This is a genomic window from Collimonas sp. OK412 (assembly GCF_900112135.1).
Taxonomy (GTDB): Bacteria; Pseudomonadota; Gammaproteobacteria; order Burkholderiales; family Burkholderiaceae_D; genus Collimonas; species Collimonas rhizosphaerae.
Window position 1 is genome coordinate 1 of the sequence record NZ_FOLC01000007.1, and the last position, 57,671, is coordinate 57,671.

The following is a 57,671-nucleotide window of genomic DNA, read 5'->3' on the forward strand; positions in this document are numbered from 1 at the left end:
AGCCTGAAACCGGCGAACCAGCGATACGCAACGTTCACTTGTACTTCGCGCATCAACTGCCGTTCACTGCGTACGCCAAACAGATAGCCAATGAATAAGAGTTTGAACAACACTACCGGATCGAGCGCCGGACGCCCGTTATCGGCGCAGTACAGGTGCGCTACCTTCTCACGGATAAAATCGAAATCGACCGCCGCAGCGATCTTACGTAGTAGATGATCACTGGGCACCAGGCTTTCCAGTGTCACCATCTCCAGTTCGTGCTGGTACGGTGCAGGGATTTTTAGCATGCCCCATTATAGAAAAAGCCTTCCAATTTCGGAAGGCTTTGTCAGCAACCTGAAGCTGCGCATTGCGCAGCTTTTTTTGTTTCTACCAGGCTTGCTTGGCGACCTTCGCCGTGGTCTTTACCGCAACGGCGGGTTCGAATTCCATACGCAGGCTTTTCATCAGGCAAACCATGTACAGCACCAGCACCACGGAAAACGGCAACGACGCCAGCACGATCGTGGTTTGTATCGCGCTGATGTTATCCGCGAACATCAGGCCGACGGTGACCGCCATGATCAGCGCCGACCAGAAAATGCGCAGCCAGTGCGGCGCATCGGCATCGTCGTCGGCGCCGCGCACCGACAGGTTGGCCAGCATCACGGCGCCCGAATCGGCCGGCGTCAGGAACAGCACGAAGCCGACGAAAATCGCCACGCCCGACATGGCGGTGCCGAACGGGTAGTGCGCCAGCAGCTTGTACATGGTCATGGCCGGCTGTTCCAGCGCTGCCCGGCTCAACTCGGCTGCGCCGTGGCTGATCAGCAGGTCCAGCGCGCTGTTGCCGAACACCGACAGCCACACCAGGGTGAACGCCAGCGGCAGCAGCAGTACGCCGGTGACCACTTCCCGGATAGTGCGTCCGCGTGAAATGCGGGCAATGAACAGGCCGACAAATGGCGCCCAGGAAATCCACCAGGCCCAGTAGAACAGGGTCCATTTACCGAGCCAGTCGCTCGGCCGGTCATAGGCATACAGGTCAAACGTCTTGCCGACGAAGTTGCTGACGTAGTCGCCCAGGTTCTGGATCATGGCGTTCAGCAGATGCAGCGTCGGTCCCATCGACAGCACAAAAACCAGCAAGCTCGCAAACAGTACGACGTTCAGGTTTGACAGGCGCCGGATGCCGGTTTCGACGCCGGAGACCGCCGCCAGGGTCGCCACGATGGTCATCACGATGATCACCGCCAGCAGCGTGCCATGGCTGTTTTGCAGGCCGAACAGGTGTTCCAGGCCGGCGCTGATCTGCAGCGATCCTATGCCCAGGTTGCTGACCAGGCCCAGCACGGTCACCACGATGCCGAAACAATCGACGGCGTGGCCGGCGGCGCCGTGGACGCGTTCGCCGAGCAGGGGATACAAGGCGGTGCGCAAAGCCAGCGGCTGCTTGTGGCGGTAGGCAAAGTAGCCCAGCGCCACCGCGATCAAGGCATAGATGGCCCAGCCGTGCAGGCCCCAGTGGAGGAAGGTCAGGGTCATCGCCTGGCTTGCCGCCGCCGGTGTCGCTGCCGTTCCCTGGGGTGGGTACAGGTAATGCGTCAACGGTTCCGAGGCGCCGAAATAGAGCAGGGAAATGCCGATGCCGGAAGAAAACAGCATGCCGGCCCAGGCGCCGTAGCTGAAGGCCGGCTGTTCGTCATCCGCCCCCAGTTTTATCTTGCCGTAAGGAGATGCGGCAAGCCAGACGATGAAACCAAGGTAAGCGGCCACTACCAGCATGTAGTACCAGCCGAAGCTGCTGGCCAGGGTCGCTTGCGCGCTCGACAGCCAGGCGGTGGATGCCTGCGGGAAGGCGATGATGATGGCGGTGAAGGCAATGATCAGGATTGCCGAAGAGAAGAAGACGGGGCGGTTGAGCCGTGTCTTCATGGATGGCCGATGGCTGACGGTTGATGCTGGGGCGCTCATTTGATCTGCCCGCGGAATGCCGGTTTTGCTGCCTGGCCTGACTGTCTCATTGTCTTTGTGCTTGATTGATGTTGCATTTAAATAAACCTCATTCCGATTCTGTTGCCGGGCTTCTGGCCTGATTTTGTTTTCTTTTGTTTTCATAAGGAAAACATTTTGCTATCAATGACACCTTGGATTTAAATTGATTGAACGTCCAATCAATTTAAATTATACTGAATTTAGGCAGCGGATGGCAGGCCGCTTTGCGCGAATGTTTTGAGGGGAAGTGCGTTGAGGAAAAAAAACGAGATGCTGCCGCTGCGCCGCAAGCAGCTGATCCAGGCCACGCTGGAAGTGATCGACCGGGTCGGCCTGGCTGACGCCACCATTGCCTTGATTGCCAGGCAGGCCGGTTTGTCGACCGGCATCATCAGCCATTATTTCGGCGACAAGAGCGGTCTGCTCGAAGGCACCATGCGCCAGATCCTGCGCGATTTAAGGGAAGACACCCTGCGCCGCCGCAGCGAACTGGCAGAAGACACCGCCGCCGCCCATTTGCGCGCCATCGTCGACGCCAACTTCAACGACAGCCAGGTCAGCGGCCCTGTCATGAAAACCTGGCTGGCATTCTGGTCGTCCAGCATGCACCAGGAATCGCTGCGCAGGCTGCAGCATGTGAATGACCAGCGCCTGCGCTCCAACCTGTGCTGCCAGTTTTTGCGCGAACTGCCGTTGCCGCAAGCGCGCCACGCTGCCCGCGGGCTGGCGGCGATGATCGACGGCTTGTGGCTGCGCGGCTCCTTGTCGGGCAAGACCTTCGACGCTGACGCAGCGCGGCAGCTGGCCTACGAATACCTGGATTACCAATTGGCAAAGAAAAGCAACGCCACTGCAAGCGCTGCAGCCGCCTGATCTTTGACCTACCTGATAGCAACCCGTTGAGGAGAATCCCCATGCCTGTTTTCAAGCAGCAGCAACTTTATATCGGCGGCCGCCGCGTTGACGCCAGCGGCAGCGATACTTTCCAGACCATCAATCCCGCCAATGGCGAAGTGCTGGCAGAAGTCCAGCGCGCCACCAAGGCTGACGTCGACCGCGCCGTCGCCAGCGCCCGACAAGGCCAGCGCGTGTGGGCCGCACAGACCGCCATGCAGCGCTCGCGTGTATTGCGTCGCGCAGTAGCGATCCTGCGCGAGCGCAACGACGAACTGGCCGAACTGGAAACCCTGGATACCGGCAAGGCGCTGTCGGAAACGCGCGCCGTCGACATCGTCACCGGCGCTGATGTGCTGGAATATTATGCCGGCCTGGTGCCGTCGATCGAAGGCACGCAGATCCCCTTGCGTGAAAGCGCGTTTGTCTACACCCGGCGCGAGCCGCTCGGCGTGGTGGCCGGCATCGGCGCCTGGAATTATCCGATCCAGATCGCCCTGTGGAAATCGGCGCCGGCGCTGGCGGCCGGCAATGCGATGATTTTCAAGCCTAGCGAAGTGACGCCGCTGAGCACGCTCAAGCTGGCTGAAATCTATACCGAAGCGGGTTTGCCGGACGGCGTCTTCAATGTGCTGACCGGCAGCGGCCGCGAAGTCGGCACCTGGCTCACCGAGCATGCCGGCATCGAAAAGATCTCGTTCACCGGCGGCACCGCGACCGGCAAGAAAGTCATGGCCAGCGCCTCCAGCTCGACGCTGAAGGAAGTGACCATGGAACTGGGCGGCAAGTCGCCGCTGATCGTGTTTGCCGACGCCGACCTGGAACGCGCCGCCGATGTCGCCGTGATGGCGAATTTCTACAGCTCGGGCCAGGTGTGCACCAACGGCACCCGGGTGTTTGTCCACAGCTCGGTCAAGCAAGCGTTCGAAGCCAAGGTGCTGGAACGGGTAGCGCGCATCCGCCTCGGCAATCCGCTCGAGATGAACACCAATTTTGGTCCGCTGGTCAGTTTCCCGCACATGGACAGCGTGCTGTCTTACATCGAATCCGGCCTGGCCGAAGGCGCGCGCCTGCTGGCCGGCGGCAAGCGCGAAGTCGGCGGCGCCTATGCCAGCGGCGCTTATGTGCAGCCTACCGTGTTCACCGACTGCCGCGACGACATGAAGATCGTGCGCGAAGAAATCTTCGGCCCGGTCATGAGCATCCTGTCCTTTGAAGAAGAGGATGAAGTGATCCGGCGCGCCAACGACACGGAGTACGGCCTGGCCGCCGGCCTGATGACGGAAAACCTGAGCCGCGCGCATCGCGTCATCCACCAGCTGGAAGCCGGCATCTGCTGGATCAACACCTGGGGCGAATCGGCGGCCGAGATGCCGGTCGGCGGTTACAAGCAATCCGGCGTCGGCCGCGAAAACGGCTTGGCCACGCTGGAGCACTACACCCGCATCAAGTCGATTCAAGTGGAGCTGGGCGCTTACGCCTCGGTGTTCTGAGCACCGTTTCAACGCTACCGCCTACGTCTCACAACGATGCCGCCGAGCCGGCGTCGGTCAGGAAGGATCATCATGCAGCAAGCAAAAGAATACGATTACATCATCATCGGCGCCGGTTCGGCCGGCAATGTACTGGCTACGCGCCTGACCGAAGACGCGGATACCAGCGTGCTGTTGCTGGAAGCCGGCGGTCCCGACTACCGCTTCGATTTCCGCACCCAGATGCCGGCGGCGCTGGCGTTTCCGCTGCAAGGACGGCGTTACAACTGGGCTTATGAAACCGATCCCGAGCCGTACATGGACAACCGCCGCATGGAATGCGGACGCGGCAAGGGCCTGGGCGGCTCGTCGCTGATCAACGGCATGTGCTACATCCGCGGCAATGCGCTGGATTACGATCACTGGGCCAAGCGAGAAGGACTGGAAAACTGGTCTTACCTGGATTGCCTGCCGTACTTCAAGAAGGCTGAAACGCGCGACATCGGCGGCAACGACTACCACGGCAGCGACGGCCCGGTCAGCGTGACCACGCCGAAGAGCGGCAACAACGTGCTCTACCACGCGATGGTGGAAGCCGGCGTGCAAGCCGGTTACCCGCGCACCGATGACCTCAACGGCTACCAGCAGGAAGGTTTCGGTCCGATGGACCGCACCACCACGCCGCAAGGGCGGCGCGCCAGCACTGCGCGCGGCTACCTGGACCAGGCGCGGGCAAGGTCCAACCTGACGATTGTGACGCATGCGCTGACCGATCGCATCCTGTTCTCAGGCAAGCGTGCCGTCGGCGTCGCTTACCTGCACAACGACCAGCTGCAAACCGCGCAAGCGCGGCGCGAAGTGCTGCTGTGTTCGGGCGCGATCGCTTCGCCGCAAATCCTGCAGCGCTCCGGCGTCGGTCCGGCTGCGCTGCTGCGCCAGCATGCTATTCCCGTGGTGCTGGATTTGCCGGGCGTCGGCGCCAACCTGCAAGACCACCTGGAAATCTACCAGCAGTACGAATGCAAGCAGCCGGTCTCGCTGGCGCCGGCATTGAAGCCGTGGAACCAGCCGCAAATCGGCGCCGAGTGGCTGCTGATGGGCACCGGCATCGGCGCCAGCAACCAGTTCGAGGCCGGCGGTTTCATCCGCAGCGACGACAGCTTCGAGTGGCCGAATATCCAGTATCACTTCCTGCCGGTAGCGATCAACTATAACGGCAGCAACCCGATCAAGGTGCACAGCTTCCAGGCCCACATGGGTTCGATGCGTTCGCCCAGCCGCGGCCGGGTCCACCTGCGTTCGAAAGACCCGCGCCAGCATCCGAGCATCCTGTTCAACTACATGTCGACCGAGCAGGACTGGCAGGAATTCCGTAACGGTATCCGCATCACGCGCGACATCATTGCGCAGCAGGCGTTGTCTGCCTATGCCGGCCGCGAAATTTCACCGGGAGTGCAGGTGCAGACCGATGCTGAGCTCGATGCCTTCGTGCGCCGGCATGCTGAAACCGCTTTCCATCCATCCTGTTCCAACGCCATGGGATATGACGAGATGGCGGTGGTGGATAACCAGGGCCGGGTGCATGGCTTGCAAGGCCTGCGTGTGGTGGATGCATCGATCATGCCGCAGATCACCACCGGCAACCTGAATGCGCCGACCATCATGATCGCGGAAAAAATCGCCGACTGCATCCGCGGCCGGCAACCGCTGCCGCGGGTGGAGGTGCCGTATTTCGTTGCTGGCGGCAAGCCGGCACGGCAGGGCTGACCGAGGCGGCGCCATGACGGCGCCGCTGCCTCATCAGCGCTGTTGAAAGACAGCGAATATCAATGCTGCCGCAGCGTAGGCAATGCCCGCCAGGCAGACGCCGCTCCAGCCGCCGGCGACCCAGGCCAGCGCCGCGCTGGCCGCGCCTAGCGCGCCGCCGATAAAGAAAATGCCGACGAACAAACCGTTCAAGCGTCCCCGCGCTTCCGGCTGCAGCAGGTTGATGGCGCGCCGGCCCAGTGTCTGGTCGGTGGTCACGCCGGCGTCCAGCCCGATGGCGGCCAGCACCAGCATGCCCAGCGCCAGCCACGGATGGATGGAAATGGCGAAACCGCCCCATCCGGCGCCGGCCACGCCAGCCAGCAACAACGCCCCTATCATCAGGAGGTGTGCTGCCAAGGTCGCCTGGCGGGTCCAGCCGCGGTCGCCGATACGGCCGGCCAGCGGTGCAACGATGGCGCCCGCCGCGCCTGCCAGTGCGAACAGGGCGATGTGGCGCTGGTTCATGTTGAACGGCTGCTGCGTCAGGAGCAGGGCGACCGCGGTCCAGAACAGGCTGAAAGCAGCCATGGCAAGCGCGGCGGTCAGCGCGCGCCGGCGCAGTATCGGCTGGCTGCGCAGCAAGCTCCACAGCGATCTGATCAAGGCCGGATAAGACAGGATGGCGGCGGGCTGGCGCAGCGGCAGCGTACGCCTCAGGGTGATCGCAACCACGGTTACCGAAACGGCCAGCACAAGATACAGCAGGCGCCAGCCGCCGGCATCCACCAGCAGGCTGGCCAATGGCCGCGACAGCAGGATGCCCAGCATCAGGCCGCTCATGACGTTGCCTACCACCTTGCCGCGATGCGCCTCGCAAGCCATCAGCGCCGCCAGCGGCACCATGATCTGGATCGCGCTGGAGGCAGCGCCCGCCAGGAAGATCGCCAGCAGGAACAGCCAGCCGGAAGTCGACAGCGTGGCCGCTGCCAGCGCCAGCGCGCAGCACATCAGCAAGCGCACGATCAGGCGCCGGTTTTCCAGCAGGTCGGCGAGCGGCACCAGCAGTACCAGGCCGGCGGCGTAACCGAGCTGCGGCAGCATGGCGACCATGCCGCTCAGCCGCGCATCCAGGCCCAGTGCCGCGGCGATAGGGCCGATCAGGGTCTGGGTTGCGAATAAATTGATGACGGTAATGCCGACCGCGGCAGCGAACAGCAGTTGCAGCCCGGTCGAAATGCCATCATCGGCGATGCGTGCGGCACTCGTCTTGGAGGCAGGGTAGGGAACGGTTGAGGGGAGTCGAGGGGTATTCATCGCATTCTTCCCAGGGGAGGGGTGGCAGGTTTTCAATGGGGTGATTGTGCATCGTCGATGTTTATGCTACAAGTGAATTATCATCATAAATATTATGCGAGTTTATTTGTGAATACCCATGACATCGAAGCGTTCGTCGCCGTGGTCGAGACCGGCTCCATTGTTGCCGCGGCGACTCGCCTGCACCTGACCCAGCCCGGCATCAGCCGTCGCGTGCAAAGCCTGGAAGAGCGGCTGGGAGTGGCGCTGCTTGAGCGGCAGTCGAAGCCGCTCAAGCCGACTGCGGCCGGGCGCGAGGTCTACCAGCGCGGCCGCCGCGTGCTGGGATCGGTGGCGGATCTGCTGGCGGGCGTCGAACCCGGTTCGGAAGCGAGCGGCGAATTCCGGCTTGGGGTGGCGCCCTTCGTGGCGGAACTGGCGCTGGCCCAGCCTATCGACAGGCTGCGCAGCGAATTCGCCAGGCTGGCTTTGCGCATTACAACCGGCTGGTCGCCATCGCTGCTGACCCTGCTGGAAAGCAATGCGATCGACGCCGCTGCGGTAGTGCTGCCGGACGACGTGATGCCGCCTGCCACGCTGACCACGCATTTGCTTTGCCATCAGATCCCGCTGATCGTGGCGCACAGGGAAGCGCCCATGCGCAAGGGCAGCTTGTCATTGCAGGAACTGGCGACGCAATCCTGGGTGCTGAGCCAGGACGGCTGCGGCATACGCCGCTCGATCCGGCATGCGCTGGATGCGGCGCGTTTGCCGGTGGATATTGCGGTGGAGACTTATGGCAGCGAGCTGCAATTGTCGCTGGTGGCGCGCGGCGTCGGCATCGGCATGGTGATGCCGGGCGCCTTGGCGCGCAGCGCATTCCGCGAACAGTTGCGGGTGTTGCAGGTGCCGCAATTCAAGGGGGGAGTGAATACATGGCTGGCGCACGCCCGGGCGCCGGGGCGGCTGGCCGCGCCGATCGAGCGCTTGCGGCAAGACATGAGCGCGATGCTGGAGGCGGAGGAACAGCTGCCGCTTTGAACGGCTAGGCAAGATTAGCGCTGGCTGAGCAATTTTTGCCTGACGGAGGCCTGTATCTCGGCAAACAAGGATTGGTGGCCGCGGCTGGCGCGCGCCAGTGCAACTGCGTTTATCAAAGCGCTTCACCGTGATTCGGGCGCGGCACCCGAAAAAAAGCCCCGTTCAAGTAAGAACGGGGCCAGGTTGCTGACGAACCCACCATTTTTTGGTGGGTTTTGTTTTTTGTGGTCTGAAATTGCGCCGCGACACTAAAAAACAGGTGATCGGCAGAGGAAGGCGTCATGCAAGAGGAAATGACGCAGCAAGGCGTATGTGCGGTCGAGATGGACGTTTAAGGAAGCTAAAAGCCGCGCCAGCAGCAGCGCGATCTTCTTCATATTCTGGCAAGCAGCCCCCAGCAGACATTGCTCGGCAAGCTTGCGCAAGCCACGCATCTTTGCATAACGATGGCCATGTAGCTGCTTAGCGTCGGCGAAACTGCGCTCCACTGTTTCCTTGCGTCGGGCATAAATACGCTTACCCCACTCAGTAAGCCGCCTGGCGTTGACAGCTTCCTTGGCGCGCTCCCATACGTGCCGCACCACGACCTTCACCCCATTGGCGCTGTTGGTGCATTGTGTGCGCACAGGGCATCGCTGGCAGATCGCTGCGTTCGATTTGTACTCGCGATAACCGATCCGGTTAGTCGTACTGTAGGCCAGCGCCTGGCCTTGCGGACACAAGTACTCGTCGCGATACGCGTCATACTGGTATTGGCGTTTATAGAAGGTCCCTGGCTTGTGATTGGGTGTGCGATACCCCATGATCCCGGCAATGCCACGCTGTTCCAGCCCTTGGCATACCGCCGGCGTGAAATAGCCGGCGTCCAGCCCCACCGCACTGACAGGAAAGTTGAAATGACTGCGCTGTCGATCCAGCCGCCCCAGATACGGCATGCTGTCGTGTACCGACGCCGGCGTCACATAGGTATCGGTGATGATGGCATGCTTGGCGTCGACTGTACGGTGATCCAGGTAAAAGAACCCTTTGGGCTTGTCGTCGCGCACCATGTAGCCGCTCTCGGGATCGGTGCGACTGACCTTGATGTCCTTGGTCGGTGGCGTATCGTCGTCATCGCGCTTGAGCGGCTTCTTGCCATGCGCGGCCCGGTCTGCATCGACCGCCGCATCGAGCTCGGCCAGATAAGCTGAGGGCGTTTGCTGCACCGTCACTACATCAAACTTGTTCTTGTTGGCATTGGCCTTCAGGTGGGTACTGTCGGTGTAGAGCACACGGCCATCGACCATGCCGCGTCCCATCGCCTGGCGTACGATCTCATCGAAGATGGCTTGATACACCGTGGTGTCCGTGAAGCGCCGACGCCGGTTCTGAGAGAACGTCGACGCGTCCGGCACCTTGTCGGTGAGTCGGAAGCCAGCGAACCAGCGATACGCCACGTTCACTTGCACCTCGCGCATCAACTGCCGTTCACTGCGTACACCAAACAGATAGCCAATGAACAAGAGTTTGAACAGCACCACCGGATCGAGCGCCGGGCGCCCGTTATCGGCGCAGTACAGATGCGCTACCTTCGCACGGATAAACTCAAAGTCGACCGCGGCAGCGATCTTGCGTAATAGATGATCACTGGGTACCAGGCTTTCCAGTGTCACCATCTCCAGCTCGTGCTGGTAAGGCGCAGGGATTTTTAGCATCCCTCATTATAGAAAAAGCCTTCCAGTTTCGGAAGGCTTTGTCAGCAACCTGGCCCCGTTCAAGTAAGAACGGGGCTTTTTCGTTAGTTTTTCAAGCAGGACAGATGAGGACCAGCCCCCGGCTTAATAAGCGCCCATGAAGTCACGCTTGCCGACTTCCACGCCGTTGTGGCGCAGGATGTCATACGCAGTGGTCACATGGAAGAAAAACTGCGGCAGGCCGTAGCCCAGCAGGTAAGTCTGGCCGGTCAGCTTCTTTTCTTTCGGCGTGCCGGGCCGCAAGACGATTTCCAGCGTTTCGCTGCCGTCGATCTGCGCTGCGGTCAGGCCGTCGATGAATGCCAGCGTCTTCTGGATGCGGGCGTGCAGATCGGCGAAAGTCAGTTCGCTGTCTTCATACGCAGGAACTTCGGCGCCTGCCAGGCGGGCCGGCACGCTCTTGGCGAAATCGGCAGCGATCTGCACCTGGCGCAGCAGCGGGAACATGTCCGGGAACAGGCGCGCCTGCAGGAACGCATTGGGATCGATCTTCTTTTCGGCGGCGTGCGCTTCGGCCTTTGCCAATACGTCGTTGAGTGCGCTGAGCATCTGCTTGAAGACAGGAATCGAGGCGCTGTACATGGAAATGGTCATGGTGTTCCTTGGTTGGTTGTAGCTTGGTGTCCGGGAAAGGTGGCGTGATTATAGTACTTGCGTGCCGGGCCTGCTGCTCGCGCTGCGTATGTTCAAAGCCCCAGCAGCCTTTTCTTGGTGCTGATCCATTCCGAACGCGAAATCAGCCCCTGCTTGTATTGCTCCGCCAGCCTGTCCAGCTGCTCAAAATCCACGGGCGCGCGGGTGATTGCCTGCGAAGCCGCGATCTTTTTCTCGATCTCGGTTTTCAGGTTGGCGAATCGGGTGAATTGCCGGTGGTTGAACAGCACCGTGTTTTCGTCGCCGGCGGCGCGGATCAGGGTGTCGTCGCCTTGCTTGCCGGCGCTCAGGTAGAAGCGGATATAGCCGTTGGTCAGCAGGCCCGGCAATTGGATGCGGACCGCGCTCAGGGCCGACACGGGGATATCCTTTTCACTATTGCGCGACTGCGTCAGGCGCGCCATGGCGCCGGCGCGTTTTATCTGGACGCGGTCGCTGAGCAGGATTACCTGGCCGTTGATGCCCCGTACCTGCATCTCCACCTGTATGACAGCTTGGTTCACGTCTGCTACTTTCTGGTTCACGATCTTCTCAGGCGATGACTATTGTTGTATTTGCATCGGATAATGTAACACTACCGCCACAATGAAGAAAGACGCCGGACCGGATTTCCGGTGCGACGTCTTTTTCTTCAGTGTTCAGGAGTGTTATTTGCCCCAGCTGTCTTTCAAGGTAACAGTGCGGTTGAACACCAGTTTGCCAGGCTGCGAATCAACCCGGTCGGCGATGAAATAGCCGTGCCGTTCGAACTGGTAGCGCTCTTCGGCCTTGGCGTCTTTCAAGCCCGGTTCCAGATAGGCGGTGATCACTTTCTTGGCGTCCGGATTCAATGCCGCCTTGAAGTCCTTGCCGCCGGCGTCCGGATGGGGATCGGTGAACAGGCGGTCGTACAGGCGCACTTCGGCCTCGATCGCATGCGCCACACTGATCCAGTGAATGTTACCTTTGACCTTGTAGTTGGCGCTGCCTTCGGTGCCGCTCTTGCTGTCCGGGAAATAGGTGCAGTGGACCGCAATCACCTTGCCGTCGGCATCTTTATCGAAGCCGGTGCATTCGACCACGTAACCGTGGCGCAGGCGCACCCGGCTGCCCGGCTTGTCGGCGCTCGGCGGGAACAGGCGGAAATACCCTTTGACCGGGGTTTCCATGAAATCTTCCTGCTCTATCCACAGCGTTTTGCTGATCGGGAAATGGCGCAGCGCGGTAGCGTGCTCCGGATGGGCCGGCGGATAGACCGGCGCGTGGCAGGCCACGGTTTCTCCTTCCGGGAAATTGTCGATGATCAGCTTCAGCGGCTGCAGCACGGCGCTGGCGCGCGGCGCCTTGGGATCGAGGTCTTCGCGCAGGGCGCCTTCCAGCGAACTCATGTCGATCCAGCCGTCGGACTTGGTGACGCCGGTGCGGTCGCAGAACAATTGCAGCGATTCCGGCGTAAAGCCGCGGCGCCGGATACCGACCAGGGTCGGCATGCGCGGATCGTCCCAGCCGTCGACGATGCCTTCGTCCACCAGCTGGCGCAGCTTGCGTTTGCTGGTGATCACATAGGTAACGTTGAGGCGCGAGAATTCATACTGGTGCGGCACCGGTTTTTGCAGGAAGCCGGCGCCGCTCAGGTGTTCCAGCAGCCAGTCGTAGAACGGGCGGTGGTCCTGGAACTCCAGGGTGCAGATCGAATGCGAAATGTTTTCCAGCGCGTCTGAAATCGGATGCGTGTAGTCGTACATCGGATAGATGCACCACTTGTCGCCGGTACGGTGGTGATGGGCATGGCGGATCCGGTAGATCGCCGGGTCGCGCAGGTTCATGTTGGGCGACGCCATGTCGATCTTGGCGCGCACGATGTGCTCGCCATCCTTGAATTCGCCGGCTTTCATGCGGCGGAACAGGTCGAGCGACTCTGCGGCCGAGCGGTTGCGGAACGGCGAATCCTTGCCCGCCTCGCCGAAATTGCCGCGGTTGGCAGCCATCTGTTCGGCGCTTTGGCTGTCGACGTAAGCCAAGCCCGCGGTGATCAGGTATTCCGCCATTTCATACAGCTTGTCGAAGTAGTTGCTGGCGAAGTACAAATGCTCGCCGCTGCTGTCCGTCCAGTCGAAACCCAGCCAGCGGACGCTGTCGATGATGGTGTCGACGTATTCCTGTTCTTCCTTTTCAGGATTGGTGTCGTCGAAACGCAGGTGGCAGCGGCCGGCGTAATCGCGCGCCAGGCCGAAGTTGACGCAGATCGACTTGGCGTGGCCGATGTGCAGGTAGCCGTTGGGCTCCGGCGGGAAACGGGTGACTACCTGCGGCAACGGCTGACCCTGGCTGTCCTTGCGCTCGGCGTAGGCGCCGGCGGTCAGGTCGGTTTCGATGATGCCGCGCAAGAAATTGGACGAGGCTGGTGCAGGTGGGGTATGGCCGTTGGTGTGGTCGTTGCTCATGGAGGATCTGTTTATACGCTTTGCTGAATGAGGATATGACTCATTTTACCGTAGCGTGGCGCTTTGCAGGCGCGACCTGAGGGATTTTGTTGCACTGCGGTTTTGCGGCCGGCAAGGGGGCGCTGGGCGAATGACGTTTGTTGTTAAAAATGCCATTGGGGTCTGCCTGCCGAAAAATGCGGTCCGTTACATCTGCCTGAACAAATGGGCGAATACACGGCTCACCGCCACGCTTTCGCTGCGGCCGCGCAACTTCAGCGACAATTTCCCGCTTTCATCGCGCGTCGCCACCTGGATGAACTGGTGGTTGACGATGGTGCCGCGGTGCACCTGCCAGAATTGCCGGCTGTCGAGCTGCGGCAGCAACTCCTTGAGGCTGGTGCGTATCAGCGACTCGTTTTCGGCGGTGACCACATTGATGTATTTGTCGCTGGCTTCGAAATAGATCACTTCGCCTATCGGGATCATGCGGATCTGGTTGCCGACCGCGGCCCGGATCATGGTCAGCGGTTCGGCGCTGGCCTTGGGCTGCATGTTGCGCAATTGGCCGATCAGGCTGTCCAGCGCTGCATTGCCGTCGTTGTCTTGCTGCAGGTGCTGCTGCAGGCGAGCGACGGTCTTGCCCAGGCGGGCGTCGCTGATCGGCTTCAGCACGTAGTCGGCGGCGGCCTGCTCGAAGGCGCTGACAGCATATTCGTCATAGGCGGTGACAAACACGATCAGCGGAAAGGCTTCGTTATCCGGCCATTCCTCGGCCAGCTCCTGGGCTGCTTCGAGCCCGGTTTTGCCGGGCATCTTGATGTCCAGGAACAGGATGTCCGGACGTTGCCGGAGGGTTTGCTCGACTACCGCCTGGCCGTTGTCGACGCTGGCGATGATCTGCAGTTCCGGCCACAGGCGCTGCAATGCTTGCTGCAGGGCGGCAGCCAGAATCGGTTCGTCTTCGGCAATCAGGGCGCGCAAATTGGAGGAATTGGTCATGGCAGGATGGGCAGTTGGAGCTGAGCGATAACGCCGTGCGGCAGCTTCGGTTTCAGGGTCAGGCTGGCCTGCGCGCCGTACAGCGCTTGCAGGCGTTCATGGATATTGCTGAGGCCGATGTGGCTGGCATGGCTGGCTGGCTGCAGTTGCGGTCCGGCCGTCAGCCCGAGGCCGGTGTCGCTGACGTCGAGCAGCAGCAGCTGGCCTTGGCGGCTGGCGACAACTTCGATCCGGCCGCCTTCGATCTTGGGTTCCAGTCCATGCTTGATGGCGTTTTCCACCAGCGGCTGCAGCAGCATCGGCGCTATCACGGTGTCGCGCAAGGCTGGGGGCAGCTGCAGGTCGAAGCTGAGGCGGTTGCCCATGCGCAGCGACATCAGTTCCAGGTAGGCTTCCATCAGGGCGAATTCCTGCGCCAGAGTGGTCTGTTCGATGCGCGACGAGGACAGCGAAGCGCGCAGGAAATGGATGAGCTGGTCCAGCATCTGCTGCGCCCGCGGCGGATCCAGCGCAATCAGGCTTTGCAGGGTAGCGAGCGTGTTGAACAGCATATGCGGTTCAATCTGCGCTTGCAGCATCTGCAACTGCGCCTGTAACGCCTGTTTCTCGATGCCGACCGAGCGCGCCCTTTCGGTAGCCGCCTGGTTGCGCAATTCTGCCAGCGTGCTGAGGTTCCAGAAGAACAGCGTGGCGCCGATGCAGACCGACACTGTCAGGATCACCAGGCCGAGGCCGCCAACGCTCATGTACATCGAAAAACTATCCACGGGCAGGCCGAGCAGCCAGCTGGCCAGCAGGATGCCGAAGAATAGGGCGAGACTGGAAGCCACCATTGTGAATGCGAGAAAATGCACTTTCCGCAGCATCGCTTTGCGCTGGAACAGATAACGGCCGGTTTCGATGAACAGCAACGCCAGCATGCCGATGCATAGCGAAAACACCAGGTTGGTCCAGAAGAGGTCGTTGATGCGCATCACATAAGTGACGATCAGGGCGCAGATGACGTCGATGCCGACGTTGATGAGCAGGCTGCGCAGCAGGCGCCGGGCCAGCGGCTGGTCATTTTGCGGCAATGCGGTGGTCGGCTTCATGCGTGCGGGTTGTGGTTATGTTTATCTAGTTCTCGTTCTATCATGCGCCGCTTCCATTGCGCGCCCGGAGCGTGCAGGAACACCGCCAAGGCGTGTGATAGTAACCCGATTCCCCAGCCCAGGGCCGGCCAGAATGCCCATGCATGGCCAGGATTGTGCAGGTAATTCAGCAGCGCCAGGCCGCTGTTGACGATCAGGTAAATCGCCAGGTGCCTGAAAAAGCCGAGTTTGCGCTCGACCCGGTCTTGCGCGTCCTGATAGCTGAGTGTGTTGCCGTTCATCGTTGTTCTCCTGTGTGGACATGCTTGGATTCTGAACGCCATGGCCGGCGGCCGACAGCAAAATGCGACGAAACCGGCTCAATTTGTCGCGAATGGCGCCTGCGGCGCGATGGAACAAATCCGGGACAGGATCGGCAGGGCGGGGTGTGCCAAATAAATCGAATCATTTAAGATGGCAGTTCAGGATCAGCAATACAGCTTCCAGTATCTTTTTATGGTTGCCTGATCGTTATTCCAACGTATTTGCTTGAAAGAGAAGAGTTATGTGGCCTTATCCCAAAGTTGTCGCGCATCGCGGCGGCGGCACCCTGGCACCTGAAAATACCCTGGCAGCCATGCGCTGCGGCCTGCAGCATGGTTTCCATGCGGTCGAATTCGACGTCATGCTGGCGCGCGACGGCGTACCTGTCCTGATGCACGACGCGGTGTTCGGCCGCACCGTGCGCGGCGTCGGCCGGGTCGCCGATTTCAGCGCGGACGAACTGGCCGCGCTGGACGCCGGCAGCTGGCTGGGGCCGCAGTTTGCCGGCGAGCCGGTATGCACCTACCGCCAGGTGCTGGAGTTTTGCCGGCAGAACGGCATCTGGATGAATGTCGAAATCAAGCCGGCAGAGGGGTTTGAAGTGGAGACCGGGCGCGTGGTAGCCCAGGTCACCGAGGAATTTTTTGCCGCCGAAGTTGCGGCTCACGCGGCCAGCCGGCGCGGCGCCTGGGCCGACCCGGCCTTGCCGTTGCTGTCGTCTTTCTCGTTTGCGGCCTTGCGCGCCGCGCAAGTTGCCGCGCCCGACATACCGCGCGGTTTCCTGACGGACGCCATCGAAGACGACTGGCAAGAGCGGCTGCAGGAGCTGGATGCGGTGGCCCTGCACACCAACCATAAATACCTGTCGCCGATGCAGGCGCAGTCGGTCAGCCAGGCCGGCTACGGTCTGTTCTGCTACACGGTGAACAAGCCGGCGCGGGCCAAGGAAATACTTGGCTGGGGCGTAGACGGCTTCTGTACCGACCGGATCGACCTGATCGGCGCCGATTTTGCCGGCGCGCAGGGCTGAAACGGCTTGTCAGCCGCCGGCAGGAAGCAAGCCAAAAATGGCCGGTAACTTGATGTCAACCAAATCCGCAAGCTGGCGTTAATAGAGTGCAGAACCGAGTTTCAGGCCATGTTCACCGTGCCAAGGCCAATGGTTGATCGTTAGCTTTACTCGTAAAGCACCAAATTTGCTTGTTTTTAAAATAACTGAAAGGAAGTCAAAATGAAGATCAATAAATTGCTGGCTGCCGTCGTCGTCGCTGCTTTCGCTCTGCCAGTCATGGCGCAAAACGCACCTGCCGCAGCACCTGCTCCTGCCGCTCCAGCCGCCGCTCCGGCCGCTGATGCACCTGCTGCAGCACCTGCAAAAAAAATGGGCAAGAAGCATCACCACAAGAAAAGCCACAAGATCGCACCTACACCGGTAAACAAAGGCGCTTAAATAGCGTGCAACACAACTGATATAGGTCGAATCCGGCGCAAATCCGCCTGGATCAACGTCCTCATGTCATTAAAGGCCCGTTGGGAGCGATCCCGGTGGGCTTTTTTCATGCATTGGCGGCAGAATAGCCCGGCAGGTATCACGTATAATCAAAGGTTTGCAAAAGGACATACTCAGGACTTACGCAAAATTGCCCCAGCGGCGTTACTCCTCCTGGCCGTACGCCGTACTGTCTTCGTCGTCATGCCTTGCTGGGGCAATTTTGCGTAAGTCCTGATATTGCGTCCCTTGCCTTTTTTTCGTTTCATTTTTTGCCCAAGAACATGAACTCAGCCGAAATCCGCGAAAAGTTTCTCAAATTCTTTGAATCCAAAGGCCACACCATCGTGCGCTCGTCGAGCCTGGTGCCAGGCAACGACCCGACCTTGTTGTTTACCAATTCCGGCATGGTGCAGTTCAAGGACGTATTCCTGGGCACCGAAAAGCGTAATTACGTGCGCGCCACCTCGGTCCAGCGCTGCCTGCGCGCCGGCGGCAAGCACAACGACCTGGAAAACGTCGGGTATACCGCACGCCACCACACTTTTTTCGAGATGCTGGGCAACTGGTCGTTCGGCGACTATTTCAAGCACGATTCGCTGGTCTGGGCCTGGGAGCTGCTGACCAAGGTGTACGGCCTGCCGGCCGACAAGCTGTGGGCCACGGTGTATGAAACCGACGACGAAGCCTACGACATCTGGCACAAGGTCATTGGCCTGCCGAAGGAGCGCATCGTGCGCATCGGCGACAACAAGGGAGCGCCGTACGCATCCGACAATTTCTGGCAGATGGCCGACACCGGTCCTTGCGGCCCTTGCTCGGAGATCTTCTACGACCACGGTCCCGACGTCTGGGGCGGCCCGCCGGGAAGCCCGGAGCAGGACGGCGACCGTTACATCGAAATCTGGAACAACGTGTTCATGCAGTTCGACCGCCAGATCGACCCGAAAACCGGCGTAGCTACCTTGACCCCGCTGCCGAAGCAGTGCGTCGATACCGGCATGGGACTGGAGCGCCTGGCCGCAGTGCTGCAGCACGTGCACAGCAACTACGAAATCGACCTGTTCCAGCGCCTGATCAAGGCTGCTGCGCGTGAAACCAATATTACCGACCTGGGAAACAATTCGCTGAAAGTGATCGCCGATCACATCCGCGCCTGTTCATTCCTGGTGGTCGACGGCGTCATCCCCGGCAATGAAGGCCGCGGTTATGTACTGCGCCGCATCATCCGCCGCGCCTTGCGTCACGGCCACAAACTGGGCCAGACCAAGCCGTTCTTCTACAAGCTGGTCAAGGACCTGGTGCTGGAAATGGGCGCCGCTTACCCGGAACTGCCGGAAGCGGCAGAGCGCGTTGAGCAAGTGCTGAAGCAGGAAGAAGAACGTTTCGGCGAAACGCTGGAACACGGCATGAAGATCCTGGAAACCGCGCTGGCCAAGACGCCGAAGAAACTGGATGGCGAAACTGCATTTACGCTGTACGACACGTTCGGCTTCCCGCTCGACTTGACCGCGGACATCTGCCGCGAACGCGAAGTCGAACTGGACGAAGCGGGCTTCGCCACGGCGATGGAACGCCAGAAGTCGACCGCGCGCGCAGCCGGCAAGTTCAAGATGGCGGCAGCAGTGGAATACAGCGGCGACAAGACCAGTTTTGTCGGCTACGACAGCCTGGCGCATGACGCCAAGGTACTGGCCTTGTATGTGGACGGCAGCGCGGTGCAAAAAATCGAAGCCGGCCAGGACGCGATCGTGGTGCTCGACACCACGCCGTTCTACGCAGAATCGGGCGGCCAGGTTGGCGATTCGGGTGTGCTGGAAGCGGCAGGCGGTCTGTTCGAAGTCGCCGATACCCAAAAGATCCAGGCCGACGTTTTCGGCCATCACGGCAAACTGCTCAGCGGTTCGCTGGCGGTCGGCGGCCAGCTGAACGCCAAGGTGGATACCGCGGTGCGCGCGCGCACCGTGCGCAATCACTCGGCTACTCACCTGATGCACAAGGCGCTGCGTGAAGTATTGGGCAGCCATGTCGCGCAAAAAGGTTCTTTGGTCGATGCCGACAAGACGCGCTTCGACTTCAGCCATAATGCGCCGGTCAGCGCCGATGAAATCCGCCGCATCGAGGAAATCGTCAACCGCGAAATCCTCGCCAACGTCGCTACCGAAGCCAGGCTGATGTCGTTCGACGACGCAGTCGGCGCCGGCGCCATGGCCCTGTTTGGCGAAAAATATGGCGACGAAGTACGCGTCCTGTCGATCGGCAGTTCGCGCGAACTGTGCGGCGGCACCCACGTCAGCCGCACCGGTGATATCGGCCTGTTCAAGGTGGTGGCTGAAGGCGGCGTTGCCGCCGGCATCCGCCGCATCGAAGCGGTGACCGGCGAAGCCGGGCTGGCGCTGGTGCAGAACCTGAGCAACCGCGTCAATGAAGCCGCGGCGGCATTGAAAGCCCAGCCGGAAGAACTGACCCAGCGCATCGCGCAAGTGCAGGAACACGTCAAGGCGCTGGAAAAGGAACTGAGCAGCCTGAAGTCGAAACTGGCGGCGAACCAGGGCGACGAACTGGTTTCGCAGGCAGTGGACGTCAAGGGCATCAAGGTGCTGGCGGCCACGCTGGAAGGCGCCGACAGTGCGACCTTGCGTGAAACCATGGATAAGCTGAAGGATAAGCTGAAGACTGCCGCCATCGTGCTGGCTGCCGTCAAGGATGGCAAGGTCAGCCTGATCGCCGGCGTCACCGCCGACGCTATCGGCAAGGTCAAGGCCGGCGAACTGGTCAACTTTGTCGCCTTGCAGGTGGGCGGCAAAGGCGGCGGCCGGCCCGACATGGCGCAAGCCGGCGGCACCGACGCCAGCGGCCTGGCGGCGGCGCTGCAAGGCGTTGCGGCCTGGGTCGGCGAACGCGCATAAAGAACCTGGCCAGAGATCGTGGCTAGCCAAAGCGGGAAGCATCGAATCGCAGTAGTATCGCGGATTGATGTTTCCCGCTTTTTTTCGTCCCTAACTTAACGATCCTGTCATGAGCGATTTCAAATTCTGCCCGGTTTGCGCCACCTCCCTGGTCCAGCGTGTCGATGAAGGCGAGGGCGGGAAGTCGCGCCTGGCATGCCCGGAAGGTCACTGGACGCATTGGGACAATCCCTTGCCGGTGCTGGCGGCGATCGTCGAGATCGACGGCAAGATCCTGCTGGCGCGCAATGCGGCATGGCAGGAGGGCATGTTTGCGCTGATCACTGGTTTCATGGAGCGCGACGAGACTCCGGAGCAGGGCATCGCACGCGAAATCAAGGAAGAAACCAATCTAGACGCTGAGCAGATCAAGCTGGTCGGCGTCTATGAATTCATGCGCAAGAACGAATTGATCATCGCTTATCATGTCAAGGCTTCGGGCGCGGTCCAGCTGTCGCCGGAACTGCTGGAATACCGCCTGCTGGAACCGGCCGCGCTGCGCCCGTGGCGCGCCGGCACCGGCCATGCGGTCGCCGACTGGATGCGGGCGCAGGGACTGGCGGTCGAGTATGTCGAGCGGCCCTTGCTGCAGGCGCAGCCCGAGCCAGCCTTGAAAGCGTGAGCGGCGCAAAAAATAACGCTCCAGACGGCAATGACTGGGTAAAATTGCATGATTAAAATTCCCGCCCGTCCTTGACCCGCCATGCTGATTATCCCGGTAGACCGTAAGCCAGACTGGAAGCGTCCGCCGCTGGTCACTATCCTGCTGGTGCTGATCAACTTGCTGATCTATTTCGGCATCCAGTGGCATGAGCGCAGCCAGATGGAGCCTGCGGCGCACTATTACCTGGTCGAATCGCGCCTGCCGGAATTCGAATTTCCCGCCTATGCGCGTTACCTGGAAAGCGACAACAAACCCGAAGCCGCTGCAGCCATGCGCAAGGGGCTCGAACTCTGGCAGCGGTTGCGGGCACGGACCGACCTGGCCGTGGCGCGCGACGGCAAGACCGCTTCCCTGGAATATTACGAACCGCTGATCGAGAGCTGGTATGTGCTCGATGCCGATCTCCGTTTTGCTGCCTTGATGCAGCAAGCGAAACCCGCTGTGCTGGGCACCATAGCCGCTGACGACCTGGCCGAATGGAAGGAACAGCGGGATCACTACGTGTCGACCCGCAAGCGCAGTTTTACCGAGCGCTATTCGTTGATTCCGGCGCAGGCGTTCGAACGCCCGATCACCTTGCTGACCCACATGTTCCTGCACGCCAGCGTCGAACACGTGCTGGGCAATATGGTGTTCCTGGCGATGGTTGGTTATGCGGTCGAGATCTTGCTGGGCGGCGGCTGGTACCTGCTGTTTTATCTTTTGTCGGGTTTGCTGTCGGCAGCGTTTTACCTGGTGTTCCGCGGCGACAGCATGATCTTGTCGCTGGGCGCGTCGGGCGCCATTTCCGGCGTCATGGGGATGTACACCGTGCTGTATGGTTTACGCAAGATACGTTTTTTTTACTGGTTTGTTTTTTACTTCGATTTTTTCAAGGCTCCGGCACTGATCATGCTGCCGATCTGGGTCGGCAAGGAAGCCTTCGACCTGTGGTTTGGCGCGCCCTCCAACACCAATTACTACGCCCATATCGGCGGCTTGCTGGGCGGCGCCCTGCTGGCCCTGGTTTATCGTTTGCTGGCGCGGCGCAAGCTGGAGCAGGCGCACGCTACTTACGTCGCTCCCGCCGACGATGACAAGCAGTTGCTCAGCTTGCAGCAGAGCGCTTATTCGGCCTTGAGCCGGCTGGATTTCGAGCGCGCCCGGCGTGATTTCAGCAGCCTGGTGAGGCGTACCCTGGCGCAGCAAAAGACGCCGCAGCCGGACTGGCTGCTGCAATTGTTCAATCTGTCGAAACAAGTGCCGGCCGCGCCGGTTTTCCACAAGACCGCCGAAATGCTGTTGCGCTTGCCGAAGGGCAGCCTGGCCGAGGACAAGATCCACCAGGTCTACCTGGATTATGTGGCGCGGGCCGAACCGCGGCCGCAGCTGAGCAGCGAGCAGTCGCTGGCGGCGGCCAAGCGGTTCGCCTTGAACGGCCAGCCGCAAACCGCGGCAGCGATCCTGCAGATATTGATGGTGACCGCACGCCAGCATCAGCAATTGCCGCAGCTGGTGCAGTTCGTGGCCCGCGGGTTCATGGCAGCCGGCATGCATGAGAAGGCGCAGCATTACCAGAAAATGCTGCAGCAGCAGTTTCCCTTGAGCGAAGAAAGCCGGCTGGCGACCAGCCCGGGCAACCGGTACTGATCAGGCCTGCGCGGAGCCCTGTCCCAAGCGTTCGATCACATTCTTGTACCGCTGCGCTTCGTCGGCCGCCGGATTGGCCGGCCATTGTGCGATCACGTGATTGAACAGCGACAAGGCGCGGGCATCCTGGCGCAGGTGATCGGACAGCAGCTTGCCGGCCAGGACCAGCACGGCAGGCACATCTTTATGGCGGGCGGCGCGTTTGTGGAAGCCCGACACGATCTCCAGCGCAATCTGGTATTCGCGCACGGAAGCGGCAGCCGCCGCGATTTCCAGCACGTGATCGGGATTGTCGATCTTGAATTCGGGATTGAGCTGGCGCGCCTGGCGCCAGGTGTCGCCGATGCCGCCGGCCTTGCCCGAGCGGGCCAGTGTAAACAGATGGCGTGGCGCATATTCCAGCTGCTTGCCCTTGTCGCCCTTGAGCATCAGCAGCTTGGCGTAATGGCTCGATAATTGTGCGTTGGTTTGGTCGTAACGCAGCTCTTCCCACACCATTTCGATGGCCAGGGCGATGTCGCCATCGCGGATCAACGCGCCGATCTGCTGCGCCAGGATCTCGTCGTCGCTCAAGGGCCGGTGCTGGCGGCTGCTGGCAAGCGCATTGATTTCAAAATTGCGGTCAGGCGCATAGCCGATCTGCTGGTGGTACTGGTACATCGTGTAGCCCATCAGGTTGAAACCGACCAGCGTGAAATAAGCGCAGACGAAAATACCCAGGCCGATCATCATGGTGATCGGCAATTTCCCAAGGAATAGCGCAATGGTAATCGGCGCGCACTGGCTCAATATGAAGCCGAAGGCCCACAGCGCCAGGTAGGGCCAGCCGCATGCCTTGATCATCTTGAATACGTTGAATGGATTGATGGCGTCGGTAAAGCTGTGGGTATGTCCCAGCACCATGATGCAGGCCGGCAGCATCAGGTTGGCCAAGGCGCTTCCGAGCAGCCCGAGGAAAGGATGGAGGTCGGCCATGATGCCGACAAAAATCGCTTGCGCCAGCATCACGAAATAGAGCTTGTAGGGCGACATCTTGTGCATGTCGTCCGGTTCGTCGAAATCGGCGTAGCGCAAATTGCCGAGCGAGGTTTGCTCCAGGATCCGGAACGCCTGGCGCATCAGGTCAATCGACAAGCCCAACCCGACCAGCACCGCGATAATCAGGATGACCGGCGAGAAGCCGTCGTCGCCGCTGCGGCCCAGCAGCCACAGGCCGCTGCCGATCAAGGCATATACGACAGGACGCCAGACCAGCTGTTGCTGCAGCGGATACAGGAAAAAAAGAGGCAAGCGCTGCCAGAACGGCGTAATGTTGTTGTAAGGATTTTGGCTAAGACTGTCCTGCATGCTGGTTCCCCGGAATGATGCGCAGAGCTGCCTTTGAGCGGCATTGTCGCTGGTGTCTATTCGTTACATTTTGTTACGTCAAAAAAATGAATGTTAGCATGTGAATCGAAATTTAAATTGCATTAAAGACATATTTATTTATGGCACCGCTGTTGTAAAAATGATTGATGGATTGTTGCGATGCGTCAAAGGGTCCTGCGTTTGGAGTAGAATCATCAAATAGCAGCAAATGTTAAAAATTTTTACATTACGAAGTGGTTATGGAATTTAATAAAGAACTCGATGCACGCGGTTTGCACTGCCCACTGCCGATTTTGAAAACCAAGAAGGCATTGGCGGACATGCTGAGTGGCGAAGTGCTGCGTGTGTTGGCGACTGACTCTGGTTCGGTGCGCGATTTCCAGGCATTCGCGAAGCAGACCGGTAATGATTTGCTGGAGCAAAGCGAAGAAAATAGAGAGTTCATTTTCTTCATGAAGCGTAAATAAGAACGTAAGTTGACTGTCGTTCTACAGTAAGTCCTTGCCCATCAATAAATGCTGCAACCAGCGTCCTGCTGGTCGTGCCGTCCTCGATTTTTGCTTGTTTCCCGCCACCTTGTCCAAGGCAGGCACATCACATTCCCAATGCACCAAACCGCGCTGAACCTGTCTCGTTTTACAAGAGGCTGGCGCGATTAGTCGATTTGCTCTAAGATTTAATAGAACGATCGTGCTAAATTTCAGCGTCGGATCGAATTCTCTCTTATAATTCCCAATTAAGATTTACGTTAACGTCAATTCAGATTTTTCTATTTTCAATAAAAGGCATAACGATGAAAGTATTAGTACCAGTCAAGCGTGTCGTCGACTACAACGTCAAGGTGCGAGTCAAGTCGGACGGCAGCGGCGTAGATATTGCTAACGTCAAGATGTCGATGAATCCGTTTGACGAAATCGCGGTGGAAGAAGCCACGCGCCTGAAAGAAGGCGGCAAAGTGACGGAAGTGATCGCCATTTCCTGCGGCGTGACGCAATGCCAGGAAACGCTGCGCACGGCAATGGCGATCGGCGCCGACCGCGGCATCCTGGTCGATACCGCCGATACCGACCTGCAACCGCTGGCGGTAGCCAAATTGTTGAAGGCGGTGGCTGACAAGGAACAGCCGCAGCTGATCATCCTCGGCAAGCAGGCGATCGATGACGATTGCAACCAGACCGGCCAGATGCTGGCTGCGCTGCTGGGCTGGCCGCAAGCGACCTTTGCTTCCAAGGTCGTGCTGGAAGACGGCAAGGTCACGGTCACGCGCGAAGTCGACGGCGGACTGGAAACCATCGCCCTGACGCTGCCGGCCATCATCACAACCGATTTGCGCCTGAATGAGCCGCGTTACGTGACGCTGCCGAACATCATGAAAGCCAAGAAGAAAACGCTGGACGTGTTCAAGCCGGCCGACCTGGGCGTGGATGCCGCACCGCGCCTGAAGACGCTGAAAGTAGTGGAGCCGGCCAAGCGCAGCGCCGGCATCAAGGTGCCTGACGTAGCGACCCTGGTCGCCAAGCTAAAGAACGAAGCCAAGGTCCTGTAAGCGATTGCAGAGCCGGCGAATTTCCAAACCACTATTCAAGAACCAGGCGTAACGCCGCATCAGTGCCAGCACGATGCAGGCGAGCCACATATAAATCAGGAGCCCACATGACAGTCCTAGTCATCGCTGAACACGATAATGCCTCATTAAAAGGCAGTACCCTCAACACCGTCACCGCCGCCAGCCAATGCGGCGGCGAAGTCCACGTGCTGGTCGCAGGCAGCAACTGCGGTGCGGCAGCCCAGGCCGCGGCCCAGCTGGCTGGCGTCAGCAAAGTATTGGTGGCGGACGCCGCTTATTTCGCTGACGGCCTCGCCGAGAACGTCGCCGAACAGGTATTGGCCCTGGCCGCTGGCTACAGCCATATCCTGGCGCCGGCTACCGCCTACGGTAAAAACATCTTGCCGCGCGTCGCCGCCAAGCTGGACGTCGGCCAGATCTCCGAAATCACCAAGGTCGACAGCCCCGATACCTTCGAGCGTCCTATCTACGCCGGCAACGCCATCGCCACCGTGCAATCGAACGACGCCACCAAAGTCATCACCGTCCGCACCACCGGCTTTGACGCTGCTGCCGGCGGCGGTTCTGCTGCCGTTGAGAATGTCACGGCGGCTGCCGACTTCGGCAAATCGGCATTTGTCTCGCGCGAACTGGCCAAGTCGGATCGTCCTGAGCTGACTGCAGCCAAGATCATCGTATCCGGCGGCCGCGGCATGGGTTCCGCTGAAAATTTCAAGATCCTGGAACCGCTGGCTGACAAGCTCGGCGCTGCCATGGGCGCTTCGCGCGCGGCGGTCGACGCCGGTTTCGTGCCGAACGACTGGCAGGTCGGGCAAACCGGCAAGATCGTGGCGCCGCAGCTGTATATCGCGGTCGGCATTTCCGGCGCGATCCAGCATCTGGCCGGGATGAAGGATTCCAAGGTGATCGTCGCTATCAACAAAGACGAAGAAGCGCCGATTTTCTCGGTGGCGGATTACGGCATTGTCGGCGACCTGTTCGAGATCGTGCCGCAACTGGTGGCCGAACTGGGCTAAGCCGCCGGCGGGCGCTGCATGGCGCCCACTTGTCAATGGAACGCATACGGGTGGTATTGCAGGTGCTGGCAGAGTCAGGCCTGGCGATGCCACCCGAATTTTTAGGAGTAGCTCATGAGTTATGTAGCGCCGTTGAAAGACATGCTGTTCGTGCTGAACGAACTGGCCGGCCTGGAGCAGGTCAGCACGCTGCCGGGTTGCGAAGACGCGACGCCGGAAACCGTGGAAGCCGTATTGCAAGAGAACGCCAAGTTTTGCAGCGAGGTGGTGGCGCCTTTGAACCGTAGCGGCGACCAGGAGCCGAGCTATTGGCATGACGGCGAAGTCACTACCAGCAAGGGTTTCAAGGAAGCATTCAAGGCATTTGCCGAAGCCGGCTGGCAAGGCGTGCAGCATCCGGTCGAATTCGGCGGCCAGGGTTTGCCCAAGCTGGTGGCGACGCCTTGCATAGAGATGCTGAATGCAGCCAACCTGTCATTCGCGCTGTGCCCGCTGTTGAGCGACGGCGCCATCGAAGCCTTGCTGACTGCGGGCAGCGATGAGCAAAAGCGGATTTACCTGGAGAACCTGGTATCGGGAAAATGGACCGGCACCATGAACCTGACCGAGCCGCAAGCCGGTTCCGACCTGGCGCTGGTGCGCACCCGTGCGGTGCCGCAGGGCGACGGCACTTACAAGATTTCCGGCACCAAGATTTTCATCACGTACGGTGAACACGATATGGCTGAAAACATCGTGCACCTGGTGCTGGCGCGTACGCCGAATGCGCCGGAAGGAGTGAAGGGCATTTCACTGTTCATCGTGCCGAAATTCATGGTCAACGCAGACGGTACGCCGGGCGCGCGCAACGATGTTCATTGCGTTTCGCTGGAACACAAGCTAGGCATCAAGGCCAGCCCGACTGCGGTGTTGCAGTTCGGCGACAACGGCGGCGCTGTCGGCACCCTTGTGGGGGAGGAGAATCGCGGCCTCGAATACATGTTCATCATGATGAACGCTGCGCGTTTTGCGGTCGGCTTGCAAGGCATCAGCGTGGCTGAGCGCGCTTACCAGAAAGCGCTGGCCTATGCCAAGGATCGCGTGCAATCGCGCGACCTGGCAGGCTCTGCCGGCGCCGTGACCATCATCCACCAGCCCGATGTGCGCCGCATGCTGATGAGCATGCGTTCACAGACCGAGGCCGCGCGTGCGCTGGCTTATGTCACCGCGGCGGCCCACGATGCGGCCCATCATCATGGCGACGCTGAGACGCGCAAGGCCAACCAGGCGTTCTACGAATACATGGTGCCTGTGGTCAAAGGCTGGTCGACCGAGATTTCGATAGATGTGGCGTCGACCGGCGTGCAGATCCACGGCGGCATGGGCTTCATCGAGGAAACCGGCGCTGCGCAGTTCTATCGCGATGCGCGCATCCTGACGATTTACGAAGGCACCACGGCGATCCAGGCCAACGACCTGGTCGGCCGCAAGACAGCGCGCGACGGCGGTGCGGTTGCCAAGGCCATCATCGCCCAGGTGCGTGCTACGCAAGCCGAGCTGGCGGGCAGCGGTGCGGCTGACCTGGTCGCCATCGGCAAGCAGCTGGCCAGCGGCGCCGATGCCCTGGAGCAGGTGGTCGCCTACGTGGTCGACAACCTGAAGAGCGATATCAAGGGCGTGTTTGCCGGCAGCGTGCCGTACCTGAAGCTGGCCGGCATCGTGCTGGGCGGCTGGCAGCTCGGACGAGCGGCGCTGGTGGCAACGCAAAAACTGCAATCGGCTACGGGCGACAGCAATTTCTACCAGGCCAAGATCGGTACGGCGCGTTTCTTTGCCGAGCATATCCTGTCCCAGGCCGACGCTTACCGCATCTCGATAGTCGAAGGCAGCAGCGGGGTGATGGCGTTGACGGAAGATCAGTTCTGATTTTTTTGCCGATGTATGCCGATGTAAAAAAGCAGCCGGAATTGAAGGCTGCTTTTTTTTTCGATGCGCGCCACGGATTCAGCCGTAGGCGCCGCCGGTGAACAGCAGGTCGAAAGTACGGGCAATGGCGCCGATCAGGGCAATTGCGCCGCAACCCAGGGTCAGCACCACCAGCAGCACCACAAGCCAGCTGGAGTCCGATTTGCGGCCGGAGTCCGGGTTATATTGGACGTCCCATTTTTCATCCGGGGTCAGTCCAATGACCAGCGATTCGATACAGGCAATCAGGCCCGAGATGATCAGCGGCCCGAACAGGAATGCCGTTTGCTGGTTTTGTCCCCACAACATGTAAGCCAGCAGGGAAATTGGCAAAGTGGCAAGGTGCAGCCAGCCCCAGGCGTCCTTGATTCCTCTCAGGTAGAAGCGGTGCAAGCCGATGCTGCCGAATACGGTAGCCGTGAAAGTGGCGAGAGTCTTGTTCTTGTGGGGTTGGGTCATGTGCGGGATGGAAGGGGCTGGAACATGTAAAAAAAGAAGGCAATCCTTGCATCAAGTGGGAATATTGCTAATATACGGGCTTGGCTATCGCCACTGATGTTTCCGAAGTGCAGCATGCATGTCGGAAAGCTGATTGAGGGCGTAGTGTACAGCCTGCTTCAATAGAATGTCACTTTGATAGTCAGGCCCGCTCGCGGCATAGCGCCGCGGAGCGTTTTAGAGCCCTGCAAATACCTGTTTGACGTAGTGAAACCACACCCATGGCCTGCTTTGGTTGCGGGAGCGGCTCACTTTGCGTTATAATTTGCGGCTTTTTCCGTGTTCGAACACTTTTTGGAAACATTATGGTCGTTATTCGTTTATCCCGTGGTGGCGCAAAGAAGCGTCCTTTTTACAACATCGTAGCTACTGATTCGCGCAATCGCCGTGACGGTCGCTTCATCGAGCGTATCGGCTTCTACAATCCGGTAGCTTCCGGAGCAGAAGAGACTTTCCGCATTGCTCAGGACCGCCTGACGCATTGGCAAGGTGTTGGCGCGCAATTGTCGCCGACCGTTGCACGTCTGGTTGCCGACGCTGCCAAGAAAACTGCTTAATCAAGCAGTTTGAATCGCCAGGTCATCCGATGAGCGCGTCAGTAAACTTGTCGGCCACAGCACCAGCTGGAACTGCAATACCTTCAGATTTGGTGGTGGTCGGTTACATTACTGGCGCCTACGGTATTAATGGCTGGGTGCGGATCAAACCGTATTCAGCGGACGCAGATGCACTGTTGCACGCCAAGACATGGTGGCTGGGCCGGCAGAATTCGCCGGAATTGCACGATGTCGAGATGATGCAGGCGAAAAACCACAGTGGCGACATTGTGGCGCGCCTGATGGGTGTGGCAGGGCGCGATGCGGCCGAAGCCATGAAGGGCAGTGTGGTGCATATCCCGCGCAGCCATTTCCCGGCGCTTGCCGACGACGAATTCTATTGGGTCGACCTGATCGGCCTGGTGGTTGAGAATCTGCAAGGCGAGCATCTGGGCGTGGTTGCTGATCTGATGGACAATGGCGCGCATCCGATTCTTCGGATCACGGCGCCGGCCGCCGCGGATCAAGACAAGGCCGCACCGGAATTATTGATCCCGTTTGTCGAGCAGTTCGTCAAGACGGTAGATCAGCAAGCAAAGAAAATCACGGTTGACTGGGGACTGGATTATTAAATCCGGAGCTGGAACCAGGCAGCCAAAGCAGCAAACAAGATCGCAAGCGAAACAAGAAGGTGAGCGGTATGCAATTTGATGTCGTCACACTGTTTCCCGAGATGTTTGCCGCATTGACGCAATCGGGTATTACCCGGCGTGCGTTTGAACAGAAAAAATGTGAACTGGCGTTGTGGAATCCGCGTGATTTCACCACCGACAACCACCGTACCGTGGATGACCGGCCTTATGGCGGCGGCCCCGGGATGGTGATGCTGGCGAAACCGCTGGAAGCGGCGATTGAAGCTGCCAAGGCGCGCCAGCTGCAGCAAGACCTGCCGGCGCCGAGAGTCGTCTACCTGTCGCCGCAAGGCCAGCCGCTGACCCATCAGCGCGTCATGGAGTTGCGTACCGAACCCGGTTTGGTATTGCTCTGCGGGCGCTATGAAGCGGTGGACCAGCGTTTGCTGGATCGTTGCGTGGATGAAGAGATCAGCCTTGGCGATTTCGTTTTGTCCGGCGGCGAATTGCCGGCGATGGCGTTGATGGATGCGGTGATCCGGCAATTGCCTGGCGTGTTGAATGACGGCGCCTCGGCGGTCGAAGACAGTTTTGTCAATGGCTTGCTGGATTGTCCGCACTACACCCGGCCGGAACAGTATGAAGGCGTGTCGGTGCCGCCGGTCCTGTTGGGCGGCCATCATGCCGAAATTGAAAAATGGCGGCGCCAGCAGATGTTGTCGGCGACGGCAAAAAAACGGCCGGACCTGATTCAGAAGATACGTGCAGCAGGTTTGCTGAGCGCCGCCGACGAAAAGTTTTTACGGAATATGGATTGAGTGCCTGGCCAATAACCGAGCACCCGGTCCGTTGTAGTAGGCAGCAACCAAGCAGTAAGCAAGCAGTAACTAGGGGAGGCCAGCCGGCCACCTGTGTATCAACCCCATCCTCTACTGAGCAGTGCCTGGCAAAAAGGCCTTGCACAAAACGGCGTCAGCAAGATGGTATATGGAGCTAAAAATGGACTTGATCCAACAACTTGAGCAAGAAGAAATTGCCCGCCTCGGCAAGAATATCCCTGATTTCGCACCAGGCGATACAGTCGTGGTCAGCGTCAACGTAGTCGAAGGTACGCGCAAGCGCGCCCAGGCTTACGAAGGCGTCGTGATTTCGCGTCGTAACCGTGGTTTGAACTCCAACTTCATCGTCCGCAAGATTTCTTCCGGCGAAGGCGTTGAGCGTACATTCCAGCTGTATTCGCCACTGATTGCTTCGATCGAAGTCAAGCGTCGCGGCGATGTCCGTCGCGCCAAGCTGTACTACCTGCGTGAGCGTTCCGGTAAATCGGCACGTATCAAGGAAAAACTGCCGCAACGTCGCAACGCTGCAAAAGCTGCACCAGCAGCAGAGTAAGCCGTTGTCATGCAGGCATAGGTATTGCATGAAAAAAGGGGCGCCGTCAGGCGCCCTTTTTTCATTTGCGCTTCATGATTGCTGCGGGCTGGTACCGAGCCGCATATTTTTAGTTGCTGTAAAGTAAAATTGCACTAATTGTTATTAACTGTGACGACGATAGGCCATTCGCGGTCATCGCGGTAAAGTATCAAAAGATTGCTAGATTGTTAGAGGAATTTTCTTGGTTAAATTGACTTTCGATCCCCTGATGCTGCCGGTTGATGCGGTTGCCGGCGAATCTGCGCTGGCAACCGAACGGATGAGCGCGGCATGGCTGCGGCAACGGTTCGCGCAGCAGCCGGACTGGCACCCGGAGCATATCGATAGCCAGACTTTGCAGCGCATGACGCAGCTGCAGGGCAAGCCGGTGACGCCGGCATCGGTGCTGATTCCTATCGTCATGCACGAACAGCAGCCGACCTTGTTGTTTACCCAGCGCGCAGCCCATCTCACCGATCATGCAGGGCAGGTTAGCTTCCCCGGCGGCCGGATGGAAGAGAGCGATGCCTCGCCGGTTGAAACGGCTTTGCGCGAAGCGGAAGAAGAGATTGGCCTGGCGCGCAGCCAGGTCGAGGTTATCGGCAGCCTGCCGGAATATTTTACCGGCACCGGCTATCGCGTCACGCCGGTGGTGTGCCTGGTCAATCCGCCGGTCAGCTTGCGCGCCGATCCTGACGAGGTAGCCGAAATTTTTGAAGTCCCGCTGGCGTTCCTGATGGATGGCTTGAATCATCAGTTGCGCAGCTTTGACCTGCCGGACGGCTATCGCCGCACTTTTTATGCAATGCCTTATGAGCGCTTCTTCATTTGGGGGGCGACGGCTGCCATGCTAAGGAATTTGTTTCACTTTCTGCGCGCTTAGATTTATCGTGTGACGCCGCAGGCAGAAAAAATACGGAAAACAAGTTCAGTACAAGTTTGATTCCGCGTGTGTGCTGCGTTATCGTATGGGATACTGCGATTTTGGACGTTATGGCAAGACCGGCGTGCCGCCACGAAGCGGTCATGAGACGGGATCTTGCAGTGCTATTGCTTTACTTACAAGGCTGGTTAATGACATTTCTCTCTATTCTGTTTGCATTGCTGATCGAGCAACTGAAGCCGCTGCGCGCGGACAATCCCGTGTATGCATGGGTCAAGCAATTTGCGGGCAAGATAGAAGCGTCATTTAATGCGGGGCAAGCGCGCCAGGGCCGTTTGGGATGGTTCTGCGTGATCCTGGCGCTGACTGTGCCGACCGCGCTGGTCTACTGGCTGTGCGCGCACATCGGCCATTGGGCCGCGCTGCTGTGGAACGTCCTGATCGTGTACCTGACCCTCGGCTTCCGCCACTACAGCCATTATTTCAGCTCGATCCAGCTGGCGCTCAACACCGGCGACGACGCCACGGCGCGCACCCTGCTGGCTGAATGGACCAAGCTCGACACCACGGATATGGATGTCAGCGAAATCTCCCGCATCGCGGTGGAAAAAGCGCTGATCACCACCCACCGCCATGTATTCGGCGTGTTTTTCTGGTTCCTCATGCCGGTCGGCCCGGCTTGCGCCGTCATGTATCGCGTCGCCGAATACCTGGCGCGCGGCTGGAACGAGCCGGACCACATGCGCAATGAAGCCTTCGGGCGTTTTGCAGCCCAGGCGTTTTACTGGATTGACTGGATTCCGGCGCGCATGACGGCTGCGGCATTTGCGGTCGTCGGCAATTTTGAGGATGCGATCTACGCCTGGCGTAATTTTGCGGATCGCTGGAAAAACGAAACCGACGGCATCATCCTGTCCACCGGCGGCGGCGCCATGGGGGTATTGCTCGGCACGCCGCTGGAAACCGCGATTGCCATCCTGCCGGCCGATGCATCCACGGTTGATTCGACCGCGATGGAAAGCGAAAGCCCGCCGGGCGACGTACCGACGCCGCGCGCGCTGCAAAGCACGGTGGGCCTGGTCTGGCGCGCACTGTTGCTGTGGATGTTCCTGTTGCTGCTGTTGTCGGCGGCGATCTGGTTCGGCTAAGCAGGACCGGCAGGTAATTGCGTCAGATGGTGTCTTGGTCTTCTATAAGATATAATACGTAAGAATCGCTTACGTAAATGAGTAACGTGAAAATTGTAGCTTGCTTCTACCAGAACCAGAGGTTAGGGCCTGTTGCCATATAATTTGGGGGTGCGAACGCGCGGCATGCGACGCCTGCAGCCGTTCCCGAAGGGTTCAAACCAAAACGTGCGCTGGCCGCGTTGCATGGCTTGCAGGGGCGACCTGCCCCTGCAAGCCACGCGCCTTGCCAACACACGTTTTGGTTTGAACGCATCCCCCAAATTATATGGCAACAGGCCCTAAGCAAATGTCTGTAGCAAGCGTTATAGAAGAAACGAGCTGTACGCATGGCTGATACCATCCAACCTCCTGACGCCGCCGCCCGCGAATTTTTCATCCAAGGTATTACCAGCGATGGCAGGCAGTTCCGTCCCAGCGACTGGGCTGAGCGCCTGTGCGGCGTCATGGCCTGTTTTCGCCCGGAAGGATCGGGCGGCCGCAACGCCCACCTGCAATATTCGCCGTATGTGCGGCCGGTGCTGCTGAACGGCGTGCGCTCGGTCGTCGTCAATGAAGACCTGCGGCAGATTGAGCCATTGGCTTACCATTTTGTGGTCAATTTTGCGAAAGACAACGATCTGCAGATCTTGCATGCCTGCCTGTTGCCGGACGCTGAAACACCAAAACCTGCCTGATTTCTTGCCTGCGCCGGCGAGGGTTCTTGCCACACAGCTTTTAGTTGATTCCCGGCACTAAAAAGAAATCGGCGCGCGACGTTCTCCAGTAAGAAGACCGTGTAATATTTCGCCTATTGTTCGCAATGGAGTAGAAATGTTTCGTCGTGGCTCGTCAATCTTCATACCCATTGCCTCTTTATCCAGTTTGATATTGGGTCTGGCCATTACGCTCGGCTTGTTTGTCTCGGTACGCCACCTCGAATATGAAAAAATGGACGCCGAATTCCGGCGCCTGGCCAGCGGCCACCTGAAGGCCGTGGTGGATGGCCTGGACTCCCTGGTCCATGAGCTGGAAACCGTGAATCGCTTGTTTCTCACGGTGGACGACGTCAGCCGTGAACAGTTCCATACCTTCACGGCGCCGATGCTGCGCCGTTCTCCCTTTATCAAGTCATTGACTTTCCAGCGAGTGCTGACGGCCGCCCAGCGGCCCGCCTATGAAGCGGAAATGCGCAAGCATTTCCCCAATTTCGCGATTCGCCAGCTGAGCGACGGCAAGCCGGCGCCGAGCATAGGCCGGGACCAGTACCGGGTGGTCGACTATGTGGAGCCGATGACAGGGAATGAAAACGTATTCGGCGTCGATGTCGCGCCCAGCTTGCTGCAGGCAGAACCGGGGCAGCGTGCACGCGACTCCGGCTTGCCCTCGTCTACCGATCTGTTTGCATTGCGCTCCGCCACCAGCGACGGCAAGCTGGCGCTGATTATCCTGATGCCGGTATATCGGCACGGCGCAGCGCTGGACAGCGTCGAGCAGCGTCGCCTTGCATTGATGGGCTATACCAGCGCGGCACTGCGGGCGGATGCTTTCGTCGGCAGTGTCCTGTCGCGCGACGGCGTGCAGGCCCGCGAAGATTTCTACCTGCGGGTATATGCCAGCGCCAAGCCGGAGGAGAGCACTCTGGTATATCGCCAAGGCAATCCGATTGCCCTGCCCAACGCCAGCGACTGGCTGCCCGCCTGGCTGCTGTACGACGCCCCGCAAGACATGTCGCAGACTTTCGAGCTGGCCGGCAAGTCCTGGTATATAGAAGCGTCGGCGCCGCCGCGCGTATTCACCAAGAAGAACGCCGGATCGATCCTGGTGCTGATACTGGGCAGCCTGCTGAGCTGGATGGGCGCCACCTACCTGTATTTCCTGTCGACCCGCTCCAAGCGGATCGAGCAGCTGGTGGATGCCCGCACCCAGCAGGTCAGGCTGGCGACGCAGATGATGAAAGAGGACATCGTCGCCCGCAAACGCGCCGAAGACGCCTTGCAGCTGCGCGAGCGCGCCATCGAGTCGAGCGCCAACGCGATCATCATTTCCAGCGCCAAATTACCGGACTACCTGGTGGAGTACGTCAATCCGGCATTCGAGCGGATCACCGGCTACACCGCCAGCGAGATGATCGGCCGCAACCTGGAGATGCTGCATGGCGACGACCACGACCAGATCGGCCTGGAGGAAATCCGCGCCGCATTGCGTGAAAAGCGCAGCGCGAACGCCGTGTTCCGCAGTTATCGCAAGGACGGCACCTTGTTCTGGAACGAACTGTATGTGGCGCCGGTGAAAGACAGTTCCGGGCGCGTCAGCCATTTCGTCACGGCGCTGTATGACATCACGGAAATGAAGAGCTACGAAGCCGAGCTGGAGCACCAGGCCCGCCACGATACCTTGACCGGGCTGGCCAACCGCAACGTGCTGAGCGACCGGCTGAGCCAGGCGATCGTCTACGGCGAGCTGTACGGCCACCGGGTGTGGGTGCTGTTCGTCGATCTCGACCGCTTTAAATTCGTCAACGATACGCTAGGCCACAATGCCGGCGACCAGCTGCTGAAGGAAGTCGCCAGCCGCCTGAAGGCGTTCACGCGCGAGGCGGACACCATCGCGCGCCTGGGCAGCGATGAGTTTGTCCTGATCCTGCCGGAGCGTCTTGAGGAAGAGCTGAGCGTGGGCCTGATCCAAGGCATGATGGATGCGATCGCGCGTCCCTTGCAAATCGAAGGCTACGATTTTTTCCTGAGCTGCAGCATCGGCGTTGCGGTCTACCCGAATGACGGCGAAGACCCGGAAAGCCTGCTCAAGCACGCCGACATCGCCATGTACCGCGCCAAGGAAATGGGGAACAACAATTACCAGTTCTATACCGCGGCGATGAATGAACGCGCGCTGGAACGCTTGCGCATCGAGGGCGACCTGCGCAATGCGATGGAGCGCAAGGAACTGCTGCTCTACTACCAGCCGCAGGTGGATCTGCGCACCGGCCGCATGGTCGGCATGGAAGCGCTGATCCGCTGGAAGCATCCCCAGCTCGGCATGATTTCGCCGACGCGTTTCATCGACCTGGCGGAAGAAACCGGCCTGATCGTGCAGATGGGCGCTTGGGTGATGCATACCGCCTGCGAACAGAATAAGACATGGCAGCGCATGGGGCTGGGTTACCTGCGGATGTCGGTGAACCTGTCGACGCGCCAGTTCTTCCAGCAGAACCTGGTGCAGCAGGTCGCCAAGGTGCTCGAAGAAACCGGGCTGGCGCCGCACTACCTTGAAATCGAGCTGACGGAAAGCCTGGTGATGACGGATGTCGAGCTGGCCGTCGGCATCCTGAATGACTTGAAATCGATCGGCGTGCAGCTGTCGATCGACGATTTCGGCACCGGCTATTCAAGCCTGGCCTATCTCAAGAGTTTCCCGATCGACGCGCTGAAGATCGACCAGTCTTTTGTGCGCGACATCACGGTTGACCAGGACGACGCGGCGATCGTGGCCTCGATCATTTCCCTGGCCCATAACCTGCGCCTGCAGGTAATCGCCGAAGGCGTCGAAACGCAAGAGCAGTTATCTTATCTGCAGCGCCATCGCTGCGATGAAATGCAAGGTTTCTATTTCAGCGAACCGGTATCGGCGGATGACATCGAAGTCATCCTGCGCGAGGGAAAAGTATTACCATAGGACTCTGTTGGCGCCCTTTGGCTGCGGATTTTGCGGATCTGTCGGGCGTCGTCACTTTTATGGAGATGAAATGGCTACCAGCAGAACCGAACGCGATACCTTTGGCAAGATTGAAGTCCCGGACGAGCGGCTGTGGGGCGCCCAGACCCAGCGCAGCCTGCATCATTTCCATATCTCCAGCGAGCGCATGCCGCCCGAACTGATCGTGGCGCTGGCGGCGGTCAAGCAAGCGTGCGCGCAAGTCAACCTGGATCTCGGCAAGCTGCCGAAAACCCAGGCTGCCGCCATCATCCAGGCGGCGCAAGAGGTCGTGGCGGGACAGCATCCGGACGAGTTTCCACTGTCGGTGTGGCAGACCGGTTCCGGTACCCAGAGCAATATGAACATGAACGAGGTGCTGGCCAACCGCGCCTCGGAAATCCTGGGCGGCGTGCGCGGCGAAGCGCGCCTGGTGCATCCCAACGATGCGGTCAACCTGAGCCAGTCCTCGAACGATATCTTTCCGACGGCGATGCATGTCGCCGCCGCTCTCGCCATCGCCAGCAAGCTGCTGCCGTCGCTGCAAAAGCTGCGCGCGACCCTGCACAGGAAATCCGCGGATTTCGATGACATCGTCAAGATCGGACGCACCCACCTGCAGGATGCGACGCCGCTGACGCTGGGCCAGGAGTTCTCAGGTTATGTGGCGCAGCTGGACCACGCGGAAAAAATCATCAAAGCCGCGCTGGAACCGTTGTGCGACCTGGCGGCCGGCGGCACCGCGGTCGGCACCGGACTCAACGCGCCCAAGGATTTCGGCAGCCGGGTGGCGGCGCAGCTGGCGAAAACTGAAAACCTGCCGTTCCGTACCGCCGACAACAAGTTTGCCGCGCTGGCCGCGCACGACGCCCTGGTTGCCGGCCACGGCGCCTTGAAAACCCTGGCCGCGGCCTTGATGAAAATCGCCAACGATGTGCGCTGGCTGGCATCGGGGCCGCGTTCCGGCCTGGGCGAGATCAGCATCCCGGAGAACGAGCCGGGCAGCTCGATCATGCCGGGCAAGGTCAACCCGACCCAGTGCGAAGCGCTGACCATGCTGTGCTGCCAGGTGTTCGGCAATGACGTGGCGATCAATTTCGGCGGCGCTTCCGGTAATTTCGAACTGAATGTATTCAAGCCCCTGATCGCCCATAATTTCCTGCAAAGCGTGCGTTTGCTGGCCGACGGCATGGCCAGTTTTGAAGAGCATTGCGCCGACGGCATCGCCGCCAACCGCGACCGCATCGCCGAACTGATGGAACGTTCGCTGATGCTGGTGACGGCGCTGGCGCCGCACATCGGTTATGACCGCGCGGCACAGATCGCCAAGCATGCGCACCACGACGGCAGCACGCTGAAGCAGGCGGCGCTGGCGCTGGGTTATGTGACAGAGCAGGAGTTTGCCGAATGGGTGCAGCCGGCAAAAATGACGTACCCGGAATAAGCGTTTTGCCAGGGCGGCTGAGGCTGGCCGTTCTCGGCAGCCGCAGGTTAAATCATGTTACATCGCACCAAACGTGCAGAGCATCCAATACAATGACGCTATAGGGATAATGTCGTTTTCGCAATAGAAAAACAATATTTGTTAAAATGACCCTCCGCTACTGTTGCCCTTGCTTATGCGCTTACTGGTTTTGCTGATCACACCCGACACGCCGCTGCCGTTGCCGGCCATGGGCTGCCGCGCATGATGAAGTGCTTGCGTGCGCCTGCCATTTGCTTGAAGCCCTATCTGTATGGCATGGTTTTTGGCCTGTTGTCCCTGAGCGCGGCCGGCGCCGGCGCCGCCTATCGGGTGGAGATCGAGGCTCCCGGCGATCTGAAGGCTTTGCTTGACCAGCACCTCGACCTGTCGCGCTACAAGGACCGCCAGGACCTGAGCGAGGATCAGCTGAAGTTCCTGGTTGATACGGTCGATGAGCAGGTTACGCAGCTGACCTCGACTGAAGGTTACTTTTCGCCCAAGACCAGCGTCACGGTGGAACCGGGGGAGGTCAAGACCATCCGTTTGAAGGTCGATCCGCAGCAGCGCACCATGGTGTCCGCTGCGACTGTCGGCGTCGTCGGCAGTGCCGCCACCGAGATGCCTGAGCGGGTGCGCCAGATACAGCAGAACTGGGGCTTGCCCGCAGGCCAGCCTTTTCGCCAGGCAGACTGGGCCAAGGCCAAGGATGACGGTTTGCAGGTGCTGCTCAAGAAACGCTATCCGGCGGCCAAGGTCGCGCATTCGGAAGCGCGGATCACGCCGGAAGACAATGACGCCGAATTGTCCGTGCAATACGACAGCGGCCCCGCGTTCACACTGGGGGCGCTGCACATCACCGGCACCAAGCGCTACCCGGCCAGCATCATCGAGAACGTCAATCCCTTGCAGGTAGGGGAGGAGTACAGCGTCGACCGCCTGCTGCTGCTGCAGCGCCAGATCCAGAACACGCCATATTTCGGCAATGTGATCGTCAGCATCAATGACGATCCTGCGCAAGCGCTGGAATCGCCGGTGAATGTCCAGGTCACCGAGTTCCAGACGCAGCGGATACGCACCGGGCTGGGTTACGCCTCTGACACCGGAGCCCAGGTGCAAGGCCGCTACACCAACTACAATGTGTTCGGCAAAGCCTGGGTGTTCGACGCCCAGACCAAGATCGAACAGCGCCGCCAATACGGTGCGCTGGACCTGTCGATGCCGCCGGACAAGCGCAGCTTCGTCAATGGCATCAACGGCTCGTACGACCGGACCACCCTGCAGGGCGTCGATTTGCGCAGCATGAAAATCGGCCTGAAGCGCGCCCGCTCGCTGGAAAACTACGATACCGCGCTGACCCTGGATTATTATCGCGACCGCCTGCAGCAGACCGATGGAGCGACCTTGCCGCCGAATACCGTGGTGCAGCCGGGCCAGCACCAGGCCCTGGTGCCTGGATTTGCCTGGGTCAGGCGCGCCGTCGACGATTCCATTTTCCCGCGCAGCGGCCATATCTTTTCGGTGCAGACCGGGTTTGCCGTGAAGGGCTTGCTGACCGACCAGACATTTTTCCGGGCCGATGGCCGCTACAAGCATTATTTCCCGGTAGCGAAACGCGATGTGGTGATCCTGCGCACCGAGCTGGGCGGCGTGTTTACCGCCGGTTCCAGCGCCGCGGTGCCGGCCTCCTTGCTGTTCCGCGCCGGCGGCAATGAATCGGTGCGCGGCTATAGTTACGACAGTATCGGCAATGCGCAGAACGGCACCGTCTATCCGACCAAGTACATGGTGACCGGCAGCGCCGAATACCAGCACTGGCTGACCCAGCAATGGGGCGGCGCCGTGTTTTACGATATCGGCACCGCCACCGACAGCTGGGCCGACCGCGCTACCAAGGTCGGCACCGGTCTCGGCGTGCGTTACCGCAGCCCGGTCGGGACGGTGAATGTCGACCTTGCCTACGGCGTCCAGGCCAAACAGTTCCGGCCGCATATTTCGCTGGGCATCGCCTTCTGATTTTTCTTTTCAAGATTGAACGCATGACCGAAGCAGCCATCTCCAAGGAATCAGCCCGCCCGCCGCCGAACAAGAACGGCGGAGGCATGCGCTGGCTGTGGCGGACGCTTGCGGTTTTGCCGTTGCTGACGCTGGTGCTGGCAGGCTCGCTGTTTTTCGGCATCCATTCCGAATCCGGCACCCGGGCCATGTGGCAATTGGCCACCTGGGCAATGCATGGCAATTTGTCCGGGCAGCTGGCCGGCGGCACGGTTGCGGACGGTCTGCAGTTGCGCAACGTGGTCTATCGCGACGCCACCCAGCAATACAAGATTGACCGGATCGACGCAAAGTGGCATGTGAACCTGTCGCCGCTCAAGCTGGATGTCGCTTACCTGCACGTAGGCAATGTCGACGCCCGGCTGGAGCCGACGCCGCCGGAACCGACCGTCATGCCGGCCAGCCTGGCGTTGCCGCTGCAGCTTGCCCTCAATGATGTTTCATTGGACAAGCTGTCCCTGCACCAAGGATTGAGCACGACGGAACTGAGCCGCTTGCAGCTGCATGGGGAATCCGACGGCACCCAGCATAACCTGGTGCTGGAACGGCTTGACACGCCATACGGCAAGGCCAGCGCCAAACTCAGCCTGAACGGCGTGAAGCCGTTTGCGTTGAGCGGCGGGGCGGATTTGAGCGGCGAATACCAGAAAGAAAAATACCAGGTGGACGCGGTGTTGTCCGGCACCCTGGCGCTGCTGGACATAGGCTTGAATGCACGCGGCGACAAATTGAGTGGAACTGCGAAGATTGCCGCGACGCCGTTTGCACCCATCCCGTTCCAGCAGCTTGAATTGAACGCCGCCCACATCAATCCGAAACTGTTCAGCAGCAGCGCGCCGCAGGCCGACCTCAGCCTGCAGGTTGCGCTGAAGCCGGAGATGCCTGCTGCCGCTGCTGCTGCGGCCGGCAGCGCACCGGCTGTGGTGGACCTGGCGACACTGACGGTGAGCGGACCGATACGCATCGCCAATGCCAACGCCGGCGCGCTGGACCAGGACCGCTTGCCGCTGGTCAGCGCCGGCGCCGAATTGCGGCTCGATACCCAGGTCCAGCAATTGTCGCGGCTGCAGCTGAAACTGCTGAAAGACGCCAGCATCAGCGGCCAGGGCGAATACCATGGCGACGGCAAGAACAAGGGCAACGGTGAATTCAGTTTCGACGTTGCCGGCCTGGATCTGCAGGCGCTGCACGGCAAGCTGAAACCGACGCAGTTGCGCGGGCCGCTCAAGGTCAGGCTGACGCCGGAAAACCAGCAGATCAGCCTGGACCTGGCCGACGCCAACTACAAGGCAAAACTGGAAACCGTGATCGACGCCAAACAGATCGCCGTGAAAACGGCGCAGCTGGCAGCCGGGGCGGCGCGTCTCGATGCCACTGGCAGCCTGGAACGCGGCGCCGGAATGGCCTACGCGGTAAAAGGCAGCCTGCGCGATTTCAATCCCTTTCTCTGGATCGACAGCGCGGCTGCGGCGAAAAGCGCTGCCAAGGGCGCAGCAAAATCCGGTAGCGCCGTCAGCGCTCCTAAAGCCAAGGCTGTGACGGCAAACATCAACATGGATATCGACGCCAGCGGCAACCTGGAGCCGGAACTGAAGGTGAAGCTCAAGTTCGCCATCCGCGATAGCCGCTACGACCAGCTGCCGATGACCGGCAGCGGCTTGCTCAACCTGGCCGGCGCGCGCTTGCTGCCTAGCGACGTTGCGCTGTCGGTGGCCGGCAACGAACTGCAGGCCAAGGGCAGCTTCGGCGCTGCCGGCGACCGCCTGGTCTTGAAGCTTGATGCGCCGCAGCTGCAGGGCCTGGGTTTCGGCATTTCCGGCGCCGTACACCTGGACGGCCAGCTCAGCGGAACCTTGCAAAAGCCGAATGTGCAAGCCACGTATCGTGCCGAAAAACTGGCCTATGGCGAACATCGGGCGGATAGCCTGTCAGGGCAGGCCGATATACAGGCGGACCTGAACGCCAAGCTCAATTCCGCCGCCAACCGGCTGGCCCTTAGCGTAGAGGGCCGCGGCTTGCATAGCGCCGACATGGCGCTCGACAAGCTGAGCCTGAACCTGGCCGGCACGTATGGCGCCCATACCCTGAAGCTGGACAGCAGCGGCACCCTGCGCGGCAAACCTTTGCACCTGACCTTGGCAGCGCAAGGCCAGCTGAACGAAAGCAAGGCCGGATACGGCTGGCAGGGCCAGCTCAGCGAATTGCAGAACCAAGGCACGCCGCGCATCAGCCTGGCGGCGCCGCTGGCGGTCAGCGCCGAGGCGGGGCGCGTGGTGCTGGGCGCAAGCCGCTTGAATGTGGCCGATGCGCAGGTCGACCTGAAAAATTTCAGCTACGACCATGGAAAAATCCGTTCGGCCGGCAGCGTCAATGCGCTCAACGTAGCGACGATACTTGGCCTGGCGCATGAGTTCGGCGGCCCCGAACTTCCTTTGAAGACGGACCTGGTGCTGGATAGCAGCTGGGATTTTTCGCTGGCGGAGACCGTCGGCGGTTACCTGCAGATCGTCCGCCGCAGCGGCGACCTGCGCGTCAATCCGGGACGCGGCGACGTCAGCCTCGGTTTGTCGGAGCTGAAGCTGCGGGCAGACCTGCAGGGCGGCCAGGTCAGGCTGGATAGCCGGCTGGCGGCTTCCAGGATAGGGACGCTGGACGCGCAGCTGCAACTGGCCCTGCAGCATAGCGACAGCGGCTGGGCCGCCAGCGACAGTTCGGCGTTGTCCGGCCAGGCCAGGTTGCAGGTGCCGCAATTGAAATCCATCGGCGCGCTGATCGGACCGCAGGTTGCGCTGGACGGCAGCCTGGCGCTGGACCTGAGCCTGGGCGGCCAGCTGGGCAAGCCGATGCTGTCAGGCAAAGTCGCCGGCGACCAGCTTGCCGTCACCCTGTTCGACCAGGGCATCAAGCTGAAGGACGGCACGGCGCGCCTGAACCTGGCTGACAACGTGGTCGAGCTGCAGCAGCTGGAATTCCACGGCGGCGACGGCACCATACGCGCCACCGGCCGGCTGCAGCTCGGCCATGACAATCCTGACCTGACGGCCAGCGTGGTCGCCGATCGCCTGCAGCTGTTCGCCAGCCCGGACCGCCAGCTGATGCTGTCGGGCCAGGCCAAGATCGCCAACGTCAAGGAGCAGCTGCACGTCGACGGTAAGTTCACGGTCGACAAAGCCCTGTTCGACCTGCCGAAGAGCAGCGCGCCGGTGCTGGGCGACGATGTGGTCATCGTGCGCAAGGAAGTGAAGGCGCGCGCGACGCCGTTGACCGAGCAGGAACGCCTGGCCAAGGCGGCGCAGAAACCGGCCGGCGGCGCCACCCCGGTGATGAATGTGGAAGTCGATTTTGGCAGTGATTTCCGCTTCCGCGGCAGCGGCGCCGACCTGCTGTTGCGCGGCGCCATGCAGGTCCGCAGCGAGCCTTACCAGCCCCTGCGCGCCACCGGCACGATCCGGGTCGCGAGCGGCAGCTACGAGGTGTTTGGCCGCAAGCTGGCGATCGAGCGCGGACTGATCAATTTCCAGGGGGCGATCGACAATCCGAATATCAACATCCTCGCCATGAAGCGCAACCAGGAAGTCGAAGCGGGCGCCGAGATCACCGGCAATCCAGGCAACCTGCGGGTCAAGCTGGTATCGGAGCCGAACGTGTCGGACGAGGAAAAACTCTCCTGGCTGATGTTCGGCCACGGCAGCGACAGTTCTGCGCTGGGCCAGCGCCAGGCCGCCGGCCAGGCGCTGGCGCTGCTGGGAAATTATGGCGGCAAGAAGATTGCCCAAGGCATCGGGTTCGACGAATTCTCGATCGGCTCCAGCGACTCCGGCATCGAAAACGAGCAGGTGGTCAGCCTGGGCAAGGTCATCACCGAGAAAATCAACCTGGGTTACGAACAGAGCCTGACCAGCGCCGCCAGCATCTTGAAACTGACCTGGCAATTTTCACGGCGCTGGTCGATGGTGATGCGCGGCGGCACCATCAACGGCCTGGAAGTCCTGTACAACTTGCGCTTCGATTAATCCTGGCCATCAGGCGCGGCGGCCCGACAGTTCGGCGCCGGCGTCGGGCTGCAGTTTCAAGGCAAACGGCAGCGAAGCCAGCGCAACCAGCGCGATCAGCAGGAAGGCCGGCCAGAAATCGGCGCTGACGATGGTGGCGTGGCCCTGCACCTGGTTCGACACCTGCAATGCAAAACCACCGACCGTCACGCCCAGGCCGATCGCCAGCTGCTGGGCGACGCTGGTCAGGCTGGTGGCCTGGCTCATCTGGCGCTGGTCGATCTCGGCATAGGCAATCGCATTCAGGCTGGTGAACTGCATCGACCGCACGCAGCCGCCGAGCAGCAGCATGAGGATGATGAAGATATGCGGTGAATCGGCTTTCAGCACGCCGAACGCCGCCATCGACAGCGCGCCAAGCAGCGTGTTGTAGACCAGCACGCTCCTGAAACCGAATTTTTTCAGCACGGTGGTGGTCATGGTCTTGACGAAAATTGCGCCGGCGGCCGAAGCGCAGGTCAGCAGGCCGGACTGGAACGGCGTCAGGCCGAAGCCCAGCTGGAACAGCAGCGGCAGCAGGAACGGCAAGGCGCCTACGCCGATGCGGAACAGCGAGCCGCCGAAGACGTTCATGCGCAGCGTCGGAATCTGCAGCAGCCGCAGGTTGATCAGCGGATGCGGAGTACGGAAGGCATGCCATGTGTACGCCAGCAAGCTCACGGTGCCGACTGCCGCGCAAGCCAGCGAGACGTCGCCGGCCACCAGGTGCCGGCCGGCGCTGGCCAGGCCGAACATCAGCGTCGAACAGCCGATCGCCGACAGCAGGAAACCGATCCAGTCGAGCGGTACGGTATCATCGCTGCGCAGGTTCTCGATGTACCGAGTGGCCAGGTAAATGCCGAGGATGCTGATCGGGACGTTGATGAAGAAGATCCAGCGCCAATGGAAATAGGTGGTGATGAAACCGCCCAGCGGCGGTCCGATCACCGGCCCCAGCAAAGCCGGGATGGTCAGGTAGCTGAGCGCGCGCACCAGTTCCGCCTTGGAGGTGGTGCGCAGGATGACCAGCCGCCCGACCGGCACCATCATGGCGCCGCCCACGCCCTGCAGGAAGCGGGCCGCGACAAATTCCGCCAGCGTGTTCGACATGCCGCACAGGATCGAACCGAGCATGAACACGCCAATGGCGCTGCGGAATATCGTGCGGGCGCCAAAGCGGTCGGCCATCCAGCCGCTGATCGGGATGAATACCGCCAGGCTGACCAGGTAGGAAGTCATCGCCAGCTTGAGCGCGATCGGGCTTTCTCCCATGTCGCGTGCCATCATGGGTAACGAGGTAGCGATCACGGTAGAGTCCATGTTTTCCATGAACAGGGCGCAAGCTACGATCAGCGGCGTGAGGAAGACGCGGGATATGGCCATGAAGGGGTAGGCGGGCGGGGCGGGCAAAAGCCCCGCCTGCCCTGCTTAAAAGGGGATAATTATAGTATTTTTGACAATTTTTTGCCGTTCAGATAGCATGCAATCTGTTACCTTGGCCGCCTGCCGCTTTTCACAAGAACCATGACCAACACGTTTCCCGCGTCAACCGAGTGTTTTGCCTTGCTGGATGACCGCAGCGCCATTTCTGCGCAAGCGCATTGTTCCCGACTATACACCGGCCACGTGCGCAGCCTGTCGTGTTTTGAAGCGGACCGGCTGCCGCAGTTGATCGAACAGATGCAGCAAGCCTTGCGCGAGGGTTTGCACGCGGTGACCTTGTTTACCTATGAACTCGGGATCGGGCTACAGCATGTCGCGCTGCCGCAGCCGCCGGCAGTGGCGCCCCAGCCTTTGGCGCAAATCCTGCTGTTCTCGCATTGCGAGCGTTTGAACGATGCCGAGGTAGACGCCTGGCTGGCGCAACGCCAGGCTGCAGAACATGGCGCAGCGGAAGCCGAGGCTGGCATCGCCAATCTCCATCCGAACGTCAGCGCCGCGCAATTCGCCGCCGCCATCGCCAAGATCCACGCCTACATCGAAGCCGGCGACACCTACCAGGTCAACTATACCTACCGCCTGCGTTTCGATGCCTACGGCAGCCCGGTTACACTGTATCGCCGGCTCAGGCAACGCCAGCCGGTGCCTTACGGCAGCCTGATCCTGCTGGAGGACGGCGCGGCGGTCCTGTCGCTGTCGCCGGAGCTGTTCGTACGGCATGCGGCCGGCGTGCTGACCACGCGGCCGATGAAGGGCACCGCCGCCGCCAGCGGCGACGCCGGACAGGATGCCCTGGCCGCCAGGGCGCTCGCCGCGGATCCGAAGAATCGGGCGGAAAACCTGATGATCGTCGACTTGCTGCGCAACGACCTGGGACGGATCGCCGTCCTCGGCTCGGTGCGCGTGCCGCAATTGTTCGAGGTGACGCGCTTCAACACTGTGCTGCAAATGACTTCCACCGTGCAGGCGCAGGTGCGCGACGATATCAGCCTCAGCGCCGTGATCCAGGCGCTGTACCCGTGCGGATCGATAACCGGCGCGCCCAAGCATCGCACCATGCAAATCATCAATGAGCTGGAGCCTGAGCCGCGCGGCCTGTATACCGGCGCGATCGGATGGTTCGATGTGGAGCAGCCGGGCCGCCGGTTCGGCGATTTCTGCCTGTCGGTGCCGATCAGGACTTTATGGCTGCAGCCAGCTGCGCCGGACGGCTTGCACGGCGCCAGCATACGCCACGGCGAAATGGGCGTCGGCGCCGGCATCGTGCACGACAGCGTGGCGGCGGAGGAGTTTGCCGAATGCGCATTGAAAGCCAAATTCCTGACTGGCATGGTCGGCGATTTTTCCTTGTTTGAAACCATGTACGCGACTGCCGCGGACGGATGCCGTCACCTGGACCTGCATTTGCAGCGCTTGCAGGCATCGGCCGCCTACTTTGGTTTTCCTTACGATGAAAACGTCCTGCGCGCGACTTTGCGCGCGCATTGCGCCAACTTGCCTGCCGGCGCACCCCAGCGCTTGCGCCTGACCTTGTCGGCAGATGGCGGCTGCAGCCTGCAAAGCGCGGAACTGGGGACGCTTGAACTGCCGGTCAGCCTGTTGATCGCGCCGGCGCGGGTGCAGTCCGGCGACCTGTTCCTGCGGCATAAAACCACGGTACGGCAACGCTACGACCAGGCTTGGCAGCAAGCGCAGCAGCTGGGGGCTTTCGATATGCTGTTCTTTAATGATGAAGGCGAGTTGACCGAAGGCGGCCGCAGCAGTGTGTTTGTCAAGCTGGACGGGCGCTGGTACACGCCGCCGCTGCGGGCAGGTCTGCTGCCCGGAGTGATGCGCAGCGTGGTGCTGGACGATCCGGCGTGGAACGCCAGCGAACGCAGCCTGGACCTGGAAGATTTGCTGGCCGCCGAGCAGGTCATGGTGTGCAACGCCTTGCGCGGAACCATGCCGGCTACGCTGCTGCAGATCGTGTAGCAGGCTGGTCAGAACGCGATGATCACGACCGAGCCGGCCACGATCAGCGAACCGCCGATCGCTACCGGCCAGGTCAGCTGTTCGCCGGCGAACAGCAAGCCGAGCACGATGGCGAAGGCCACGCTCAGTTTGTCGATAGGCGCTACCTTGGACACCGGGCCGATTTGCAGCGCATGGTAGTAGCACAGCCAGGACAGGCCGGTAGCGATGGCCGACAGCACCAGGAACAGCCAGTTGGAAGAGCTGACCAGCGTCGGTTTCTGCCATTCGCCGCGCAAGCTGACGATGCCGGCGATCACGAACAGGATGATGACGGTGCGGATGAAGGTGGCGAAGTTGGAGTTCATGCCGGCGACGCCGAACTTGCCGAAGATCGCCGTCAGGCCGGCGAAGAATGCAGAGCCAAGAGCAAATACCTGCCAGCTGGAGCCGAAATTCATTTTTTTCCCCTGATATCGAATAGGACTTGACCGACAGGATTCAAGTCAACGCCATTTTGCCCCGAATTTCATTTGGCCGCAGGTTTGCCCGTGGCGGCGGCATCGCGATCGTTCAGCATCGCGTTGCCGGGCAGCTCAGCCTGGTTCCAGCCGCCGCCTAGCGCCTTGATCAGCAGCACGCTTGCGGCAAAGCGCCGGTTCTGGATATTCAGGGCCGACAGGTCGGCGTTGAATGCGGTCGCCTGCGCCGTCACCACGCTGGTGTAGTTGACGGTGCCGGCCCTGTACTGGTTCAAGATCAGTTCCAGCGCATGATGCGCGAACTGGACTGTCTCGGCCTGGACCGCGGCCTCCTGTTCCAGGATGCGCAAGGCCGCCAGGTTGTCTTCCACCTCCTGGAAACTGGTCAGCACCGCCTGCTTGTACACCGCGACGCTGGCGTCGTAGGCGGCAATCGCCTGGTCGCTTTGGGCGCGCCGCGCGCCGCCGTCGAACAGGGTGGCGGCCAGCGCCGGCCCGAGCGACCAGATGCGGTTAGGAACCGTCAGCCAGTTGGCGAAGCTGTTGCTTTGGAAGCCGCCGGAAGCCGACAAGGTCAGGTCGGGGAAATACGCAGCCTTGGCCACGCCGATCTTGGCGTTGGCCGATGCCGCCAGCCGTTCCGCCGAGCTGACATCGGGGCGGCGCTCCAGCAGCGAGGATGGCACGCCGACCGGGATCGCCGGCAGCACCGCTACCAGCGGCGCCGGTGTGATCGAGAAAGTAGAGGCTGCCTGTCCGGTTAGCAAGGCAATCGCATGTTCCAGCTGGGAGCGCGCTACGCCATTGTCCAGCGCTTGCGCCTGCGCGCCTTTGAGCTGGGTCTGGGCCTGGATCACGTCAGAGCGCGCGACCACACCGACGGCATACTGGTTCTGGGTCAGCTGCAGCGATTTCTGATAGGCCGCTACCGTGTCGTCGAGCAAGGTCTGCTGCATGTCGAGCACCCGCAGCTGCAGGTAATTCTGGGCCAGCGTCGACTGCGCGCTGAGCCTGGCTACCTGCAGGTCGGCGGCGCTGGCCTGGGCCGAAGCCTGGTTGGCTTCCACCGTGCGGCCGATGCGGCCCCACAGGTCGGGTTCCCAGCTGGCGCTCAGGCCGAGCGCATCGGTGGTGGTCACCGAGCCGCCGGAACTGCTCAGGCTGCTGCTGCGCCCGCCGGAGCGGGTGGCCGACACGTTGGCCGACACGGTCGGGAAGTAAGACGACCTGGCCGATTCCACCAAGGCTTTGGCCTGCCGGAACTGCGCTTCGGCTTGCGCCAGGTTCTGGTTGGAGATATTGACTTGCTCGACCAGCGCATTCAATTGCGGATCCTGGAAGATTTCCCACCACTTGCCATGCAGTTCCTGGTCTTGCGGGGTAGCTGTCTTCCAGTCTTTCATTTCCTTGAAGGCGGCCGGCGCAGCCGTGGCCGGCTTTACATAGTCCGGCCCGACGGCGCAGGCGCTCAACAGCAGCGCCGCGGCTGCCGCCGCCAACAGGGTTTTACGGGTAGGTGCTTGTTTCATATTGGATCCGTTGATTATCGTTTTGCATCGGCCATGATTTCCGTGTCGTGCTTATGCTTCGCTGGCGTCAGGCAACGGCCTGCCGCCGCGCCGTTCCCATTTATCCTTGCTCCACAGGCGGAAGCGATCCATGTACAGGTAGACCACGGGCGTCGTGTAGAGGGTCAGCAGCTGGCTCACGATCAGGCCGCCGACAATCGCGATGCCCAGCGGCCGCCGGAGTTCGGCGCCGTCGCCCTGGCCCAGCGCCAGCGGCACCGCGCCCAGCATGGCCGCCATGGTGGTCATCATGATCGGCCGGAAACGCAGCTTGCAGGCTTCGAAAATCGAATCGCGCGGCGACAGGCCGCGGGTGCGCTCAACGTCGAGGGCGAAGTCGATCATCATGATCGCATTTTTCTTGACGATGCCGATCAGCAGGATCACGCCGATCAGGGCGATCAGGCTGAATTCGGTGCCGGTTGCAAGCAAGGCCAGCAAGGCGCCGACGCCGGCCGAAGGCAGGGTCGAGAGGATGGTGATCGGATGGACGTAGCTTTCATACAGGACGCCGAGCACGATGTACACCGCCAGCAGCGCCGTCAGGATCAGCAGCGGCTGGCTGCTCAGGGATGACTGGAACAGGTTGGCGCTGCCCTGGAAGCTGCCGTGCACCGAGGTCGGCACGCCGATCCGGGCCATGGCGTCGTTGATTGCCAAGGTGGCGTCGGACAGGGAGCCGCCGACCGGCAGGTTGAAGGAAATGGTGGAGGCGATGAACTGGCTCTGGTGGTTGACGCCGAGCGAGGTGTTGGTGGGCTGGAAGCTGGAGAACGCCGCCAGCGGCATCTGTTGTTCCGCCGTGGTCGACAAGGTCAGCGCCAGCGACGAATTGGACGCCAGCTTGCCGCCCGCCGTCAACGCCGGCGGCGTGCCGAGAGCGGACGTAGTGGGCGACAGGTTGGCGGTGCTGGAAGGAATGCTGACGTAAGTGTCGTGCAGGATTTGCGGACTCTGCCAATACTGCGGCGCTGCTTCCATCACCACGTGGTACTGGTTCATGCCGCTGTAGATGGTCGACACCTGGCGCTGGCCGAACAGGTCGTTCAGGGTCGAATCGATTAGCTGCGGCGTGACGCCGCTGCGGATGGCGGTTTCGCGGTCGATGGTCAGGGTGGTCTGCAAGCCTTTGTCCTGCTGGTCGGTGCTGACGTCGGCCAGCTGCGGCAGGGTGCTGAACGCCTCGCGGATCTTCGGCTCCCAGGTGCGCAGTTCGTTCAGGTCGTCAGACTGCAAGGTGTACTGGTACTGGCCGTCGCTGACACGGCCGCCGACCCGGATATCCTGCACCGACTGCATGAACAGGTTGGCGCCGGCAATATGGCTGAGCTTGCCGCGCAGCCGTCCGATCACCTGGTCCGCTGTCAGCTTGCGCTGCGTCAGGGGCTTCAGCGTGATGAACATCTGGCCGCGGTTGCTCTGGCCGCCGCCGGTGAATGCGATCACGCTCTGCACGTCGGGATCCTTGCGGACGATCTCGACAAACTGGTTCAGTTTGGTGCTCATCGACTGGAACGAAATCGACTGGTCGCCCTGGATGCCGCCGATCACCAGGCCGGTATCCTGCTGCGGGAAAAACCCTTTGGGAATCGCGGTGTAAAGATACACGTTGAGCACGATGGTGCCGAACAGGATCAGCATCATCAAGGGCGCAAAACGCAAGGCCCACGCCAGCGAACGTTCGTAGCCGCGCAGCATGGCGTTGAAGGCGCGTTCGGTGGCGTTGAAAAAACGCCCCTGCTTGCGGTCCGGCTCGTGCTTCAGCAGGCGCGCGCACATCATCGGCGTGGTGGTCAGCGACACTACCAGCGAAACCAGGATCGCGACCGACAGGGTGACGGCAAATTCGCGGAACAGGCGGCCGACGATGCCGCCCATCAGCAGGATAGGGATGAATACCGCGATCAGGGAAATGCTCATCGACATCACGGTAAAGCCGACTTCCTTGGCGCCCTTCAACGCCGCTGCAAACGGTTTCATGCCACCTTCGATATGGCGCGAGACGTTTTCCAGGACCACGATCGCATCGTCCACCACAAAGCCGGTGGCGATCGTCAACGCCATCAGGGAGAGGTTGTCGAGGCTGTAGCCGAGCAGGTACATGGCGCCGAACGTGCCGATCAGCGAGATCGGCACCGCGACCGCCGGGATCAGCGTGGCGCGGCCGTTGCGCAGGAACAGGAACACCACCATGATCACCAGCGCGATCGACATCAGCAGGGTGTTTTCGGTCTCGCGCAAGGAGGCGCGGATGGTCGGCGTCCGGTCCATGGCGACATCGAGGTTGATGGCAGCCGGAATCGAGGCGCGCAGCTGCGGCAGCAGGGCCCGCACTTCATCCACCGTTTCGATGATATTGGCGCCGGGCTGGCGGCTCAGGATCACCAGCACCGACGGCTTGCCGTTGGCCGAACCGGAGTTGCGCAGGTTGGCGACCGAGTCGACCACCGTGGCGACATCGCTGACGCGCACCGGCGCACCGTTGCGATAGGAAACGATCAGCGGCATGTATTCGGCGGCGGTCTTGGCCTGGTCGTTGGCGTAAATCTGCCAGTTCTTGTCGCCATCTTCCAGCATGCCCTTAGGACGGTTGGCGTTGGTGGCCGCGATCGCTGTGCGGACGTCGGCCGTGCCTATGCCGTATTTGTTGAGCGCGGTCGGATTCAGCTCGACCCGCACCGCCGGCTGCGAGCTGCCGCCGACGCTGACCTGGCCGATGCCTTTCACCTGCGACAGCTTTTGCGCCAGGATGGTGTCGGCGGCATCGTACATCTGGCCTTGCGTCATGCTGTCCGAGGTCAGCGCCAGGATCATCACGGGCGCATCGGCCGGATTCACCTTGCGATAGTTCGGATTGCTGGGCAAGCCGGTCGGCAGCAGGTTGCGCGCCGCATTCAGGGCAGCCTGGACGTCGCGCGCCGCGCCGTCGATGTCGCGGCTGAGGTCGAACTGCAGGGTGATGCGGGTCGAGCTGAGCGAACTCGACGAAGTCATTTCAGTGATGCCCGCGATCGATCCCAGTGCGCGCTCCAGCGGCGTGGCCACGGTGGCGGCCATGGTTTCCGGGCTGGCGCCCGGCAACGAGGCGGAGATCGAGATCGTCGGAAAATCCACCTGCGGCAACGGCGAAACGGGCAGCAGCCGGAACGCCACCATGCCGGCCAGGGCGATGCCGATGGTCAGCAGGGTGGTGGCGATCGGCCGTTGGATAAAGGGACGCGAGATATTCATGCTGTCTTGGCTTCCCTACGGCTTGGCCGGTTCAGGAATCGCGCCGTCGCTGTCGTCGTCGCCCTTGTGCTCGTCTTGATTGATGCCGAAACGTGCTTTTGTACGGCGCGCCAGGTCGTCGAACGCCAGGTAGATGACCGGCGTGGTAAACAAGGTCAGCACCTGCGACAGCAGCAAGCCGCCGACCATGGTGATCCCCAGCGGTTGCCGCAGCTCGGAGCCGACGCCGGTGCCCAGCATCAGTGGCAAGGCGCCCAGCAAGGCTGCCATGGTGGTCATCAGGATCGGGCGGAAACGCAGCAGGCAAGCCTGGTAGATCGCTTCACGCGGGCTCTTGCCTTCATTGCGTTCGGCATCCAGCGCAAAGTCGATCATCATGATGGCGTTCTTCTTGACGATACCGATCAGCAGGATGATGCCGATGATGCCGATGATGCCGAGGTCGGTGCCGGCGATCATCAGCGACAGCAGGGCGCCCACCCCGGCCGACGGCAGCGTCGACAGGATCGTGATCGGGTGGATGTAGCTTTCATACAGGACGCCGAGCACGATGTACATCGTGATGATCGCCGCCAGGATCAGCATCAGGGTGTTGCTGAGGGAAGCCTGGAACGCCAGCGCCGCGCCCTGGAAGCTGGTCTGGATGCTGTCCGGCATGCCGATTTCCTTTTCGGCCGTCTGGATTGCCTTGACCGCGTTGCCCAGCGAGGCGCCGGGCGCCAGGTTGAAGGAAATCGTGGTGGCGGGGAACTGGCCGATATGGTTCACCACCAGCGGCGAAGTACGCTCCTCGATGCTGGCGATGCTCGACAGCGGGACCTGGTTGCCGTTGCCGGCGACCAGGAAAATGCTGTTCAGCGCCGCCGGGCCTTTCTGGAATTCCGGCTTGACTTCCATCACCACCCGGTACTGGTTCGACTGGGTGTAGATGGTGGAGATCAGGCGCTGGCCGAACGCGTTATACAAGGCATTGTCGATCGCCGCCGTGGTGATGCCCAGCCGCGAAGCGGCGTCGCGGTCGATCGCGATGTAGGCTTGCAAGCCGAGATCCTGCTGGTTGCTGGCGATATCCGCCAGTTCCGGGATCTTGCGCAGGCGTTCGATCAGCTTGGGCACCCAGATGCTGAGCTCCGCGGCGTTGGCGTCTTCGACGCTGAACTGATACTGGGTGCGGCTGACGCTGTCTTCAATCGTCAAGTCCTGCACCGGCTGCATGTACAGCGTGATGTCGCCGACCTGGCGGTCCAGTTCCGGCTGCAGGCGGCGGATGACGTCGCTGGCGCTGATGTTGCGTTGTTCGCGCGGCTTCAGATTGATCAGCATGCGTCCGCTGTTGAGGGTGGCGTTGCTGCCGTCGACGCCGATGAACGAGGACAGGCTCTCGACCGCCGGGTCTTTCAGCACCACCGCCGCCAGCGCCTGCTGCCGTTCCGACATGGCGGCAAACGAAATCGATTGGCTGGCTTCCGAAATGCCCTGGATCACGCCGGTATCCTGCACCGGGAAAAAGCCCTTTGGAATGAATATATACAGCACCGCGGTCAGCACCAGGGTGCCGATCGCCACCACCAGGGTGGAAAGCTGGTGGCGCAGCACCCACTCCAGCGCCACGCCGTAGCGGGCAATGATGTTGTCGAAGAACTCGCCGCTCTTGCGGTAGAACCAGCTTTGTTTTTCTTCCGGGATATGGTGCAGCAGCTTGGCGCACATCATCGGCGTCAGCGTCAGCGAGATGACGGCGGAAATCAGGATCGCCACCGCCAGCGTGATGGCGAACTCGCGGAACAGGCGGCCGACCACGTCGCCCATGAACAGCAGCGGGATCAGCACCGCAATCAGCGAAAAGGTCAGCGAAATGATGGTGAAGCCGATTTGCTCGGCGCCTTTCAGGGCCGCCTGCAAGGGCTTCATGCCTTCTTCGATGTAGCGTGAAATGTTTTCGATCATCACGATCGCATCGTCCACCACGAAGCCGGTGGCGATGGTGAGCGCCATCAAGGTCAGGTTGTTCACCGAGAATCCGGCCAGGTACATGATGCCGAAAGTGCCGATCAGCGACAGCGGCACCGCCACGCTAGGAATGATGGTAGCCGGCACGCTGCGCAGGAAGATGAAGATCACCATCACCACCAGCGCGATCGACAGCAGCAGTTCGAATTGCACGTCCGCCACCGAGGCGCGGATGGTGGTGGTGCGGTCGGTCAGGATCTGGACATCGATCGCGCCAGGCAAGGTTTCCTGCAGTTTCGGCAGGATCTTCTTGATGTTGTCGACCACGCCGATCACGTTGGCGCCCGGCTGCCGCTGGATATTCAGGATCACGGCAGGCGAGGTGTTGGACCAGGCCGCCAGGCGAATGTTTTCCGCATCGTCGACCACATCGGCGACATCGGAGATGCGGACCGGCGCGCCGTTCTTGTAGGCGATGATCAGGTTGCGGTATTCGTCGGCCGAACGCAGCTGGTCGTTGGCGTCGATGGTCGAGGCGCGCGCCGGTCCGTCGAAACTGCCCTTGGCCTGGTTGACGTTGGCATTGCCGATGGCGGTGCGGATGTCATCCAGGTTCATGCCCAGCGCGGCGACTGCGCGCGGATTCAGCTGCAGGCGCACGGCAGGCCGCTGGCCGCCGGACAGGGTGACCAGGCCGACTCCCGGCACTTGCGAAATCTTTTGCGCCAGGCGGGTGTCGATCAGGTCCTGCACCTTGGGCAGCGGCAGCGTTTTCGAGGTGATCGCCAGCGACATGATAGGCGTGTCGGCCGGATTCACCTTGTTGTAGATCGGCGGCGTCGGCAAGTCGGACGGCAGCAGGTTGCCGCCGGCGTTGATCGCTGCCTGGACTTCCTGTTCGGCGATATCGAGGCTCAGGTCGAGGCTGAACTGCAGGGTGATCACCGAAGCGCCGCCGGAACTGGTCGACGACATCTGGTTGAGGCCCGGCATCTGGCCGAACTGGCGCTCCAGCGGCGCGGTGACCGAGGAAGTCATGACGTCCGGGCTGGCGCCGGGATACAGCGTCACCACCTGGATGGTGGGATAGTCGACTTCCGGCAAGGCCGAAAGCGGCAACTGCTTGTAGGCGACGATGCCGGCCAGGAAAATCGCCAGCATCAACAGGGATGTGGCGACCGGCCGGAGAATGAACTGACGTGAGGGATTCATGCGTTCTTCACGGCCGGTTATTGACTGCTGCGGTTATTGGGGGCGGCAGGCGCCGGCGCAGAGGCTGCGGGGGCAGACGCATCGCCGCCGGCGTCCGCGCGGTGGCGCCGGCCGCCCTTATGGGCGCCGGCAGCGGCGGGGTCGGCCCCGGTCGCTGCTGCTGCAGGTCCGCCGCGGGTCACCGGCTCCACTTTGGCGCCTTCCTTCAGTTTGTCTATGCCGTCGATCACCACGGTTTCACCGACTGCGATGCCTTTGTCGATGGCGGTCGATTCGCCTTCCACCGGACCGGCCGTCACGGGGCGGATGGTGACAGTGTGGTCGGCTTTCACGACGTACACGAAATTGCCGCTGGAGCCGCGCTGGATTGCCGCGTTCGGAATCACGGTGGCGTCGCGGCGGGTGTCCAGCAGCAGGCGGACGTTGACGAACTGGCTTGGGAACAGAGCGTAGCCGGCGTTCGGGAATTCCGCCTTGAGCTTGACCGTGCCGGTAGTGCTGTCGACCTGGTTGTCGATGGTGAGCAGCGCGCCGCTATCGAGCTTGTTCTTCTGGTCGCGGTCCCAGACGTCGGTCGCCAGCGTCTTGCCGGCCTGGATCTGTTTCATGACGCTGGGAATATTGTCTTCCGGGATGCTGAATACGCTGGTGATCGGCTGCAGCTGGGTGATGACGGCGATGCCGTTGGTATCACTGCTCTGCACGATATTGCCGAGGTCGACCTGGCGCAGGCCGATGCGGCCGCTGATCGGCGCGGTGACGCGCGAGTAGGTGAGCTGCAGGCGGGCGCTGTCGAGCGCGCCCTGGTCCGACCTGACCGTGCCTTCATATTGCTTGACCAGCGCGGCCTGGGTGTCGACTTGCTGGCTGGCGATCGAATCCTGCGCCAGCAATGTGCGGTAGCGCTGCAAATCGATCTGCGCTGCCTTCAGCAGGGCAGTGTCGCGGATCAGCTGGCCCTCGGCCTGCGTTACCGCCACCTGGTACGGACGCGGATCCAGTTCTGCCAGCAAGTCGCCGGCCTTGACCACCTGGCCTTCCTTGAAATGCAGTTTCATCAACTGGCCGTTGACCCGGCTTTTCACCGTCGCTGTCGCTTCCGGCGTGACGCTGCCGAGGCCGGAAAGATAGATACGGATATCGCCAGTTTTTGCTGCAGCTACGCCTACCGGCAATGGGCCGCTCGGTCCGCCGGGCCCGCCGCGCCGGCCACCTTTACCGCCGCCGTTG

General features: G+C 61.0%; 43 protein-coding genes (1 of these 43 running past the window's edge). 25 read left to right on the top strand and 18 right to left on the bottom strand.

Translation table 11 applies throughout. From position 1 onward, the window contains the following. Nucleotides 1–290 (bottom strand): transposase (locus BM062_RS09420; RefSeq protein WP_139220021.1); only part of this gene is annotated, 290 nt, incomplete at its 3' end. A gap of 82 nt (nt 291–372) precedes the next feature. Then, the gene (locus tag BM062_RS09425; RefSeq protein ID WP_092396494.1) at nt 373–1,956 is read right to left on the bottom strand and encodes a BCCT family transporter; all 1,584 of its coding nucleotides are present in this window, start codon (nt 1,954–1,956) and stop codon (nt 373–375) included. 291 nt (nt 1,957–2,247) lie between these two features. Here BM062_RS09425 and betI point away from each other — a divergent pair, with 291 nt between their 5' ends. The 3 genes from betI to betA all read left to right on the top strand — a co-directional run bounded on the left by betI (nt 2,248) and on the right by betA (nt 6,110). Next, entirely contained in the window at nt 2,248–2,850 is a 603-nt protein-coding gene (gene betI, locus BM062_RS09430; protein WP_092396145.1) for a transcriptional regulator BetI, read from the top strand. 41 nt (nt 2,851–2,891) lie between these two features. Then, complete coding sequence (betB, locus tag BM062_RS09435; protein WP_092396147.1) at nt 2,892–4,364, top strand: betaine-aldehyde dehydrogenase; 1,473 nt, start codon at nt 2,892–2,894, stop codon at nt 4,362–4,364. A gap of 72 nt (nt 4,365–4,436) precedes the next feature. Next, on the top strand, nt 4,437–6,110 hold the full coding sequence (gene betA, locus BM062_RS09440; RefSeq protein WP_092396149.1) for a choline dehydrogenase: 1,674 nt from the start codon (nt 4,437–4,439) through the stop codon (nt 6,108–6,110). A 33-nt stretch (nt 6,111–6,143) separates the two neighbouring features. Here the strand turns inward: betA and BM062_RS09445 are convergent, their stop codons facing one another. Further along, entirely contained in the window at nt 6,144–7,406 is a 1,263-nt protein-coding gene (locus tag BM062_RS09445; protein ID WP_092396151.1) for an MFS transporter, read from the bottom strand. Between the two features lie 108 nt (nt 7,407–7,514). Here BM062_RS09445 and BM062_RS09450 point away from each other — a divergent pair, with 108 nt between their 5' ends. Further along, nucleotides 7,515–8,426, top strand: coding sequence for a LysR family transcriptional regulator (locus tag BM062_RS09450; protein ID WP_092396496.1), 912 nt, complete (start codon nt 7,515–7,517; stop codon nt 8,424–8,426). Nucleotides 8,427–8,674: 248 nt separating this feature from the next. On the opposite strand, the gene BM062_RS09455 is transcribed toward BM062_RS09450, so the two are convergent. The 7 genes from BM062_RS09455 to BM062_RS09485 form a co-directional block, all read right to left on the bottom strand. Next, on the bottom strand, nt 8,675–10,120 hold the full coding sequence (locus BM062_RS09455; RefSeq protein WP_254785022.1) for an IS1182 family transposase: 1,446 nt from the start codon (nt 10,118–10,120) through the stop codon (nt 8,675–8,677). Between the two features lie 123 nt (nt 10,121–10,243). Further along, entirely contained in the window at nt 10,244–10,753 is a 510-nt protein-coding gene (locus tag BM062_RS09460; protein ID WP_092396153.1) for a DUF1993 domain-containing protein, read from the bottom strand. 92 nt (nt 10,754–10,845) lie between these two features. Then, complete coding sequence (locus tag BM062_RS09465; protein ID WP_092396155.1) at nt 10,846–11,337, bottom strand: DUF4429 domain-containing protein; 492 nt, start codon at nt 11,335–11,337, stop codon at nt 10,846–10,848. 123 nt (nt 11,338–11,460) lie between these two features. After that, nucleotides 11,461–13,236 (bottom strand): glutamine--tRNA ligase/YqeY domain fusion protein, encoded by a 1,776-nt coding sequence (locus BM062_RS09470; protein WP_092396157.1) that lies wholly within the window; start codon nt 13,234–13,236, stop codon nt 11,461–11,463. A gap of 186 nt (nt 13,237–13,422) precedes the next feature. Beyond that, on the bottom strand, nt 13,423–14,217 hold the full coding sequence (locus BM062_RS09475) for a LytR/AlgR family response regulator transcription factor (protein WP_092396159.1): 795 nt from the start codon (nt 14,215–14,217) through the stop codon (nt 13,423–13,425). Further along, on the bottom strand, nt 14,214–15,308 hold the full coding sequence (locus BM062_RS09480) for a sensor histidine kinase (protein WP_092396161.1): 1,095 nt from the start codon (nt 15,306–15,308) through the stop codon (nt 14,214–14,216). The genes BM062_RS09475 and BM062_RS09480 overlap by 4 nt, the downstream gene beginning before the upstream one ends. Then, nucleotides 15,305–15,589, bottom strand: a complete 285-nt coding sequence (locus tag BM062_RS09485; protein WP_254785023.1) for a 2TM domain-containing protein — start codon at nt 15,587–15,589, stop codon at nt 15,305–15,307. The genes BM062_RS09480 and BM062_RS09485 overlap by 4 nt, the downstream gene beginning before the upstream one ends. Before the next feature lie 263 nt (nt 15,590–15,852). Here BM062_RS09485 and ugpQ point away from each other — a divergent pair, with 263 nt between their 5' ends. From ugpQ to BM062_RS09510, 5 genes are all read left to right on the top strand, one after another. Continuing rightward, nucleotides 15,853–16,641, top strand: a complete 789-nt coding sequence (ugpQ, locus tag BM062_RS09490; protein ID WP_092396165.1) for a glycerophosphodiester phosphodiesterase — start codon at nt 15,853–15,855, stop codon at nt 16,639–16,641. A gap of 201 nt (nt 16,642–16,842) precedes the next feature. Continuing rightward, on the top strand, nt 16,843–17,061 hold the full coding sequence (locus BM062_RS09495) for a hypothetical protein (protein WP_092396167.1): 219 nt from the start codon (nt 16,843–16,845) through the stop codon (nt 17,059–17,061). 323 nt (nt 17,062–17,384) lie between these two features. Next, the gene (alaS, locus tag BM062_RS09500) at nt 17,385–20,009 is read left to right on the top strand and encodes an alanine--tRNA ligase (protein WP_092396498.1); all 2,625 of its coding nucleotides are present in this window, start codon (nt 17,385–17,387) and stop codon (nt 20,007–20,009) included. Nucleotides 20,010–20,118: 109 nt separating this feature from the next. Beyond that, nucleotides 20,119–20,670 carry an NUDIX domain-containing protein gene (locus BM062_RS09505; protein ID WP_092396169.1) on the top strand — a complete coding sequence of 184 codons (552 nt, stop codon included), beginning with the start codon at nt 20,119–20,121 and terminating at the stop codon, nt 20,668–20,670. An 81-nt stretch (nt 20,671–20,751) separates the two neighbouring features. Then, nucleotides 20,752–22,341, top strand: coding sequence for a rhomboid family intramembrane serine protease (locus BM062_RS09510; RefSeq protein WP_092396171.1), 1,590 nt, complete (start codon nt 20,752–20,754; stop codon nt 22,339–22,341). Here BM062_RS09510 and BM062_RS09515 read toward each other — a convergent pair whose 3' ends face one another. Continuing rightward, nucleotides 22,342–23,688: a hypothetical protein gene (locus BM062_RS09515; RefSeq protein ID WP_092396173.1), complete on the bottom strand. Its 1,347-nt coding sequence runs from the start codon at nt 23,686–23,688 to the stop codon at nt 22,342–22,344. A gap of 260 nt (nt 23,689–23,948) precedes the next feature. Between BM062_RS09515 and BM062_RS09520 the strand changes: the two genes are divergently transcribed. From BM062_RS09520 to BM062_RS09535, 4 genes are all read left to right on the top strand, one after another. After that, the gene (locus tag BM062_RS09520; protein WP_038491550.1) at nt 23,949–24,176 is read left to right on the top strand and encodes a sulfurtransferase TusA family protein; all 228 of its coding nucleotides are present in this window, start codon (nt 23,949–23,951) and stop codon (nt 24,174–24,176) included. Between the two features lie 326 nt (nt 24,177–24,502). After that, complete coding sequence (locus BM062_RS09525) at nt 24,503–25,255, top strand: electron transfer flavoprotein subunit beta/FixA family protein (protein ID WP_092396175.1); 753 nt, start codon at nt 24,503–24,505, stop codon at nt 25,253–25,255. A gap of 107 nt (nt 25,256–25,362) precedes the next feature. Next, the gene (locus BM062_RS09530; protein ID WP_092396177.1) at nt 25,363–26,292 is read left to right on the top strand and encodes an electron transfer flavoprotein subunit alpha/FixB family protein; all 930 of its coding nucleotides are present in this window, start codon (nt 25,363–25,365) and stop codon (nt 26,290–26,292) included. A 114-nt stretch (nt 26,293–26,406) separates the two neighbouring features. Then, nucleotides 26,407–28,197 (top strand): acyl-CoA dehydrogenase, encoded by a 1,791-nt coding sequence (locus tag BM062_RS09535; protein ID WP_092396179.1) that lies wholly within the window; start codon nt 26,407–26,409, stop codon nt 28,195–28,197. Between the two features lie 78 nt (nt 28,198–28,275). Here BM062_RS09535 and BM062_RS09540 read toward each other — a convergent pair whose 3' ends face one another. Continuing rightward, nucleotides 28,276–28,695 (bottom strand): NINE protein, encoded by a 420-nt coding sequence (locus BM062_RS09540; RefSeq protein WP_092396181.1) that lies wholly within the window; start codon nt 28,693–28,695, stop codon nt 28,276–28,278. 344 nt (nt 28,696–29,039) lie between these two features. On the opposite strand from BM062_RS09540, the gene rpsP reads away from it, so the two are divergent. The 11 genes from rpsP (at nt 29,040) to BM062_RS09595 (ending at nt 44,587) form a co-directional block, all read left to right on the top strand. Continuing rightward, nucleotides 29,040–29,291 (top strand): 30S ribosomal protein S16, encoded by a 252-nt coding sequence (gene rpsP, locus BM062_RS09545; protein ID WP_061534110.1) that lies wholly within the window; start codon nt 29,040–29,042, stop codon nt 29,289–29,291. A 29-nt stretch (nt 29,292–29,320) separates the two neighbouring features. Further along, nucleotides 29,321–29,902, top strand: coding sequence for a ribosome maturation factor RimM (gene rimM, locus BM062_RS09550; RefSeq protein ID WP_092396183.1), 582 nt, complete (start codon nt 29,321–29,323; stop codon nt 29,900–29,902). Between the two features lie 68 nt (nt 29,903–29,970). Beyond that, nucleotides 29,971–30,720 carry a tRNA (guanosine(37)-N1)-methyltransferase TrmD gene (gene trmD / locus BM062_RS09555; RefSeq protein WP_092396185.1) on the top strand — a complete coding sequence of 250 codons (750 nt, stop codon included), beginning with the start codon at nt 29,971–29,973 and terminating at the stop codon, nt 30,718–30,720. Nucleotides 30,721–30,901: 181 nt separating this feature from the next. Continuing rightward, nucleotides 30,902–31,294 carry a 50S ribosomal protein L19 gene (gene rplS, locus BM062_RS09560; RefSeq protein ID WP_092396187.1) on the top strand — a complete coding sequence of 131 codons (393 nt, stop codon included), beginning with the start codon at nt 30,902–30,904 and terminating at the stop codon, nt 31,292–31,294. A gap of 223 nt (nt 31,295–31,517) precedes the next feature. Then, nucleotides 31,518–32,198: a CoA pyrophosphatase gene (locus BM062_RS09565; protein WP_175500944.1), complete on the top strand. Its 681-nt coding sequence runs from the start codon at nt 31,518–31,520 to the stop codon at nt 32,196–32,198. A 191-nt stretch (nt 32,199–32,389) separates the two neighbouring features. Further along, nucleotides 32,390–33,346 (top strand): CobD/CbiB family protein, encoded by a 957-nt coding sequence (locus tag BM062_RS09570; RefSeq protein ID WP_092396189.1) that lies wholly within the window; start codon nt 32,390–32,392, stop codon nt 33,344–33,346. A 368-nt stretch (nt 33,347–33,714) separates the two neighbouring features. Further along, nucleotides 33,715–34,062 (top strand): DUF3579 domain-containing protein, encoded by a 348-nt coding sequence (locus tag BM062_RS09575; protein WP_092396191.1) that lies wholly within the window; start codon nt 33,715–33,717, stop codon nt 34,060–34,062. Between the two features lie 136 nt (nt 34,063–34,198). After that, nucleotides 34,199–37,039 carry a bifunctional diguanylate cyclase/phosphodiesterase gene (locus tag BM062_RS09580; RefSeq protein ID WP_092396193.1) on the top strand — a complete coding sequence of 947 codons (2,841 nt, stop codon included), beginning with the start codon at nt 34,199–34,201 and terminating at the stop codon, nt 37,037–37,039. A gap of 70 nt (nt 37,040–37,109) precedes the next feature. Further along, nucleotides 37,110–38,501, top strand: coding sequence for a class II fumarate hydratase (gene fumC / locus BM062_RS09585; protein ID WP_092396195.1), 1,392 nt, complete (start codon nt 37,110–37,112; stop codon nt 38,499–38,501). A gap of 243 nt (nt 38,502–38,744) precedes the next feature. Then, nucleotides 38,745–40,535: an autotransporter assembly complex protein TamA gene (locus BM062_RS09590; RefSeq protein ID WP_371326570.1), complete on the top strand. Its 1,791-nt coding sequence runs from the start codon at nt 38,745–38,747 to the stop codon at nt 40,533–40,535. A gap of 23 nt (nt 40,536–40,558) precedes the next feature. Further along, on the top strand, nt 40,559–44,587 hold the full coding sequence (locus BM062_RS09595) for a translocation/assembly module TamB domain-containing protein (protein WP_254785024.1): 4,029 nt from the start codon (nt 40,559–40,561) through the stop codon (nt 44,585–44,587). Nucleotides 44,588–44,596: 9 nt separating this feature from the next. Here the strand turns inward: BM062_RS09595 and BM062_RS09600 are convergent, their stop codons facing one another. Further along, the gene (locus BM062_RS09600; protein ID WP_092396197.1) at nt 44,597–45,988 is read right to left on the bottom strand and encodes an MFS transporter; all 1,392 of its coding nucleotides are present in this window, start codon (nt 45,986–45,988) and stop codon (nt 44,597–44,599) included. A gap of 141 nt (nt 45,989–46,129) precedes the next feature. Between BM062_RS09600 and pabB the strand changes: the two genes are divergently transcribed. Beyond that, nucleotides 46,130–48,019, top strand: a complete 1,890-nt coding sequence (gene pabB / locus BM062_RS09605) for an aminodeoxychorismate synthase component I (protein WP_092396199.1) — start codon at nt 46,130–46,132, stop codon at nt 48,017–48,019. 8 nt (nt 48,020–48,027) lie between these two features. On the opposite strand, the gene BM062_RS09610 is transcribed toward pabB, so the two are convergent. From BM062_RS09610 to BM062_RS09630, 5 genes are all read right to left on the bottom strand, one after another. After that, on the bottom strand, nt 48,028–48,459 hold the full coding sequence (locus BM062_RS09610) for an EamA family transporter (protein ID WP_092396201.1): 432 nt from the start codon (nt 48,457–48,459) through the stop codon (nt 48,028–48,030). Between the two features lie 68 nt (nt 48,460–48,527). Continuing rightward, nucleotides 48,528–50,009 carry an efflux transporter outer membrane subunit gene (locus tag BM062_RS09615; RefSeq protein ID WP_092396203.1) on the bottom strand — a complete coding sequence of 494 codons (1,482 nt, stop codon included), beginning with the start codon at nt 50,007–50,009 and terminating at the stop codon, nt 48,528–48,530. Between the two features lie 51 nt (nt 50,010–50,060). Then, a complete protein-coding gene (locus BM062_RS09620; protein WP_092396205.1) occupies nt 50,061–53,279 on the bottom strand; it encodes an efflux RND transporter permease subunit in 3,219 nt (1,072 codons plus the stop codon). Between the two features lie 15 nt (nt 53,280–53,294). Then, nucleotides 53,295–56,441: an MdtB/MuxB family multidrug efflux RND transporter permease subunit gene (locus BM062_RS09625; RefSeq protein ID WP_092396207.1), complete on the bottom strand. Its 3,147-nt coding sequence runs from the start codon at nt 56,439–56,441 to the stop codon at nt 53,295–53,297. Nucleotides 56,442–56,458: 17 nt separating this feature from the next. Then, nucleotides 56,459–57,671 carry the 3' portion of an MdtA/MuxA family multidrug efflux RND transporter periplasmic adaptor subunit gene (locus BM062_RS09630; protein ID WP_092396209.1) on the bottom strand. It continues 206 nt past the right edge of the window, so 1,213 of the gene's 1,419 nt are visible here — the last part of the coding sequence; its start codon lies beyond the right edge, outside the window — the gene reads right to left on this strand; its stop codon occupies nt 56,459–56,461.

Excerpts from the sequence above, each read along its gene's own strand:
- BM062_RS09425 (WP_092396494.1), bottom strand. The coding sequence starts at position 1,956 with ATGAGCGCCCCAGCATCAACCGTCAGCCATCGGCCATCCATGAAGACA.
- betI (WP_092396145.1), top strand. The coding sequence starts at position 2,248 with ATGCTGCCGCTGCGCCGCAAGCAGCTGATCCAGGCCACGCTGGAAGTG.
- betB (WP_092396147.1), top strand. The coding sequence starts at position 2,892 with ATGCCTGTTTTCAAGCAGCAGCAACTTTATATCGGCGGCCGCCGCGTT.
- betA (WP_092396149.1), top strand. The coding sequence starts at position 4,437 with ATGCAGCAAGCAAAAGAATACGATTACATCATCATCGGCGCCGGTTCG.
- BM062_RS09445 (WP_092396151.1), bottom strand. The coding sequence starts at position 7,406 with ATGAATACCCCTCGACTCCCCTCAACCGTTCCCTACCCTGCCTCCAAG.
- BM062_RS09455 (WP_254785022.1), bottom strand. The coding sequence starts at position 10,120 with ATGCTAAAAATCCCTGCGCCTTACCAGCACGAGCTGGAGATGGTGACA.
- BM062_RS09460 (WP_092396153.1), bottom strand. The coding sequence starts at position 10,753 with ATGACCATTTCCATGTACAGCGCCTCGATTCCTGTCTTCAAGCAGATG.
- BM062_RS09470 (WP_092396157.1), bottom strand. The coding sequence starts at position 13,236 with ATGAGCAACGACCACACCAACGGCCATACCCCACCTGCACCAGCCTCG.
- BM062_RS09475 (WP_092396159.1), bottom strand. The coding sequence starts at position 14,217 with ATGACCAATTCCTCCAATTTGCGCGCCCTGATTGCCGAAGACGAACCG.
- BM062_RS09480 (WP_092396161.1), bottom strand. The coding sequence starts at position 15,308 with ATGAAGCCGACCACCGCATTGCCGCAAAATGACCAGCCGCTGGCCCGG.
- BM062_RS09485 (WP_254785023.1), bottom strand. The coding sequence starts at position 15,589 with ATGAACGGCAACACACTCAGCTATCAGGACGCGCAAGACCGGGTCGAG.
- ugpQ (WP_092396165.1), top strand. The coding sequence starts at position 15,853 with ATGTGGCCTTATCCCAAAGTTGTCGCGCATCGCGGCGGCGGCACCCTG.
- BM062_RS09495 (WP_092396167.1), top strand. The coding sequence starts at position 16,843 with ATGAAGATCAATAAATTGCTGGCTGCCGTCGTCGTCGCTGCTTTCGCT.
- alaS (WP_092396498.1), top strand. The coding sequence starts at position 17,385 with ATGAACTCAGCCGAAATCCGCGAAAAGTTTCTCAAATTCTTTGAATCC.
- BM062_RS09505 (WP_092396169.1), top strand. The coding sequence starts at position 20,119 with ATGAGCGATTTCAAATTCTGCCCGGTTTGCGCCACCTCCCTGGTCCAG.
- BM062_RS09510 (WP_092396171.1), top strand. The coding sequence starts at position 20,752 with ATGCTGATTATCCCGGTAGACCGTAAGCCAGACTGGAAGCGTCCGCCG.
- BM062_RS09515 (WP_092396173.1), bottom strand. The coding sequence starts at position 23,688 with ATGCAGGACAGTCTTAGCCAAAATCCTTACAACAACATTACGCCGTTC.
- BM062_RS09520 (WP_038491550.1), top strand. The coding sequence starts at position 23,949 with ATGGAATTTAATAAAGAACTCGATGCACGCGGTTTGCACTGCCCACTG.
- BM062_RS09525 (WP_092396175.1), top strand. The coding sequence starts at position 24,503 with ATGAAAGTATTAGTACCAGTCAAGCGTGTCGTCGACTACAACGTCAAG.
- BM062_RS09530 (WP_092396177.1), top strand. The coding sequence starts at position 25,363 with ATGACAGTCCTAGTCATCGCTGAACACGATAATGCCTCATTAAAAGGC.
- BM062_RS09535 (WP_092396179.1), top strand. The coding sequence starts at position 26,407 with ATGAGTTATGTAGCGCCGTTGAAAGACATGCTGTTCGTGCTGAACGAA.
- BM062_RS09540 (WP_092396181.1), bottom strand. The coding sequence starts at position 28,695 with ATGACCCAACCCCACAAGAACAAGACTCTCGCCACTTTCACGGCTACC.
- rpsP (WP_061534110.1), top strand. The coding sequence starts at position 29,040 with ATGGTCGTTATTCGTTTATCCCGTGGTGGCGCAAAGAAGCGTCCTTTT.
- rimM (WP_092396183.1), top strand. The coding sequence starts at position 29,321 with ATGAGCGCGTCAGTAAACTTGTCGGCCACAGCACCAGCTGGAACTGCA.
- trmD (WP_092396185.1), top strand. The coding sequence starts at position 29,971 with ATGCAATTTGATGTCGTCACACTGTTTCCCGAGATGTTTGCCGCATTG.
- rplS (WP_092396187.1), top strand. The coding sequence starts at position 30,902 with ATGGACTTGATCCAACAACTTGAGCAAGAAGAAATTGCCCGCCTCGGC.
- BM062_RS09570 (WP_092396189.1), top strand. The coding sequence starts at position 32,390 with ATGACATTTCTCTCTATTCTGTTTGCATTGCTGATCGAGCAACTGAAG.
- BM062_RS09575 (WP_092396191.1), top strand. The coding sequence starts at position 33,715 with ATGGCTGATACCATCCAACCTCCTGACGCCGCCGCCCGCGAATTTTTC.
- BM062_RS09580 (WP_092396193.1), top strand. The coding sequence starts at position 34,199 with ATGTTTCGTCGTGGCTCGTCAATCTTCATACCCATTGCCTCTTTATCC.
- fumC (WP_092396195.1), top strand. The coding sequence starts at position 37,110 with ATGGCTACCAGCAGAACCGAACGCGATACCTTTGGCAAGATTGAAGTC.
- BM062_RS09590 (WP_371326570.1), top strand. The coding sequence starts at position 38,745 with ATGATGAAGTGCTTGCGTGCGCCTGCCATTTGCTTGAAGCCCTATCTG.
- BM062_RS09595 (WP_254785024.1), top strand. The coding sequence starts at position 40,559 with ATGACCGAAGCAGCCATCTCCAAGGAATCAGCCCGCCCGCCGCCGAAC.
- BM062_RS09600 (WP_092396197.1), bottom strand. The coding sequence starts at position 45,988 with ATGGCCATATCCCGCGTCTTCCTCACGCCGCTGATCGTAGCTTGCGCC.
- pabB (WP_092396199.1), top strand. The coding sequence starts at position 46,130 with ATGACCAACACGTTTCCCGCGTCAACCGAGTGTTTTGCCTTGCTGGAT.
- BM062_RS09610 (WP_092396201.1), bottom strand. The coding sequence starts at position 48,459 with ATGAATTTCGGCTCCAGCTGGCAGGTATTTGCTCTTGGCTCTGCATTC.
- BM062_RS09615 (WP_092396203.1), bottom strand. The coding sequence starts at position 50,009 with ATGAAACAAGCACCTACCCGTAAAACCCTGTTGGCGGCGGCAGCCGCG.
- BM062_RS09620 (WP_092396205.1), bottom strand. The coding sequence starts at position 53,279 with ATGAATATCTCGCGTCCCTTTATCCAACGGCCGATCGCCACCACCCTG.
- BM062_RS09625 (WP_092396207.1), bottom strand. The coding sequence starts at position 56,441 with ATGAATCCCTCACGTCAGTTCATTCTCCGGCCGGTCGCCACATCCCTG.